Below are 57,671 nucleotides of genomic sequence, written 5' to 3' on the forward strand. Positions count from 1 at the left end.
CCTGACAAAAGTAAATAGGAAATATACTTTGATGGTTATTAATGTTTTTTCTAGAAAATCTCATAATAAAACCTTCATACGATCATAAAAAAGCCTCTATCTCTAGAGGCTTTTTTATTGCTGGGTCACTTAGCCTTGCAACACAAATTCCCAAATCACATAGCCCAGTCCAAAACCAAGTAGTGAATATAAGGTAATAATGAAAAATACAAAGCTGGCATTGTTTTTTCTTTTCCAAAAACTCATCGCGACACCCAAAGCTTGTTCGTAATACCCTATGTTAACGAGCTTTTAATAAAAAGTGAAATACATCTAAGCATTTTATTTATAATAATATTTTTACAAAAAACACATTCTTTACTTTCAAAAAATCAATATACAGATTCACACTGAATTTTTAGTACAGATGCTAAATCGCCATTTCGATTTAAAAAAATAGTAAATATATTCATATTCTTTTTTATCAATATCCATGCTAATACATAGAGTTGACTTTAATTACATAAGAATAGCCATGAAATACCTCAGCTCTTCTCTTGTCGGATCACTCCTTGCTTTAGGTTCATTGGCAGGTATTCCCCAACACACGCACAAACGCCTTCCACTTTAGAACAACAAAAACAGGTTCCCGGATATTATCAATACAGCTTTGGAGATTACCAGATTACTGCCCTGCTGGATGGCACCAATTATTTAGCCAAAGCCTTGTTTAAGGATATTCCTGAAGCAGAAGTGAATCAGATTTTAAAAAAATATTATGTTGACCAAAGCAAAGGCATCCAGACCTCCGTCAATGCTTTCCTGGTAAATACAGGCAAAGAACTGGTCTTGGTGGATAGCGGTGCTTCTAGCTGTAATGGGCCAAACTTTGGGTCTATTTATTCAAATTTACAGGCATCTGGACAAAAGCCTGAGCAAGTCAATACGATCTTATTAACGCATTTACATCCTGATCATGTTTGCGGCATCAGTAATAACGGCGTTGCCAATTTTGCCAATGCGAATATTTATGTATCGCGAGCCGAACTGGATTTCTGGATGAATCCTAAAAGTGTAGAAAAATTACCAAAAGCAAAACAGGCCGGTTTTTTGGGTACAGTCGATAAAATCAAGAAAGCCATCGCACCTTATCAGGCCAAAGGTCAGTTAAAGACCTTTAAGGCTAGCGATAAAATCCATGGTTTTGAGGTGATCAGTTCAGCTGGGCATACACTGGGACATTTTGGTTTTAGCTTAAAATCACAAGGTCAGGAAATGATATTTATTGGGGATATTGTACATTCCCATACCATTCAGTTTGATCGTCCACAGACTGCTATAGATTTTGATATCGATCCGAAAAAAGCGGTTGAAACCCGCTTAAAGTATTTTGCGGAATATGCAAAGAATGGCCAGACGGTGGCAGCACCACATTTACCATTTCCGGGAATTGGGCATGTCTATTCTAAAGATGTTAAAAGCTATCAATGGATTCCCGTACATTTTAAAGATTAATTTCAAATGATTAGCCGTCCCTTGGAAAGCTAGTAAGAATGATCACTTTCCAAGGATGAGGACTTCAACTGTTGAAACTATTTCATTCCGAAAATAAGTTTTAATCCGAGCACGGTCATCACCGCACCTGCTGCACGGTCAAACAATGCCTTAAACTTTAAATATACACGGCGTGGCTTTTCAGCAGAAAGTGCGACAGCCACCAGTGAGCACCAGCCAGCATCAATAAAAAAACATAAAATGGGCAAAGCAAAATAGAAATAGTTCGGAATTTCTTTTGGTAATAAGGCGGTAAAAATACTGGCCAGCACAATCGCAATTTTTGGATTCGACAACTGCGTGATTAAACCTGTGGTAAAAGCGCGACGTAAAGACATCTGTTTGGTAATGCTCGAATCTGCCTCAATCGGATCTTTGGCATGCTTAATAATTTTAAAAGCCAGCCAAAGTAAATATAGACCCCCACAAATTTTTAAGGCCAGATAAGCCGACGGCACAGCCAGCAAAAATGCCTGCAAACCCAGTACTGCCAGCAAACCGAAAATTGCTGCACCTAGACCAGTTCCCAGTGCAGTAAATAAACCATGTTTACGTGAAATCGCAATTGAATTTTTTGCCACATAAATAGAAGTCGGCCCGGGACTCATTGCACCTAACATCAGGGCAACAGCAATTGAGCCTAAAATCCAGAATGATTCCACGAGATAACCTGACTTAAAAATTGAAGGATTATTTTAAGCAAAAACCGGATGATTTGCTTTAAAAATTTCAGTATTGGTCAGGAATTTTAGTTACTGTAATGACTTACTGTTTTAACTGATCCTGAGCAATAAATTGCGTGTCTAACAGTTGGTAATCCTGATCATGTACCGGTACACCACCAATAATCATGGTACGGGTCTCTGTTTTAGGTTTATTCATCGCATCATCACAACCCGACAAACTGAGCATTACACCAACCAAAACAGCATAGGACAATATTTTCATTATTCTACCCTCCTCAAGGGTTTCCTATGCTTAGATTAGCATTCCTGCTTAAATAATCAGCAAAATATTTGTGACATTCTGCGTCAATTTTTTATCTCATGCCTGAAAATGACTTATTCTCAATCCCTGATCTTTACTGCTTTCGCTATAATGGCCGAATAACTGACTGTGTTAATTTTTATGTTTGCAGAGATTGCCCAAAATATTCCCGATCAACAGATTAATTTTCACGATATTATTTTAACAATACGTCGTCTGGATCTGGTACATCCGCAAATTTCAGGCAACAAGTTTTTTAAACTGAAATACAATTTTCTGGAAGCACAAAGACAGGGTTATCGGCAGATTCTCAGCTTTGGTGGTGCGTATTCCAATCATATTGCGGCCACTGCATTTGCCGCACAGCAGTTTGGTTTTCAAAGTGTGGGGATTATTCGGGGTGAGGAGCTGGCCCATCGGCCACTCAATCCGACTTTAGCCACCGCACGGCAGTTGGGGATGCAGCTACATTTTGTCAGTCGTGAACACTATCGTCGCAAGCAACAGCCTGAGTATCTGGCCGAAATCGCACAACAATTTCCTGAGCATTATCTCATTCCTGAAGGTGGAACCAACGCTTTGGCCATTCAGGGCTGTCGGGAAATTTTAAGCCCGCAAGATGCTCAATTTGATGTGGTTTGCTGCGCAGTAGGCACTGGTGGAACCATCACCGGTCTGATCGAAGCCAGTCAGGCGCATCAGCAGGTTTTAGGATTTTCAGCGCTGCAAGGCTCATTTTTAAAAGATGAAGTCGCGCAACTAACCAGCAAAACCAACTGGACTATTCTGGATGATTATTGCTGTGGCGGCTATGCCAAAACCAGCACAGCCCTCATGCAGTTTATTCGGGATTTTGAAACCGAATTTGCCATTCCACTAGAGCAGGTCTATACCGCTAAAATGTTGATGGGCATCTTTGATTTGATTGAAAAAGATTATTTCCCAGCAGGATCTAGACTGCTGGTGATTCATAGCGGTGGGTTGCAAGGCCGTAACATGGATACTACTTCTACAATTGCTTAAGCCTGAATCGGTTGATTATTATTCAGCGCAATCATCCCTTTGACCAAGCGGTAGATATGCCAGATAAAGACCAAAAATATGATTAGAAATCCGATCAAGATCATAGTTAATAAGCCACCAACAATATAACCCAGCAAACTGACCCAGAAGGTTTTAATTTGCCAGTCCACATGACTTTCCAGCCAGGTGCCGCGCATTTCATCACGTTTAATATAGTTCATGATAATGGCTATAAATGGGGTCACACCCAGAAAAAACCCCAGAATATAAAGAATATAACTGATCAGGTTGTATTGTTTTAGATCCTCTGACGTTGCCATAAGCCCTGCCTTATTATTGTGATTTTTGTAAAACTGTACAAAAACTATGCATGATTTTAAGCCGACTTACAAATATTTTATGTTTAAACTCTAATACGGATTGGCAATCAGCCTGTTGATTGTTCAGGAATAGAGAAAGCGGAAATAAAATTGTCTATAATGCTTTCCTTTTGTTCTCCCTCGAGTGTTTTATGTCTTCCAAGCAATACGATGTTCTCGTCATAGGTGCCGGTGCTTCAGGTTTAATGACGGCGTATATGGCTGCACAACGTGGACGTAAAGTCGTAGTGGTGGAAAAAGCCAATAAAGTTGGCAAAAAAATCCTGATGTCTGGCGGCGGTAAATGTAATTTTACCAATCTGGAGGTCGAACCAAGCCATTATATTTCGCATAATCCACATTTCGTCATTTCAGCATTAACGCGTTATAGCAATTGGGACTTTATTGGCCTGGTCTGTGAATATGGTATTGCTTATGAAGAGCGCAAACATGGACAACTGTTTACCCTCAATGGTGCAAAAGATATTCTGTCGATGCTGTTGGCAGAATGTGACAAGACCGGTCTGGTCGATCTTAAAACCAGCTGCGAAGTAAAGGCAGTCAATCCGGTCGATGATCAAGGATTTCAAGTCGCTACATCACTTGGATATTTTGAGGTTGAATCTGTAGTAGTGGCATCCGGCGGCTTGTCCATCCCGACGCTGGGCGGTTCGGGCATTGGCTATGATATCGCAAAACAGTTTGGACATCATGTTTATCCAACCCGTGCCGGTTTGGTGCCCTTCACTTTCTCTGATGGATTTAAGGAGGTGACGACTCGTTTGAGTGGTAATGCCGTAGAAGCGACACTCTCCAATGAGCTCAACAGTTTCACCGAAGCACTGCTGTTTACCCATCGTGGTTTAAGTGGCCCAAGCTCCCTGCAATTGTCCAATTACTGGAATGTCGGTCAAAGCTTTCAAGTCGATTTCTTACCAAGTGTAGATTTGCTGGATTTCTTTAAAACCAAAAAACAAAGCCAGCCCAAAGTGTTATTGCGCACTTTACTCAATGAATTTTTACCGAAAAGTGTCGTGGCTGAATTACAGGGTCTAATCTGGACTGACGTCGCAGAAAACCCAATTGGCAATATCAGTGATAATCAACTGGAGCAGATTGCGACACGGCTGCATGGTTTTGAAGTGAAACCATCCGGAACAGAAGGCTACCGTACTGCGGAAGTGACTTTGGGTGGTGTGGATACCAGCGAGGTTTCTTCAAAAACCATGGAAAGTCAAAAGCAGAAAGGCCTGTATTTTATTGGTGAGGTGCTGGATGTTACCGGGCATTTGGGCGGCTATAATTTCCAATGGGCATGGTCATCCGCGCATGCCGCATCGGAATATGTTTAATCAATAGATCATCAAGACTGATATTTAGTTCATTCCAGATAATCTGTCTTAAACAGCTTGAGATTGGCCGTATTTCCTAAACGGTCAATCGTCAGCTGCATTTTTCGAGTGGCTTCTCGCAAATATAGCGGTGCTTCATCTGCTGAAGTGTTCTTGAATGTATATGATAGTGTTTGCCACATGATGTTGATCTCCCTTTTTTATATTTTTAATGCAAGAAGAATACCAAAATCATTTTAGTATTCACCTGAATATTATATATTTCTTAAAGGCCAAATTCTATTGTTTGTTATTCAGCAGAATTCTTTCAGTTAAATTCGTCTGTATCAGGTATTTTCCTATCCAGCGCTCGCTCTGACTGCTCGTCCTGTTTGCTCTTCACAAAAATAAATCGATAGGCCGCGGTAAAAAAGCCAATGGTAATTCCCGCGATAACCAAAGGAGCCAGAACTTTGTTGGGTTTCTTGCTATTCATTTATTTTTCCTCGTGACTGAAAAAAATCGACCACATGAGCGTGGCCGATTTTGGTTAAAAATGACAGGTTATTTCAGGTCATCTTTTTTCTGAGTGGAATGATTAAGATCTACATCAGGCTCTTTTTCTCCGGTTGAACCAAATGGATTATTGACTGGCGGATGAGTCGGATCGACTTTTACTGAATCAGGTACGGCTTGATCCGCATCCGGATCAATACCCAATGATTCATCATCCTGCGGTGCAGTGGTGAGGATTGCCGGTGTGGTATGCGATAAGTCCGTACTCATTGGCGTAGTACCCTCTGCGTCTGAATCTTGATTTGGCACAATACCTGCTCCTGGCGTAGTGGTTGAAGAATCAGCAGTACCGGTCATGTTTTGTGAACGGTCGGAGTATTGTCCCATTGATGTATCTGTAGAACCCATCCCCATCGCTGCACCTGTCGTGCCTGCCATGTCCGTTGTACTTGAAGTACTCTGAGTACCTAATCCTGAAAATATGCTGTTTTCAGCTTGATCTTTGACTGGATTCGGTTCTTTGGCTTCGCGTTTTGCTTTATCAATCAGATCTGTTAAAACTCGCTCCGCAGGCTGACGACCACCCAGACCAAAAGCCAGAGCAAATGCTACTGCGACAGCACCCAGCGTTAAACCAAATGCCAGGTTCACAATCGAGTCGGCAATACCCATGGCACGTAGACCCATGGCAACGACCAAGCCCATAATCAGGACACGCACCAGATTCGCTAACCAGCGTGAGCTGTTATATTCACCGCGTTGTACGATGTTCGCGACAATATTTGCCAGCCAGAAACCGATCACCAGAATCACGGCACCGAGCAAGATGTTGGCGCCGAAGTAAATAAACATCGCAATCAGGCCGCTCACCTGTTCAAAGCCGAGACGGTCTGCTGCTTCGGACACTGCAAATAACATGGTGAACAATACGATCAGATAACCGACCACACTCGAAAGTTTAGTGGTGCCTAAAAAACGCTGTACATCCAGTTTGGCAGGAATTTCATCAACACCTGTACCCGATACCACTTCAACCACCAGACGTGCGACCAGTTTAGAGACCACATAAGCCAGAATCAGAATTAAGGCAGCAGCAATAATATTCGGAATGGCATTCATGATTTCATACAGCATCGCCGTGGCAGGCTGAGAAATCGCTTCGACACCCAATGCTTCAAAAGCAATAATCAATGCAGTAATGATCACGACAGCGAAGATGAATGAACCAATCACCTGTGCCACATTGGAATTTTTGAAAATACCTACTTTTTCAGCTTGTTGTTGTACATTCAGACTGTTTAATAGGCCTTCAACAATACCGCGAACAATTTTTGCCAGAATATAACCGACAAAAATGATCACTGCAGCAATAAAGATATTTGGTAAGTAGCTTACGACATCAGTCAGCATATTCTGAACTGGTAACAACAGACCGTTGAGTCCCAGAATAGACAGTACGATTGGCAAGAACAGTAATAAAATTAACCAGTAAGCAATTTCACTGATGTTCTGACTAATGGGACTGACACCCACTTCAGCACTGAGTTTTTCGTCTAGTTGGGTTCGGTCAAGTAGCTTTTGTAGCCCTATTTTCACCAGGTTGGCGACAATCCATCCTATGAATCCGACTGCAATTGCACCTAGTAACTGCGGGATAAATAACAGGAATTGCTGAATCATATTACTGAAAGGACCACTGATACTGGTCAGGTTGAGTACATTCAGTGAACCAATTACGGCAATAATCAGAATAATCCAGAACACCACCCGGGCAATAATACTTTCGATATTAGAGCGATGGCCTGTTGCCGTATTTAAGTGTGTATTGGTTCCAAGTTTTTGCAAGACTTTCTTGACTGCTGCCGAAACCAGTAATGCAATGATCCAACCAATGACTAATATGGCAATTGCACTCAGAATGGGATGAAACTGATCCCAATAATACATGGCGTCGAAGCCGCCACGCGGACTTCTCATATAATCATTCATGTTGTTTTACCCTCTTTGTTATTAAGCTATTTATCTGAAATCGGGAGCCTATCCTTGAAACATTCAGCCCCTTCTTCTTTCGGATTCACCTTCAGATTTGATGTTTTTAGATTTAAACCAGCTAACTATCATTAGCTTAAACATCACAATATATTGCAAAAAAGCCCCAGTGGTTTCACTAGAGCTTTTGATATATGTCTGAGTTATCGAGCCGCCTGTGCATCATCTGTCGCAGTTGCTGTTGCTTCTGTTCCATCACCTAGCGTTGCAGTAGCTTCTGTAGGTTCACCGACTGGAGTCGTATTGTTTGGTGTCGCAGGTTGTACATTAGGGTTTGGATGTCCAGCAGGTGCATCATTTGCGTCTGGATTCATGTCAGCAAACATATAGAACAGTAATGCCAGTAAAAAGATACCTACCAAAATCAAGATATAAACAGGAATACGCTTTTTTTGCGTCACTGCTGTCTGATGATCTAAAGGTGGTTTTTTATTGAAATCATCGACCATAACCATCCTCACTCTTTGTTATTCATAAGTAGATTTTTAGCATAACAAGCAGTTAAAACAGCTTCTGTGACAAAACATGGTGAGATGGTGACGGGATGTAAGTTATATGTATGAATAATATTTAGAATAATCTTTAAGCAATCGTGCTCATTTTTAATTCACTGATCGCTACTGGTTGATGGTGAATGGGTTTAACTCAGTATTATCCTGCTATTCATTTTCCCCTCATGTGAATGACATAGAAAATTACTGGCAGATCAACACATCTAATCGCTTGAATAATTGCAACACTATTCGCTTAAACCTTCTTATAGAGCTATATAAAGCGTATCAGAAAAGAAAAAGGCTCTATAATCAATCTGATAATGAGGTTTAGCTTCTCCATTCTTTTCCAATCCCAGTTTGCTTGAGTTGCCTGAGTGGTATGCAGTCCTTTGAAATTCAAGAGCTTCAGTACGCGACCTCAGGGCAGAACCAACACTAAAATTTGCGCTAAACAATAGCACTGCTCAGTTTCTATAAAATGGGCTATAATGTGTCCCTCATTTTTTTATTTCATCGAGCTCTATGGCGTATCGTCAACAAAGTGTATCGTTGGATCTTGACACTGATGTCACCCACCAATGCACTTTGCATCATACTCGCGATCAGCATCTGATCGGGATTATCGAATTCAGTAAACCGAGTTTTGCACTGCGCTGGCAAGACCTGGAGTATTTCCGTCGTCGTACTGAAGAGTTTTCCGTGATGCCTTTCCCGGACTGTGTCAACGCAATGATTATCGATATCCGAGATGTAACAGCATGGCTTGACAATGAAGTGCCAATTATTCCATGGCGTTTATTGGAAGAGGATTGTCCGGTACGCTTAGTCGTCCCTGCGGATCGTCTTGAGCATTACGCTGGATTCTTTGAACCGACCTGGCTCAGTTCCGATGTCGAAACGGCCATTCAAGAAATTCGTGAATCGATGGATATGTTTGTGCATTAAGCTTGAACCGATAAAAAAACCTCCAGTTTGGAGGTTTTTTTATGACTTTTTCTTTCTTATGCTTGTAGTTCAATCTCTTTATTTATTTGCATTCCTTTGAGCATCTCGCAGATTTCCTTTTCTGATTCAGTAACATTTCAGCAATAAATTCAGCTTGAGTCATGCTTGAATCATCAACTAAGATGAATATAAACGAATACTTAGACTTTATAGCAATAATCAGAATATTGTCTTAGCAGCGCCTGAAAACGGGCGTACTCATAATAATTGAAAATGAAAAATGGAGTTTCACGATGAAAGCAAAGACTCAATTCGCTACGCTGCTGTGTGCCAGTGCCCTGACCTTGGGACTGAGTGCCTGTAGTGATAATCAGGCACCAAGCAATCAGCAAGGCAGCCAGAATACTTCTGGCACGCTCAATAAGATCAAACAGTCCGGCACGATTGTATTAGGTTATCGTGACTCCTCGATTCCATTTTCTTATATCGCTGACAATCCGAATCAGCCGGTCGGCTATGCCCATGACCTGCAACTAAAAGTGGTCGAAGCCGTCAAACAAAAGCTGAATCTTCCTGATTTAAAAATCCGCTACAACCTGGTGACCAGCCAGAACCGGATTCCACTGGTCTCCAACGGTACGGTTGATCTGGAATGTGGCTCGACGACGAATAATAAGGAACGCCAGCAACAGGTCGATTTCTCTGTTGGCTTTTTTCAAGTAGGTTCCCGTCTATTAACCGCAACCAATTCTGGTATTCAAGATTTTAGCGATCTGAAAGGCAAAAAACTGGTGACCACTGCCGGCACCACATCGGAACGCTATATTCGTCAGCATGAAAAAGAATTGGGCCTTGGTGAAATTATTTCGACCAAAGACCATGCAGAATCCTTTTTAATGCTGCAAAGTGGCCGTGCTGCTGCATTTATGATGGATGACATTTTACTGGCGGGAGAAAAATCCAAGGCTAAAAATCCGCAACAATGGCACATTGTGGGTACAGCGCCCATCAATGAAATCTATGGCTGTATGTTACGTAAGGGAGACCCCGAATTTAAGCAGGTGGTAGATGACGCGATTAAAGCCACATATAGCTCCGGTGAAATCAATAGCATGTACCAGAAATGGTTCCAGTCGCCGATTCCACCGAAAAATATCAATCTGAACTTTGCCATGTCTGATGACTTGAAGGCCCTGATCAGCACCCCGCATGACCGCGATCAATAGATTCTGAATCTTATTCATCTGCTTAAGCATCATCTGTTTAAGCCCATTTTGGAGTGATCATGAATTACAGCTGGAATTGGGGTGTCTTATTACAACCGACCGGGATTGGTGATAGCACCTATCTCAACTGGATCATGACTGGCCTCGGCTGGTTAGCGGTCATTGCGATTGTAGCCTGGTCGATTGCCATGCTCTTGGGTAGCCTGCTGGGCATCATGCGCACCTTGTCCAGCCCAACGGCCCGGGCGATTGGTAGTGCTTATGTCACCATTTTTCGGAATGTGCCTTTACTGATCCAGTTATTTATCTGGTTCTATGTGGTTCCGAATTTTCTGCCGAACAGCATTCAAAGCTGGTGGATCAATGATCTGGGAGCCAATACCACGGCGCTGATTTCAGCCAGTATTGGTTTGGGACTGTTTACCGCAGCGCGGGTTTGTGAGCAGGTGCGTACCGGGATTGAAGCCATTCCACCCGGGCAGATCAATGCCGGCTATGCCGTGGGGTTTAGCACCACACAATTATATCGCTATGTGATTTTACCGCAGTCTTTTCGCATGATCTTACCCCCCTTAAGTTCTGAACTGACCAACTGTGTCAAGAACACCTCGGTGGCCTCACTGGTCGGGGTTGCGGAACTCATTTCCCAGATGAAAACCATCAGCGAATATACGCAAAATACCATTGAGATTTACACCTATGTCACCCTGATTTTTATCCTGATCAATGTCTGCCTGATTGGCTTGATGAACTTTCTGGAAAAGCGCCTTCAGGTGCCCGGTCTGATTGCGGGGACTAAATAATGGAATGGTTCACTGCATTTTTTCAGGATTTACAATTATCCGCACCTGCCCTATGGCATGGTCTGAGCATTACTTTAAAAGTCTTATTTTTTGCCACCATTGGCGGGGTCTTTATTGGCACCTTACTGGCATTGATGCGGCTGTCTTCAATCAAGGTGTTGAACTGGATTGCCAAGGGTTATGTCAACCTGTTCCGTTCAATTCCCCTGCTGTTGGTACTGATGTGGTTCTACTTCGCTGTGCCTTTTATCTATACTGGGGTGACTGGAAAATATCTGACCGTGGATACGGCACTGGTGTCCAGTATTGTGGCTTTTATGCTGTTTGAAGCCGCCTATTTTTCCGAAATTGTCCGTGCCGGAATCCAGTCTATTCCTAAGGGACAAACAGATGCGGCCTCTGCCCTCGGCATGAGCTATGGCCAGTCCATGCGCCTGATTGTACTGCCTCAGGCCTTTCGCAAAATGACACCGCTATTATTACAACAGACCATTATTTTGTTTCAGGATTCCACCATGGTGTATGCAATTGGCCTGTTGGACTTTTTTCGCACCAATTATGTGCGTGGTGACCTGATGGGCTTACTCACCCAATATATTATTTTTGCCGGTTTGGTCTATTTCACCATCAGTATGATCGCCACCTATATTGTTAAAAAATTACAGCAGAGGTTAACTGTATGAACGAAGCCAAAGTCATGATTGACCTCCAGCATGTCAGTAAATGGTATAAAGATTTTCAGGTACTGACCGACTGCACCACCCAGATTCGGCAAGGTGAAGTGGTGGTGGTTTGTGGTCCTTCTGGTTCAGGAAAATCCACCCTGATTAAAACTGTCAATGGTCTGGAACCTGTTCAGCAAGGCAGTATTCTGGTCGATGGAATTAAAATTAATGATCCGAAAACCAATTTAAATAAACTAAGAAGTCGCGTGGGCATGGTGTTTCAGCATTTTGAATTGTTCCCGCATCTCAGTATTACTGAAAATCTGAGCATTGCCCAGATCAAGGTATTGGGTCGTTCTGAAGCCGAAGCCAAACAGAAAGGGCTTGCCTATCTGGATCGGGTCGGCTTAAGTGCACAGGCCAATAAATTCCCGGCACAACTTTCTGGCGGACAACAGCAACGTGTCGCGATTGCTCGTGCGCTGAGCATGGATCCGATTGCCATGTTGTTTGATGAACCAACTTCTGCGCTTGACCCTGAAATGATTAATGAGGTTCTCGATGTCATGGTCGGTCTGGCCAAAGAAGGCATGACCATGATGTGTGTCACCCACGAAATGGGCTTTGCCCGACAGGTTGCCAACCGGGTCATCTTTATGGATCAGGGAAAAATTGTGGAAGATTGCAGTAAAGATGATTTCTTTAATACAGCGCGTGGTGAGCGTGCCCAGCAATTCCTGAACAAGATTCTGCACTAAGCTGTCATTATTCACCTTGCAGATAAAAAAGCTCATCCAAGGATGAGCTTTTGACAATCAGCAATTCAGACTTACCAATAATTCTCGACTGCAATATTGCCTTCACCACGCCGGTTCATGATCAGGCCACGGGCTTTTAAGGCTTCTTTGGTATCATCGACCATTTCCGGGTTACCGCAAAGCATGACATGGGTGGTTTGCGGATTGAGCTGCATACCTGCGGCTTTTTCCAGCTCGCCATTGGCAATCAGCACCGGTAAGCGGTCGTGCAAAGGTGCATCAGGCTCACGGGTAATAATCGGAATAAATTTAAATCCGCTATGTCCTTCGCCAAAGGTTTCGGCAATTTCCTGAATCCGTTCCACATAAGCGAGTTCAGCCCGGCTACGCACGCTATATACCAGATTGATTTTTTCGTATTTGCTCCAGGTTTCAAAGTCTTGCAACATACACAGAAACGGTGCCAGACCAGTTCCAGTGCCCAGTAACCACAAGTCTTTGGGCAAGGGCAACTGATAACGGGCCAGCGTCAGATAACCATACGGAATTTTTTCCAGAAACAGCTCATCCCCTACTTTAAGGTGCTGTAAATTGGAGGTAAATTTACCTTCTGGAACCACAATCGAAAAAAACTCCAGAGTTTCATCAAAAGGAGATGACACCACCGAATAGGCACGAACCACTAGTTCATCTCCCACTTGCAGGCCAATACGCGCAAATTGCCCCGCAGTGAATTTGAAGTGTGCCGGGCGTGTCATGGTGAAACTGAATAATGTATTGGTCCAGCGGTGTACAGATAAAACTTTTTCTTGGCTAAATTTTTCAATTGACATGATTTCAACGTGGCATGAAAGACTGTGCTCATGGTAGCATGGCAATATAATTTATTAATATTTTTTAAATGTTAAGGCTCTACTCATGCGCATGACTTTACGCCAATTGGCTGTTTTTGTAGCAGTGGCACAAGAGGGTACCGTAACGAAGGCTAGCGATGCCGTCAAACTTACTCAAAGTGCGGCTAGTATGGCTTTAGCAGATCTGGAAGATGGTCTGGGTGCTCCATTATTTGACCGTCTAGGCAAACGTTTACAGCTCAATGACCTAGGGCGCTTTCTTCTCCCTCAAGCGCTGGAAATTTTAGGTCGATGCGAATCTTTTGAACAGGTTGCGAAAGGTGAGCTTCAAAGTATCGATTTACGTTTAGGTGCAACCCTGACCATTTCAGATTACCTGATTCCTGACCTGATGGCCGATTTTCTAAAAATTCAGCCTCAAGCGCATTTACAGCTGCAAGTTGGTAATACCCGTCAAATGATTGAAGCGGTGAATCAGTTCCAGCTAGATCTGGCCTTGATCGAAGGCTCCTGTCATCTGCCACAACTGCAATGTATCCATTGGCGCGATGATGAGCTCGCGGTGTGCTGTGCACCGGATCATCCCCTAGCGCAATTGAACCGTGAGCTGACCGCGGAAGATTTCAAATCTGTAGAGTGGATTCTGCGCGAAGAAGGTTCAGGTACTCGCGAAGTATTCGACAATGCCATTTTGAAAGATGTGCCGGATGCCAATATCCGTCTGACACTTGGCCATAATGAAGCAATTTTGAAAATCGTAGCAGGCGGAATCGGCATGTCCTGTATTTCCAAACTTGCGATTGAGCCTTTACGCGAGAAAGGTCAACTGGTGATTCTCAATACTCCGTTCTGGTCTTTAACGCGTCCATTGTTTATGCTGGTACATCGCCAGAAATATCAGGGGCCAGGCCTGAGAGCCTTTATGAATTTCTGTGAAGCTTAAATTTTTTTTTCAATCAAAAAGCACCTTAAGGTGCTTTTTTATTACCATCGTGAATCATTTTCACAGGGTTCACCATCGCCATCACCATCCATTTTAGTATTGGGACAGTTATGAACGAAAAATAATGCCTCCTCATAAGAACCCATCTGGCTACAATGTTCTCTTCCATCACATTTAAATTGAGACACAGATGGCGAAGCCGTTTCTGGAGTTTTCAGATTAACCGGGTTACTTTGGCTTGGTACCTCAGTACCGCGATTTTCGAGGTTCTTTCTGCCCTGCTCAGATAATCCCTCCATAGCTAAATCACCTTGTGCCGCTCGCTGCTCAACTACGATTCGTTGCTGCTCTACCATCAGTTGTTCAAGCTTCTGCTGTTTTTGAACTTGGTAGCTTTGGTATTTGTTATAAACAAGCCCAACAAGAATCGCAATAATAATTAGTCCCGATATTGTGATTAGTTTGGATCGAGTTGATGATTTTGTCTTTTCATAACGTGGAGAAACATGTACTTCAGGATCTTCATATAAATCATTATTCTGCTTAATAACCAATTTTGATTTAATATCCAGCCGGACAATATGGTCTGCCTTAAACTTTCCATTATCTTCAACCATTAAAAACTTTAATTTTTCCCCAATTTTTAGTGGAATATTTTGATTGGGAAAGTCTTTAATGTGAAAAAATAAGTCTTTAGATTCCCCTTCGATTTGAATAAAACCAAAACCACGTGCTTCGTGATAGGTTTTGATTTTCCCCTCTTGAAACATAATTCACTCTTGTCTTTGATATTTTTAATAATTGTAATAAAAAATACATCAAAAAGCTTTTATGAAATTCTTTAATAGAAAAACCAAAAAAGCACTTATAGGCGCTTTTTTAAATTGAAGAATAGAGAAATACCGAGTTAAAAATAGAAAATTAAAAATTTCTGGTTTAAATTTATACTTCACCCAAAATTATAAAACCAACTGCGGATACCAGTGCCAACCATAGCGTTGGGCTAAAAAGAATTGAACGCTTTAACGGAACAGATATTGTGGGTGCCAAAGATGGTAATGCCACAACTTCCGCTACAAACTCGTCCTGTACTTTGACATCTAGGCGTACCATATTGTCCAATATTATGGTTTCCTGATGAGGAATCATTCTAAATTTAAGCAGTTCTCCAATTTGAGGATCAATTTCAGGTGAAGGTAAATCCTGTAGCCTAAAACTTAGTTCTTGAGCGTCATCTGCTAACTCAATGCTGCCTGTACCACGTTCGGAATCATAAGTTTTAATTTTTCCATTCCTAAACATGACATTTATCCCTATAAATCAACAGATAGTATTTTAAGTGAGAAGAAATAGAGATGATTGTAGCGCTTTGGTAGACGTTTTATTGTTTGCGTAACGAAGTATAAGCTTTAAGTTACAAAACCTGAGGTAAGACTATAGTTCATGAATTTTTAGATAAAAAAAGAGGCGAAAACGCCTCTTCATTTAGTCAAATTCACGGTTAATTAACGCTTGAGATTTGATAGTAATGCGGAAGTAATTGACTGGTTATGTGCAGCGACCTTAGATTTTTTAGCTTTCTTTGAAGTATCCTCAACACGTTCAATCTTAATGGCTTTATACTTATCGCCATTTTCTACCACATTAAATTTCACACGTTCATTGCGTTTTGGCTCGCCTTCTGCCGCAGGAAAGTCTGAAATATGGAAGAACACATCTCCCTCAGCTGAACCAATAAAACCAAAACCTTTTGCAGGGTCGTACTGTTTGATTTTGCCCTGATATAATTCATCTTTCATGCTGTTATCCTATGCTGAAAATGCCCGATCTACATTATATAAAAAAGAGGCTGTAGTAGCCTCTTTTTTCGTCCTGTTCAAAAATTAGTCTTTTTGAACTGAACCAAAGATTTTATCGCCAGCATCGCCAAGACCTGGAACGATGTAACCATTTTCATTTAAGCCATTATCGATAGAAGCAGTAAAAATCACGACATCCGGATGCGTAGCTTCTACACGCTTAATGCCTTCTGGGGCAGCAACCAAAACCATCACACGAATGTCTTTACAGCCGCTGGCTTTCAGTACATCAATTGCAGCCACTAAAGAAGAACCTGTTGCCAACATTGGATCAATGATCATCGCGATACGGTTTTGTACGTCTGGAACCAGTTTTTTATAATAGGTACGTGCTTCCAGAGTTTCTTCATCACGCTCTAAACCAAGTACCGATACTTTTGCACTTGGAATCAGGTTCAGGAAACCGTCGAGCATGCCAATACCGGCACGTAGAATTGGCACAACGGTGATTTTTTTACCCGCGATACGGTCAACTGTAACAGCGCCATTCCAACCATCAATGTCATGTTCAACCATTGGCAGGTCTTTAGTTGCTTCATAAGTCAGAAGCATGGTCACTTCTTGAGCTAACTCACGGAAATTCTTGGTACTGATATCTGCACGACGGAGTAAACCAAGCTTATGTCGAATGAGTGGATGACGGATTTCATGGATTGCCACGGGAGAACACCTAAAAGGTTAAAGATAAATTTCCGCTATTATAAAGGCTTTTATTGATTTGTATAAATAAAAAAGCCCCCAATCATGGAGGCTTTTTTGTAATAACTTCAATCTTTGCAGATATTAGTTAAAACCACTTTGAACCAAAGTGAAAATGAACTGTTGCAATTCAGGTGACATGGCAAAGAATGCATATTTAGATACTGCAATCACTGGATCTGGGTAGACACCGATCACAAGTACCGCAAGCGCAGCAAGAAGTACCATGATACCACCGACTTTTTGACCCCAATGATTCACCGCATCTAGACGTGGTGTTTCCGGTGGTGTCATGTAAAGCACAACCATCACACGTAGGTAGTAGTACAGACCGATACCAGAACCCAGGATGACCATCGCAGTCAGGAACCAGGCTTCGCCTGCAACCGCAGTTTTAATTACCAGGAACTTACCGATAAAGCCGGCAGTTAAAGGAATACCTGCAAGAGACAGCATCATCACTGTCAATACAGCAGTCAATACTGGACGGCGCCAGAACAGACCACGGTATTCAGCCAGACTACCCGCTTCATCCGTATTGTTATACGGACTAGACATCAGCGTAACGACACCGAACGCACCGATCGTTGTTAATACATAGGTAATCACGTAGACGTTTACACTTTCAAAAGTCGCAAAACCTTGAACCTGTAAGAAGTCGGTATTACGTGAACTTACGATGGCAACCAGCAAATAACCAAAGTGTGCAATTGAAGAGTATGCCAGAATACGTTTCAGGTTCACTTGGCGAACAGCCAGCAAGTTACCTGCAAGAATCGACAATACTGCAATAAGCGAAATGATCGTTACGAAGCTGTCTGCCAGGATTAAACCTGAAGACAAAACATAACGAACAAACAGACCAATCATCGCCACTTTTGCCACAGTCGCAAGGAAAGTCGCGATTGGTGCTGGTGCACCTGCGTAGACGTCTGGTGTCCATTTGTGGAATGGTGCCAACGATAATTTAAATGCCACAGCAAATACAATTAAGGCCAGACCAATTACCACAGCTGGCTGACTGAATACAGTAAACAGTTTGCCCGGTTCAGCAACGAAACTTAAAGTACCGGTATAGGCATAAATATATGCCATACCCATCAGCAGCATTGCAGACGCAGTTGCTGAAAGCACCAGATATTTCACACCTGCTTCAAGCGATTGAGAACGTTGATGTGTATATGCCAACAGGCCGTATACAGGAATCGACATCAACTCAAGGCTAATAAAGAATGATGCATAGTGCGAGCTTGCCACCATTAACATTGCACCCGCGACGGATATCAACATCAAGATATACAGCTCTTCACGGTTATCTTTATAAGTTTCGATATACGCGTGTGACAAGGTACTACAGGCAAGTGCAGCAATCAGAATCACAAACTGGTACAACATCGTAAATGGATCTACGATGAACAGATTCATCACATTGGCAGGTGCAAATGTGCCTGCCAACAGAACGAAAATGATATAGAACGCCGCTAAGTTCAGACCAACAACAGTCGTCGTCGCAACAAGATTATGGTTACGCTTGATTGCCGTCAGCAACATCACGACGATCGCAGTTAACGACACGATCATCACAGGTGCGAGCGGCATAAGCTCAGAAAAAGACATTGTGAAGTTCATGGCTTATTGGATCTCCACATTTTCAAGTTGAGTCGTTACCTGATCAGCAACTTCAACCACTTCTTGAACTGGAATGTAGCTATTCGCTAACCACGCCATGCTTGAGTTAGACACATCAAGGAAGCTTTGTGGGTATAGACCAAGCCAAAGTAGACCAAACGCACAGATCAACAATAACGCGATTTCACGTACATTCAGATCTTTTAACGGATGTGTATAGTGCTGTTTTTGCGCTTCGTTTGGCACACCAAACAGGGCTTTGTGAATCAGGATTAGACCGTACAGACCTGCAAAGACCAGACTGATTGCCGCAAGAATAGTGAACGCCGGGAATTGTGCATAAGCACCCATCAAGATCAGGAACTCACCAATGAAGTTACCCAGACCTGGAATACCGACAAGCGCCGCAACAAAGAACATCAGGAAGAATGCAAGATACGGGAACTGACCACGCATCCCCCCCATCAAACGCATGTCACGCGTATGCACACGCTCATATACCTGACCACACATAATGAACAGTGCAGCAGAGGAAATACCATGTGCCAACATCATGATCATCAGACCCTGGAAGGTCAGGATGTTACCTGCGTAAATCGCAAGTAAAACAAAGCCCATGTGGGAAATAGATGTATACGCCAGTAAGCGTTTCATGTCGGTTTGCTGGAAAGCACACCAAGCACCGTAGAAGATACCGATTAAACCCAGAATGATCGCGATATCTGCAAACTGAGCCGAAGCTGCCGGGAAGAACGGAATCACGAAACGCAATAAACCGTACGCCGCAGTTTTAATCAAGATACCTGCAAGGTCAACAGAACCCGCTGTTGGTGCTTGCGCATGCGCATCTGGTAACCAGCCGTGTAATGGGAAAACTGGAAGTTTTACCGCAAAACCGATGAATAAACAGATCATGAATGCATAAGCAAGCGCTGGAACCTGAGCGTCAAGCGTATTCGCCACACCTAATAAATAGTTGTAGTCGAAACGGATTTCGCCAGTCATGGTATAGCCTACAGTCACCAGACCCAGGATACCAATCAGCATCACCAAACCGGCAACCTGCGTGTAAATGAAGAACTTGTTTGCTGCATAAACACGTGACTTGCCTTCTGCCCCTTTATGACCCCAAAGGGCAATCAGGAAGTAGATCGGCACCAGCATCATCTCCCAGAAGAAGAAGAACAGGAACAGGTCAATCGCCAGGAATACACCGATCACACCACCCAAAGACCATAAAAGGTTCAAGTGGAAGAAACCAACGTTCTTTTGAATCTCCCCCCATGAACAGCCGACTGCCAGCACACCCAGGAGTGCAGTCAAACCAACCATAAGAAGTGATAAACCATCCACGGCTAAGTGAATGTTAATGCCAAGGCTCTGAATCCAAGGCAGTTTGAATTCGGCAGCCCACGAAGGTGTCGCAGCGCCTAATTCATAGTTATAGGTACCAGTCTGCCAAAGGACGATAGTCAAAACCAAAGTCACCAGCATACCGATTAGCGCGATATAACGCGGCAAGTGTTGGTCGAGTTTATCGACCAACCAGCATATGAAACCTGCAATGAACGGAATGAGGATCAGAGCCGGCAAAATAATATTGTTTGGAGCTTCCATTTTATTTCCCCACGACCTGAATCACGATCAAGATCATCAGTAGGACAACGACACCGAGCCCCATACTAGATGCATATTCACGCAGTGAACCGGTTTGACGTGAACTTGTAAAGCTGTGACCACTTTTGACCAGTGCAGGAAGTACCAGCCATAAGCCGTCAATTGGATCACGACCGAACAGTTTAGCGAACAGCAAATATGGCTTGACGAAAATCAGGTCATAAAGCTTGTCGAAACCTAATGCATTACGGCAGATATTAACCAGACCCGCACCTACAGAAGTGGCAGCAAAACGTTTGACTGCATTGTAAGCAAAAGCGAACAGCACCACACCGACCACAAGACCCGTCAATGCAACAGCAATGGCGATGTATTCAGCACCATGTGCACCTGCTTCAAGCGCTTCAGGAATAATGAAGGCTGGAATTTGGGCTGCATCTAGAATGCTCATCACGGGTGCTTTCAGTACGATTGCCAGACCTGTCGAAAGGACAGCAAGAATCGCCAGTGGCGCCCAGTAAGTTGCACCTTTGATTTCATGATAAGGCGTGTTTTCTTTGCCGAAGAATACCACCCAGATTAGACGGAATGTATAAATCGAGGTTAAGAAAGCACCTGCAACACCGACCCAGTACAGCGTGTTATACACTGGTAAACCAGCAATATGACTTTGCGTCCAGACTGCAGCAAGAATTGCGTCTTTTGAGAAGAAACCAATGGTCAGGAATGGAATCGCTGCCAAGGCACCGCCACCAATCGCGAAACATGCAAACAGGAATTTGTTCTTGTAGAACAAACCGCCCATCTTGAAGATGTTTTGTTCGTGATGGTAAGCCAAAATTACCGCACCAGACGACAAGAACAAGAGTGCCTTGAAGAATGCGTGAGTCAGCATGTGGAATAGACCCGCCTGGTATGCTTCAGCACCTACTGCCATAAACATATAACCGAGCTGACTCATGGTTGAGTAAGCCAGAATACGTTTGATGTCGGTCTGAACCAATGCAGCAAAACCAGCCACAAGCAAGGTCACCGCACCTGTGATCGAAATAAACACCATCACTTCTGGCGCAAGTTCAAAGACTGCAAACAGACGGCAGCACAGGTAAACACCCGCCGTTACCATGGTTGCAGCATGGATCAATGCAGAAACAGGTGTTGGACCTGCCATTGCATCGGCCAACCATGTTTGTAATGGGATCTGTGCAGATTTACCTGCCGCACCCAAGAACAATAACAATGCTGTCCAGATGGTCAGCGAAGAACTTTGCGTCATTACAGTCGCTGCATTTTCAACGATGTACTGAATGTTCAAAGTACCGAATTGCTGGAAGATCAGGAACATGGCAATCAGCAGGAATACGTCACCGATACGGGTAACAGTAAACGCCTTGATTGCCGCCAGACCATTTGCAGGGTTCTGGTAGTAATAACCAATCAGCAGGTATGAACACAGACCTACACCTTCCCAACCTAAGAACAATAACGCCAAGTTATCGCCAAGCACGAGAAGCAACATGCTTGCAACGAACAGGTTGAAGTAAGAGAAGAAACGTGCAAAGTCTTCTTCACCGCGCATGTACCATGAAGCAAAGATGTGAATTAAGAAACCCACACCTGTCACCATGCCCAGCATCAGTAAAGACAAACCGTCGAGCTGCAAGCTGATGCCCGGTGCAAAACCACCGACATTGAACCAGGTCCACAGGTGCTGAACATAGAGTTCTTTACCATTGTTAACAAAGTCCAGACCTGCAATCAGTGCAAACAGTGCCGATAAACCAACAGCACCAACACCAATTATCGCTGCAACATTTTCAGGAAGCTTGTTGCGCCCCGCCGCTAACAGGACAAAACCAATGAGCGGAAATAAAATTGTTAGATATAAATAACTCATCCGCGCATCTCACTAGCAGCATCCACATCCAGGTGATGGAAGCGATGATAGAACTGAAGGACGATCGCAAGACCAATACAAGCCTCTGCCGCAGCAAGCGTCAGGATCAGGATGAACATGATCTGACCATCTGGCTGTGCCCATGCACTGCCCGCCAGGACGAACGCCAAAGCAGCAGCGTTCATCATGATTTCAAGGCTCATTAAAATAAATAGTAGGTTGCGTCGCACCATTACACCGTAAAAACCCAGTGCAAAGAGAATAGATGCAACGATCAAACCATGCTCTAAAGGGATGTTGCCCATTATTCTTTTTCCTCTTCTGCATCTGGCTCACGTTTACCCAAATGGAATGCAGCTACTAATGCAGCAAGCAATAACATCGCGGCAACTTCAACCAACAACAAGTACTGCGTAAAGAGTGCTTGACCCACGGCTTTCGGGCCCACCATTTCCACACCCATTACCAGTGAAGGCTGTGCGTAATCAGAGTTTAATACCCATACCAGTACCAGACCGATCAGGAAGCTCATCAGCGCCGGATAAGCCCACGCCGATGAAGTTAACCATTTACGTTCTTGTTCAACGGTTTGTTCACCCAGATTCAGCATCATCACCACGAACACGAACAACACCATGATCGCGCCAGCATAGACAATAATTTCGAGGGCAGCCGCGAACGGCGCACCAACGATCATGAACATGCCTGCAACAGCAAGCAAGGATACAATCAGGCTTAATAAAGCATGTACCGGATTCGCGTTAGTCACCACGCGAACCGTAGAGACAATGGCCACAAGGGCCATTAAATAAAATGGCCACATCATGGTAATAGACTCCGTACATCAACAGGTGCACTTTCACGCTGTGCTTGACCTTTGTCCTTGCCTGCAACTGCCATACCGGTGACACGGTAGAAGTTATAGTCAGGATATTTACCAGGACCTGAAATCAGCAAGTGTTCTTTTTCATAGACCAGGTCTTGACGAACATATTCACCGAGTTCGAAATCCGGGGTCATTTGAATGGCTGTGGTTGGACAGGCTTCTTCACACATACCGCAGAAAATACAACGTGAGAAGTTGATACGGAAAAACTCCGGATACCAGCGACCATCTTCACGTTCTGCTTTTTGTAATGAGATACAGCCTACCGGACAGGCAACCGCACACAGGTTACATGCGACACAACGCTCTTCGCCATCAGGGTCACGCGTTAATACAATACGACCACGGAAACGTGGTGGCACGATTTCTTCGGCCGGCACTTCTGGATATAAAATCGTGTCACGTTTACGCGTTACATGGCTAAACACCATCCAAAGCGAACGAACAATCGATCCAAATCCAGCTAGAAATTTAAACATTTTGTTCTCCCTGCCCTTACCACAAGATCACGGCACCAGTCACCAACAGGTTGACTAGAGCTAATGGCAAGCAAATTTTCCAACCAAAGTTCATTACCTGATCATAACGTGGACGCATTAATGAACCACGTGCCAACACGAACATCATTACAAAGAATGCTGTTTTGATAATGAACCAGAATGCTGCTGGAAGGAACGGAATTTCAAGGTTGAATGGCGCGAGCCAGCCACCGAAGAATAACGTCACGATTAAAGCAGAGATCAGTACTACGTTGACGTATTCCGCAACGAAGAACATCCCCCACTTCATGCCGCCGTATTCGACATGGTAACCTTCAGCCAGTTCTTGTTCTGCTTCTGGTTGGTCAAATGGATGACGATGCGTCACCGCAACACCCGCAACCACGAAGATCAGGAAGCCAAGGAACTGAGGCACCACGAACCAGACATCACGTTGTGCTTCAACGATTTCACGCATGTTGAATGAGCCGGCAATTGCCACCACCCCCATCAGCGAGATCCCCAGGAACACTTCATAAGAAATGGTCTGAGCCGCAGAACGTAAACCACCGAGTAAGGCGTATTTGTTGTTGGATGACCAGCCACCGAACAGTACTGCATAGACTGCAATACCTGCCATTGCCATAAAGAACAACAGGCCGATGCTCATGTCTGCCACACCTAGATAAGGTGAAACAGGAATAACCATGAACGACAGCACCGCAGTTGCCATCGCAACTGCTGGCGCCATACGGAAAGTCAGTTTGTCAGCAAATTTTGGTGTCCAGTCTTCCTTGAACATGATTTTCAGCATGTCGGCAACAATCTGGAACATACCGCCCGGACCGACACGGTTCGGACCGTAACGGTCTTGCCACAAGCCGAGTAAACGGCGTTCAATAAAAGACATCAACGCAGCGATCAGTACTACAACCAGCAAGATCACGATCGCTTGAATGACTGAATAGGCAATTGGCCAGTTTTCAGCCCACAGCGGCGTTTGACGGATTAATTCTTGTTCCATGAATTACACTCCTACCGCGACTGAAACAGGCTCTGCCAGAGATACCGTCGGTGCAAGACCGATTGGGTAGCCAATATAACCTGTCGGTAAGTATTCAATGACTTGTACAGGCAGAACAATAGAGGTCTCGCCTGCTTTTACTGTCATTGTTTGACCATTTTGAACATTCAAGCGGGCTGCATCCTGTTCACCGACCGCAAATACCGCTTCAGGAATACGTGTTTCCATCGCCGGTGTTTTTACGGTGAATTCACCTGAACCAAAGATATGGTGCATTGGAACTAGGCGGAAGCTTTCAGCATTAACCAAAACAGGTGCCGGTGCAACAAAGGTACGTGCCGGAAGTTTTGCCAAACGGTCGAATAAACGAACGCCTGAATCACCACCTTTCAAATGACCGCCGACATTGTCCTGGAATTTGTTCCAGGCTTGCGGCGAGTTCCAGCCGGCAGACCATGCAAATGGTACCAGTGCTGAAGGTGTTTGAGTTCCGACATAACCTTCCATCGAGAAGGTTAATGCAGAGTCTTTGTCCACTGGCTGTTTTGGCTCATGGACAGACAATGGCGCGCGCATCGAAGTACGACCTGAGTAACGACGTGGTTCACGTGCCACTTTAAGACCATGGACACGGAAGCCCGCATCTGGTGCTACATCCAAAATACCGTCTAAAGCAGGTACGTTTTTCGCAACTGACTCGATCACATCATCCAGCAACGTCCAAGAAATCGCTTTGCCTTTCACGCCTGTTTCCAGAGCGTGTAACCAGCGCCAAGATTCTTTGATTGCCAATTCAGGATTGTAGTAGCTCGGGTCATACACTTGGTAGAAACGTTGTGCACGGCCTTCTTGCGATACCACCGTACCATCACCTTCAGCAAAGCTTGCAGCAGAAAGCACGATGTCGGCTTTTTTCACTGTTTCAGTTTCAGAGTGATCTAAAACAATCACGTCTTTGCCTGAAAGTGCAGCATCCACTTGTGCAGCAGGTAGACGACGATACAGATCGTTTTCAACCACGATCACTGCATCATAATCTTGTGCAAAGGCTTGCTCTAAGCTTTGACCACCGAAGATTGCCATACCCATCGAGTTCACTTCAGGAACTGTCAAGGTCAAGCCTGCATTACCCAGATTTTGTGCAACTTGTGCAGCAGCTTCCATGATTGATGCATCTTGTAAGCTGGTACCCGAGATGATCAATGGTTTTTTCGCAGCTTTTAAGGTGTCGGCAATCGTTTGTGCAAATGCTTTCGCATCGTCATCTAAACCGAGAATTGCTTCACCCTTCACGCCCGCAGCAACAGCAAAACCTAAACGCGCGATGTCGTTTGGAGAAGCAACCACTTCGCCTTCCGCTACGTCAGACAAACGGGTTTGTGTCGCAGCCAGGATGTAAATCGGAGATTTCGCATCTTGAGCAATACGTTGTACCGGCTCAGCCAGCCATTCCTGGGTACGACGTTCCGCTGCCATCTCTTTGCCTTTATTTTTCGCAGCTTGGCGAACAGATAAAGCCATACGAGGCGCAGTTTGGGTTAAGTCTTCACCTAAGATCAAAACTGCATCATAGCTTTCAATTTCACGCATATTCGGGTTGTAAACACCCTCGGTTTGCATGATTGAAGCTGCAAGTTCAACCAGATTTTGCTCTTTTTGAGATAAACCTGTTGAGAAGTTCTCTTGACCCACCAACTCACGCAGCGCGAAGTTTGATTCAAGTGATGCACGCGGTGAACCAATCCCCAGAACTTTTTTGTCCTGGATATTTGCAATGACCGTATCAAGTGCTGCATCTACTGAAACAGTTTCTACAGTCGCACCTTTACGGAATTGTGGTTGACGCGGACGGTCTTCGCGGTTCACATAACCTGTACCGAAACGGCCTTTATCGCATAGGAAGTATTGGTTAACTTCACCATTGAAACGGTTTTCGACACGGCGAAGTTCACCATAACGCTCACCCGGAGAGATGTTACAACCTGAAGAACAGCCTTGGCATACGCTTGGCGCATATTGCATGTCCCATTTACGGTTATAACGTGCCGAATGAGTTTTATCGGTAAATACACCTGTTGGACAAACTTCAGTCAGGTTACCCGAGAATTCAGATTCTAAAGTGCCTGATTCCGGACGACCGAAATACACACGTGATGCGTTGGCATACACGCCGAAGTCCGTACCACCTGCATAGTCTTTGTAATAACGCACACAACGGTAACAGGCGATACAACGGTTCATTTCGTGAGAAATGAATGAGCCAAGCTCTTGGTTGTAATGGGTACGTTTGGTGAAACGGTAGCGACGACGGTCATGCTGCGTCATTACGGTCATATCTTGTAAATGACAGTGACCACCCTCTTCACAAACCGGACAGTCGTGCGGGTGGTTGGTCATCAAGAATTCAACAATCGAAGCACGGAAATCTTTTGCTTCTTTGTCTTCAATCGAGATGTAGGTATTGTCAGATGCAGGCGTCATACATGACATGACCAAACGACCACGGGTATCTTCCGGATTCGCGTATTGAGTCACGGCACATTGACGGCAAGAACCGACAGAACCTAAGGACGGATGCCAACAAAAGTATGGGATATCAATGCCAAGACTCAAACATGCTTGTAGCAAGTTTTCCGAGCCGTTGACTTCATACGATTTGCCATCGACATGAATTGTAGCCATAGTCGAATTCCTTAAGCTTGTTCTACGGAGCTAACTTGAGCAGCGGCATTCACCACCTTCGCTTCAAATTCGCCACGGAAATGTTTGAGTGCGCCCATGAGCGGTTCCATTGCACCCGGTGCGTGGGCACAGAAAGTCTTACCGATCCAAAGCTTACGCGTTAACTCTTGTAAGTGATCGATATCTTCCTGTTTACCTGTGCCATTTTCCAGCGCTTTTAACGCTTTCACTGCCCAAGGCAAGCCATCACGGCAAGGGGTACAGAAACCACATGATTCGCGTGCAAAGAATTCTTCTAGGTTACGTGTTGCTGAAACCATACATTGGGTTTCATCAACCACCATGAGCAGACATGTTCCCAAACGAGAACCGGCTTTCATGATGCTTTCCGCATCCATCGGAAGATCGATATGCTCGGCCGCCAGGAAGTCCGTTGATGCACCACCCGGTAACCATGCTTTCAGCGTTAAGCCATCGCGCATACCACCCGCGTGATCTTCAATCACTTCACGCGCAGTCGTACCAAAAGGCAATTCCCATAGACCCGGGAATTTCACTTTACCTGATGCACCATAGATTTTGGTACCTGGATCTTTCGATTTGCCCGCAGACAAGCCGATATACCATTCAGGGCCACGCAGCATGATGGCGGGTAAGTTGTTGTAGGTCTCTACGTTGTTGACAATCGTAGGACGACCCCAAGCACCTGCAACTTGCGGGAATGGCGGTTTGGTACGCGGGTTGGCACGACGGCCTTCAAGCGAGTTAATCAATGCAGTTTCTTCACCACAGATATAACGACCTGCACCGGTATGCACGTGTAACTCGAAGTTCCAGCCGGTACCCAGGATGTTATCCCCTAAGTAACCTTTGGCACGAACTTGCTCAAGCGCTTCATTTAAGTACTGAGCCGCTTCGATGTACTCGCCACGGATAAAGATATAACCATGGGTTGCTTCAAGCGTATAACCCGCGATCAGCATCCCTTCGATCAGTTGATGTGGAAGATCTTCCATCAACAAACGGTCTTTGAAGGTACCTGGTTCCATCTCATCGGCATTACAAATCAGGTAACGTGGACCTGAATTGTCATTTGGCGCCATCAGTGACCATTTGATGCCTGCCGGGAAGCCTGCACCACCACGACCTTTAACAGTCGCCGCTTTCACCACGTCCAATACATCTTTAGGCGACATCGACAGGGCTTTTTTAAAGCCTGCATAACCTTCGAGCGCTTCGTAATCATCGGCATTACGTACGTTCGCTTGTTTGCTTAAACGCCATGTGAGTGGATGCGTTTCCGGGTTACCGTCGCCATAAATTGGTTTTGGTTCAGTATTCATACATACTTCTCCAACAGCTGTTTCACCGAAGTCACTTCAACCAGACCGTGCGTGTCTTCATCAATCATTAAGGTTGGGCCTTTGTCACAGTTGCCCAGGCAGCAAATTGGCAGCAAGGTAAAGCGACCATCTGCAGTCGTTTGACCAAACTGAATGCCTAATTCGCGCTGGAATGCTTCTGCCAAAGTTTCCGCACCCATCAAGAAGCACGCAATCGAATCACATAACAAAATTACGTGACGCCCAACTGGCTGACGGTAAATACGGTTATAGAAGGTTGCCACACCTTCCAGATCTGCAACGCTCATGTTCAGCATTTGCGCGATGGCATTCATTTGCGCATCATCTACCCAGCCATTACGGCGTTGTACACACTTTAGCGCGTCCAGACACGCCGCACGTGGGTATGGATAGTGCCCCATGTGATGTTCGATATCGTGAATTTCGTCCGCAGTCAAAATTCCTTCAACGTTCACACGTGGCTTTTTATCAGTCAAAATCATCATAATGCGTTTACCCCTTAGCGATCCACGTCAGCCATTACGACGTCAATGGTCGCTAAATAAATGATTAAGTCAGACATGAGGCTGCCGTTAATCACAGAAGGCATTTGCTGTAAATGCGTGAAGGTTGGTGTACGAATACGGGTACGGTAACTCATGGTTGACTTATCTGAAGTCAAGTAGTAGTTCGACGCACCTTTCACCACTTCCGCCATCACAGATGCTTCACCTGCCGGCATTACAGGACCCCAAGATACGCTTAAGAAGTGCGTAATCAAGGTTTCAATATCTTGTAATGTCTTGTCTTTTGGTGGTGGAACAGCCAGTGGATGGTCTGCTTTGTACGCACCAGACGGCATGTTGTCTAGACATTGCTTGACGATTTTCAGTGATTCTTCGATTTCACGGAAGTGAACCATGACACGTGCATAAGCATCGCCTTCGTACTCTAAAGGAACCTCGAAATCGTAATTTTCGTAGCCGCTATACGGACGATATTTACGAACGTCAAAGTCAATACCTGTTGCACGAAGACCAGTACCGGTTACACCCCAAGCCAATGCAGATTTAGCGTCATATTGCGCTACACCTTGGGTACGACCCATGAATACAGAGTTGCGTAATGCAGCTGTGTAGTATTCATTCATACGCTTCGGCATCCAGTCGAGGATTTCGCGAATGAGGTGCTGCCAGTTGTTTGGAAGGTCGTGCGCAGTACCGCCAATACGGAACCAAGCTGGGTGCATACGGTAACCCGTGATCGCTTCAATCGCGTCATAAATCTTTTGACGGTCAGCGAACATATAAAATACTGGGGTCATACCGCCGGCATCCTGAATTGCAGTACCAATAAACAACAAGTGGTTATTGATACGGAACAATTCCGACATCATCACACGGATACATTGCGCACGGTCCGGTACAGTAATGCCCGCCATTTGCTCCACGCCCATCACATAAGGCATGTTTTGTGCACAACCACCCAAGTAGTCGACACGGTCTGTATACGGAATGAATGAATGCCAGGTTTGACGTTCAGCCATCTTTTCCACACCACGGTGGTGATAACCGATATCAGGCACACAGTCTTTCACTTCTTCGCCGTCCAGCTGCAAAATCACACGGAATGCACCGTGCGCAGATGGATGGTTAGGCCCCAAGTTCAGGAACATGAAGTCTTCATCGGCATTACCGCGCTTCATACCCCAATCTTCAGGCACGAAACGCAGATGTTCCTGTTCGTAGTCCTGCTTGGCCTTGTCTTGCAAATACGGGGTATATTCAGTCGCACGTGCAGAATATTCTTTACGTAGCGGATGACCTTCCCAATAGGTTGGCAACAAGATACGACGGAGCATTGGATGCCCTTCGAAATTGATCCCAAACATATCGTAAGCTTCACGTTCGTACCAGTTGGCATTTGGCCAGATGTTGGTTGCCGTCGGAAGATTCAGATCACTTTCAGCTAAGGCAACCTTAATACGAATGTCAGTATTACGCTCGAGCGACAACAAGTGGTAGAACACTGTGAAGTCAGACGCAGGTAAACCGTCGCGGTGCGTACGCAGACGCTCATCTACCGCAGACAAGTCGAACAACATCACGTAAGGACGTGATACTGTACGCAAGAACATTAAAACTTCTTGTACACGTGCGCGCTCAACCCAGACTGTCGGGAAATCCTCGAAAGTCGTTTGCACATAGAAGTTCTCACCAAATTTGGTTTTGAGTTCTTCAATGATGGCAAATGCTGGGCGTGAATCAACTGGTGTTGATTCTGGCATAGCAATGTCAGTTTCAGCCATTGGCTTGGCTTCCTATTTAATACAAATTCAGTCAACCTAAACGACAATTACACCCATAGCGGGTGCAGCAAAAAAGACCAGTCGTTTAAATTATTTAATTTCATCCATAGAGCGCAAGTTCTTCACAGCAACACGCTGATCTTTCTTACGGTCACGTTCCGGCATCATCTTTGGCTTATACACTGGCTTAAGATCATCACCGATCACCGCAGAAAGCGGACGACGCTCGAGTTGAATCTGGTCTTGCAACAGCATTAATGCCTGAATCAAAGCTTCAGGACGTGGTGGGCAGCCGGGAACATAAACATCGACCGGGATGATTTTATCCACACCTTGTACCACTGAATAAATGTCGTACATCCCACCTGAGTTGGCACATGCCCCCATTGAAATGACCCATTTCGGTTCAAGCATCTGTTCATACAAACGTTGAATGACAGGCGCCATTTTCACAAAGCAGGTACCCGCCACAATCATTAAATCCGCCTGACGCGGTGAAGCACGAATCACCTCGGCACCAAAACGTGACAAGTCATGCACACCGGTTAAGGTCGTCGCATACTCTACATAGCAGCATGATGTACCAAAGTTAAACGGCCAAACTGAGTTTTTACGACCCCAGTTGACTGCTGTATGTACCACATCCTCTAAACGAGTCATGAATACATTCTTATTCACTTCTTCTTCAAGTAACGGATCTTCTACAAGGATACGCTCTTGAAGTGGATATTGATCAGCATCCGGATTCGCACGGGTTAATGTATATTTCATCCCGTCTTACTCCTTATCAGATGATTTAGCCGGTGAGCTTTTCACACGACCAGAGGATTGAGCTGGGATTTGACCTGTAGGGTCGATTACCAATTCTTCAATTGAGTTAAAGCGCGTAATTTCTGCTAGATCCATATTTGGCGAACCAATCTTAGCTTTAATTCCTGCGGCTTTACGTTTGTCTGAAGGTGCCCAGTTGAGTGCGCCTGTGGATAATTCGTAAACCAAACCAACAAGTAAAACTAAAATAAAGATAGCTGCAGTTGCAAAACCAATCCAACCTACTTCACGAACAGAAACCGCCCATGCATATAGATAAAGTGCTTCTAAATCAAACACCACGAAGAAAATTGCAACTAAATAGAACTTTGCAGACAAGCGGATACGAGCCCCACCTGCACCAACAACACCTGACTCAAACTGCTCCTGCTTGGCACGGCCCCATGATTTACCCCCGAGGAGTAATGGGACGGTCAGCATAAAGACGCATAAAAATGTAACGCCGATCACGAAGGCAATAATTGCCCATTCGTATGGAGTAATAGCACTCATGCGGGGATAACTCCTGGCAGGCCTATTTGTTAACAAAGAATGTATGTATTGGCCTTCAAATACACCAAACACAAAATTAATCCCGCCAATTGTACCTGATTTTGGATTTCACTTGCTAGTTTATAAGCCTTAGTCTTTGGGATGATTTTTTAGGCATTTCAGCATTTAATTTGCGTTTGATCTCTCAACATCCGATTTAATCGTTTTATTGGATTAAGTTTTAATTTTCTATTAATTTTTCTATAAACAGCATTCCTGAAAAATAAATCCATTTCAGATCATTCTTGCTTGGCCTCTGGCTTAGATATAGCCCCTTTCACGGCCAAAGCAAAGAAAAATCAGACAAAAACTTATTCTATCCATAACTTTCAGCGTATAAAGTTTTTGATTTAATTTGATATTTAACATGATTTTCACATTTTAACTTGGATTAAAGCACTTTAAGCCCAGCCTCACTCAAGGCAAGCAATTGTATCTTTTTGCAACACACCCAACAGACTGATTCAGAATATGTTATTTGTATTTCTAAGCCACATAATGACATTAATAAAGTAACAATAAGGAGTCCTTGCATGTCTCTACGCTTCTCGCATAAGCCGAATTATTTTTTATTTGCCCAGTTACTGGTGCGACATATCCAAGATTATGTTCAGAAACACCCCAATATGAGTCAGGTCGCTTTTGACTTGCGCGATATTCATGCACTGTTTCAAGAGGATCATGCCTCTTCCAGCATTAATCTGGATGGCATCATGAATATTGCCGATGAATACAAAGTCGAAACTTTATCTGGTGATCAGAGGCTGATCCAGCGCTATAGCATTGATGGAAAAAATACCAAGCTAATGATCGACTTCAATCCTGAAGCCCTGCATGGCCTAAAAGAAGGCAAACCATTGATTGAGCCGGATGCCACCATTCAGGAATAAAATTCTTCCCCAATAAAAAAAACGATGCTCAGGCATCGTTTTTTTATAACTCAAAAGCATTTATATAACATCAAGCTGAATGATCACTGATTTCCTCAGTCTTTTCTGCCAACTTGCGCTTGCTCTTCTTTACATAACGCTGTGCAGGCCAACTCATGATAAAGCGCGCACCACCCAAGCTCGGACTTTGATCCACATGAATCTTGCCACCAAACCAGTACGCAATCCGGCTAACAATGGATAAACCCAAACCATAACCACCCGAAGCACGGGTACGGCTGTCATCCAGCCGGGCAAAGGCTTCAAAGACCCGGGCACGATCCACTTCCGGAATGCCAGGACCATCATCTTCAACAGAGACATAGGCCTGACCATCCTGATCCAGACCACCACTGATCAGCACCTTATTGTCGCAATAACGCACCGCATTGCCGACCAGATTCTGAATTACGCGATGCAGATAACGGCGTTCTGCCTCAACCACCACATCAGGCATTGAATGTAGCTCAATGATTTTCTGGGTTTTTAATGCTTCAGTTTCCAGAGCTACCTGATTCAGCACTTCAAACAGATTGACCTTTTCAAACTCGATCGAAGGCATGCCCTGTTCTAGCTTGGCATAGGTCATGATCTCGTCAATCAGGGTATTCAGCGCTTCAATATCTTTATCAATCTGTTCGACCTGTTGCAGACGATAATCGTAATCATCTTCATCTGCCATCATTTCCACACCAAAACGAATCCGTGCTACTGGTGTACGAAGTTCATGTGAAACCGCACGCATCAATTCACGCTGGGCTTCAATCAGGCGCTGAATATGATCAGACATATTGTTAAAGCTAGAGGCCAGCGTTGCCATTTCGTCACTTCCTTCGACAGGAAGACGCAATGACATATTACCGGTTTTCATTTTGTTTAAGGCATAGCTGACTTCACGCAACTTGCGCTGCATCGGCACCAGCAAACCATACACCCCCAGACTCAGCACAAACAGGCTCAATAAAGTAATACCGGTGGCCAACTGGAATGGCATCCAGTTAAACAATGGCACCGGCCCCATCACCAAGACTTGTGAGGTCGAACCTGGAATTGGCGAAATAATTGAAATGGTGGTGCCACGGATTGAGGCACTATCCCGATACAAAATGATGCTGTGATCAAGACGCAAGCGCCCGATCTGCTCGGAATCTAAAGGTAAGCTCTGTACGTTTTCAATCGATACCGGATAAGAAAAATGATCCTGAATAGCGGACAGATATTCTTTTTCCTGACCCGGATAATAGACCAGATAATCCAGAATAAAGACCGGCAGCGCCTTCATCTGGCGCTCGGTAATACTGTCGGCCTTTATATACAGGTAATGATTCGGGTCATCGCGCAGCCCCACCACAATATAGGCAATGCCGGTTTTGGCATCCCAGCGCACCACGGCTTTACGATCTGCAATACGGCGACCTTCAGCACGGGTGATATCCACCTTACTGGCTTCTACATAGTGAATTGGCAATTCCAGCAAATCAGAAGCATCGGAAACCCAATCCATCTTTTGCTGAAGATTTGGCTGGCGCGCGACACCCTCACTGATGATATAGGCCATACCATCAGTCAGAGACTCACGATATTCTTGCGCACGCTGATAGTTGATAATCTGTACCAACAGATAGCCGAACACAGCCACCAACACGACAAGGATGACGAGTCCTGCGTATATACGCAAAAATATACTGTGTTTAAACACCTATAGTTTATCCTGCTCGTTCAAGCAACAACGTACATTTGCTTAAATACCATTAGTTTCTTTAACGAATAGATAACCTTTACTACGCACGGTTTTAATACGCTTCGGATTCTCTGGATCGTCACCAATTTTTGGACGGATACGCGAAATACGCACATCGATTGAACGATCCTGACCATCATATTCGATGCCACGTAAACGCTCGAAAATATCTTCGCGGGAAAGAATACGGCCAGCATTTGATGCAAGCAACCACAACAGGTCATATTCCGCACTGGTAAAATCAACCAGATCACCATTTAAAGTAACTGAACGACCACCATTGTCGATGACCAGATCATCAAATTCGATACGCTGTGCCACTTCATCTTCAGGCACCTTGTCCGTACGACGCAGTAATGCACGAATACGTGCCAGCAATACACGTGGTTGTACCGGTTTAGCGACATAGTCATCGGCACCCATTTCCAGACCCAAGACCTGATCCATGTCCTCAGTACGCGCAGTCAACATCAAGATCGGTTGATGATAATGCGGGCGCACTTCACGACAAATGGTCAAACCATCCGCTCCTGGTAACATCACATCCAGCACCACCATATCTGGCTGCTCAGCGATAATCCGGCGAATGGCACGGTTACCATCCGGCTCCACCCCAACCTCAAGTCCATTACGAATGAGGTATTCTTGCGTTAAACGAGCAAGACGCTCATCATCTTCAACAATTAAAATCTTGGGTAACTTTTCTTCTTGGCTCATGTATTGCCCCTTATTTGGTGGATCTACGCTATAGGCGTATCCTTTTGAAATCCAATAGATACGTTTTTAATATGCTTGCAATATACACACGTTTACATTGTAAACAAGATAGCGTTCACCAAACTGATACATCAAGATAGCATTTTGTAATATTTTATCGTGCATTTTTTGGGCAACTATGCTTGAAACAGTGATTTAGATCTGATTTGTGATTTACACAACTATTACATGAACAAAATATGACTGCTTGATTCAGCACTTTTTAGTTATCCACAATGTTATCTATAAGCACTTTCCCGGGACTTTGTTATGCTATGCCTTGCCTGATAAGGCTTATACAAAAATCAATAAAAATAGCGATATTTTTACAAGGATTAAAGCAAAACTTAAGAAAAATATTTAGCTAAATGTCAATATTGATCTACCCTAAATTTTCCCGTATCTTGTGTTCAATTAATTTTAAAACCACTAGGTCTTGTGTTTATTCCTCAAACACTGTGCATGAAACTTGCCCAGTTCAAACGGTCCATAAACATAAAAATAGATGACAATGGAGCTATGCTAACATGAGCGTAATCACTTCAACTCCTGGTCAACTTCAGGTGATTAAACGCACCGGTGATGTTGCCGCTTTTGATGCAGAAAAAATTTCTGTCGCAATTGGTAAAGCGTTTTTGGCGGTTGAAGGCCAGCAAAGCGCTGACTCGAGCCGAATCCATGATCGTATCGAGCAACTGACGGAAATGGTACTGAATACCTTTAAACGTCGTTTACCTTCTGGCGGAACGATTCATATCGAAGAAATTCAAGACCAAGTTGAACTTGCGCTAATGCGTACGGGCGAACAGAAAGTTGCACGCTCTTATGTCATTTACCGTGAACAACGTTCTGAAGCACGTAAACAGTTAGGTGCACACCATCATCCGACCCTGCAAATTACCGATGCTGAAGGCCAACTTAAGCCACTTGATTTAAGTGCTTTAACTGCGCATGTTACTAAAGCAGCAGAAGGCCTTGAAGGAATTGATGTACAAGCCATTGTCGATGAGACCGTGAAAAACCTGTACAACGGTGTAAAAGAGTCTGACATCTCCACCACTATGATGATGGCGACCCGTACCCGGATCGAGCAAGAGCCGAACTACACCTATGTGACCGCACGTTTGTTGCGTGATGATCTGGTGGCGACTGGTTTGAAATTCCTGGGTCTGCCTACGGATACGCATGAAGGTGAAGCACTTGAAACTTTCCTGAAAAAAGGGATTGAGCTTGAGCTTATTTCACCAGAACTGCTTAACTTTGATCTGGCGAAACTGGCAGCGGCGATTCAACCAGAACGCTCAAACCAGTTTACCTACCTAGGTCTACAGACTTTATTTGACCGCTACTTCATCCATTCCGATGGCGTACGTTTCGAATTGCCGCAATTGTTCTTTATGCGTGTTTCTATGGGCTTGTCGCTCAATGAAGAAAACCGTGAAGAACGTGCCATCGAGTTCTATAACTTGTTGTCTAGCTTCGACTATATGGCATCGACGCCTACCCTGTTTAACTCAGGTACGCTTCGTCCACAATTGTCGAGCTGCTACTTAACCACCATTGATGATGACCTGTATGATATTTATGGCGCAATGCGTGATAACGCCATGCTGTCTAAATGGGCAGGCGGTTTGGGTAACGACTGGACACCAGTGCGTGCTTTAAACTCTTACATCAAAGGCACCAATGGTAAGTCGCAAGGTGTAGTTCCATTCCTTAAAGTCGCGAACGATACGGCTGTTGCGGTCAACCAAGGTGGCAAGCGTAAAGGTGCAGTTTGTGCATATCTTGAAACCTGGCACCTGGACATTGAAGAATTCCTTGAACTGCGTAAGAACACTGGTGATGACCGTCGTCGTACCCATGACATGAACACTGCGAACTGGGTTCCTGACCTGTTCATGCAACGTGTATTCGAAGATGCTGAATGGACTTTGTTCACCCCTTCTGAAACGCCTGATCTGCATGATTTGACTGGTGCAGAATTCGCTGAGCGTTATGCACATTACGAAGCGATTGCCAAAGAAACAAACATGTTGCACAAGAAAATCCGTGCAAAAGATTTGTGGCGCAAAATGCTGTCTATGCTGTTTGAAACTGGTCACCCGTGGATCACATTCAAAGACGTATGTAACCTGCGTTCACCACAACAACACGTAGGTGTAGTTCACTCTTCTAACTTATGTACAGAAATTACGCTGAACACCAGCAAAGAAGAAATCGCGGTATGTAACCTGGGTTCAATCAACCTGGTACAACACGTTCAAGGTGGTGTTCTTGATCGCGAAAAACTGGCGCGTACAGTTAAAACAGCCGTTCGTATGCTCGACAACGTGATCGACATCAACTACTACGCTGTTCCGCAAGCGCGCAACTCGAACCTGAAACACCGTCCAGTCGGTATGGGTATCATGGGCTTCCAGGATGCGCTGTATGAGATGAACCTGGCTTATGGTTCTGATGCTGCGGTCGAGTTTGCTGATGAATCGATGGAAGTGATTTCGTACTACGCGATTTCAACATCTAGCGATTTGGCTGTTGAACGTGGTACATACGAAACATTCAAGGGTTCATTATGGGATCAAGGTATCCTGCCAATCGACTCGCTTGATCTGGTTGCAAAAACCCGTCCGGAACGCATGTTCGAAGTAGACCGCACTCAACGTCTGGACTGGGATACTTTACGTGCCAAAGTTCAAAAAGACGGTATGCGTAACTCGAACGTAATGGCGATTGCTCCGACTGCTACGATTTCAAACATTTGTGGCGTGTCTCAATCTATTGAGCCTACATTCCAGAACTTATATGTGAAATCTAACTTGTCTGGTGAATTCACTGTGATCAACCCGTACCTGGTACGTGCGTTGAAAGAACGTGGTCTTTGGGATGCGGTGATGGTCAACGACCTGAAACACTTCGAAGGTTCTGTTCAGAAGATTTCCCGTATTCCTGAAGAGCTTAAAGCCATTTTCGCGACTGCATTTGAAGTTGATACACGCTGGATCGTGGATGCTGCATCACGTCGTCAAAAATGGATCGATCAGGCTCAGTCTCTTAACCTTTACATCGCTGGTGCAAACGGTAAGAAACTGGACATCACTTACAAGATGGCTTGGTTACGTGGTCTTAAGACGACTTATTACCTTCGTGCATTGGGTGCGACTTCTGCTGAGAAATCAACCATTAACACTGGCGCATTGAACGCAGTTAAACCTGCAACTGTTGCGGCGCCTGTTGTAGCAGCAGCTCCGGTGGTTGAAGCGCAAAAACCTGAAGCTCCTGCAGAGGAAGAAGGTTTTGCGCAAGCAGCTCCAGTGCCAATGGCATGTTCAATTGACAATCCTGATTGTGAAGCTTGTCAGTAATCTGACAGGTTTTAAATCCTCCCCGCCCCCCCTTTAATAAAGGAGGGAGAAAGTCCCCCTTTTTTAAAGGGGGATTTAGGGGGATTACGAAATTTAGGCAATAAAAAAGCCCTCTAGCGTCCGTCAAAACTAACTAGAAGGCTTTCAATCTCGAAGTGATACCAAGATGGTCACGACGAGGCTGGCATATGTGAATGCGATAGTGATTCTATCATCGAATTAACTATCGAGCCAGTACAAGTCATCTTGATTTGTATGGAGCAAACGACATGTTAACTCGAAATAAGAGTGTACATGTGCGTTCATACGTTCGACGTCGATTTAATCGATTTGAAACTGTATGTACACACTATCGTAGTCATCCCAAGTGATTGAGATGATTTGAGAGGCTGAAATGTCTCTCAATTTAAATAAAAGGAAACCTCAATGCCTCATATGACTCATAACTACATGTTAGGACTTGCGGCATTGCTGATTTCCTTTGGTATTACCTTTTATTTACCGATTGCTTATTTCTGGTTCAAAGTTCGCCAGCAGCGTAAGCAAAATAAGTAGTGGGGATCATTGCTCCTGTATAAAACTAGAGCATTCATCGACAAAACTTAATTTTGCTTACACAAATTAAGCGTATAGTAAGACATCTCAGCCAAGCTGAATGTCTCATAAAAGATATAAAGCAACGTAGAGAGAATTGATATGTCTATCCTAAGTTGGGACGATTTCGAAGATGATTCGCAAAAACCGGCTGCACCTGAACAGCAGCCTGCGCCCGTCGAGCCGCAAAAAGCGACTAATTCACAGATGGTATCTGATGCAGGCAACGCATCGCCGGATGTGGCAGCTGCACAACCCCTTAGAGCCACTCAAAACCGAGGATCAAATCCAACCGATTCGCTGGCAAGAGCATCTGCTTCCCTAGAGCAGCTTGATGTTGCTCCAGGCCTTGAAGAGCTTGAAATGGGTGCACAGCGTGTACAGGTTGATGACAAGGCGATGATCAACTGTCGTGCAGACTTGAACCAGCTTGTTCCATTCAAATACGAATGGGCTTGGCAGAAGTATCTGGACGGATGTGCAAACCACTGGATGCCACAAGAAGTGAACATGAACCACGACATTGCGTTGTGGAAGTCTGAAAATGGCTTGACTGAAGATGAACGTACCATTGTGATGCGTTCACTTGGTTTCTTCTCGACTGCCGATTCACTGGTTGCAAACAATCTGGTACTGGCGATTTACCGTCATATTACCAACCCTGAATGCCGTCAGTACATCTTGCGTCAAGCGTTTGAAGAAGCGATTCACACACACGCTTACCAGTACTGTATCGAGTCGCTAGGTATGGATGAAGGCGAAGTCTTCAACATGTACCGTGAAGTACCGTCAGTTGCACGTAAAGCTGCGTGGGGCCTGAAATATACTCAGTCTTTAAGTGATCCTACTTTCAAAACTGGTACCCCTGAAAACGACCAGATCCTGCTTCGCAACCTGATCGCGTTCTATTGTGTACTTGAAGGGATTTTCTTCTACTGTGGTTTCAGCCAGATCCTGTCTATGGGTCGTCGTAATAAGATGAATGGTGTTGCCGAGCAATTCCAGTACATTTTGCGTGATGAGTCAATGCACCTGAACTTCGGTATCGATATGATCAACCAGATCAAGATCGAAAACCCGGGTCTATGGACCACTGAATTCCAGGAAGAAATCATCCAGATGATTCTTGAAGGCACTATGCTGGAAATCGAATATGCACGTGACACGATGCCACGCGGTGTACTCGGTATGAATGCTGGCATGATGGAAGAATACCTGAAGTTCATTGCTAACCGTCGTCTGGCGCAATTAGGCTTGCCTGAACAGTTTGCTGGTGTGAATAACCCGTTCCAGTGGATGTCAGAAATGATGGACTTGCGTAAAGAGAAGAATTTCTTCGAGACGCGCGTAACAGATTACCAAACTGGCGGTGCGTTAAGCTGGTAAGGTTTTTTACCGTCACGCGACACATAAGTTGTCATTTATGACTTATAGTTTGTCATAAAAAAACCGCCAATACTGGCGGTTTTTTTACATCACATAACAATTAAAACTCTTTTGTTACACTCAGACCAGCGCTCCAGTTCCGCCCTTCTGCCGGCTCAAAGAAACGGCTATTGCTTTCATTGACAATCACCGAACCAGAATAATCTTTATCAAACAGGTTATCGACACGCGCAAAAGTATTCACTGCCCAATCCTGCATTTTCCAGTGATAACCTACATTGGCACCAGCGACTGTATAACTTGGTGCAGCATCAGAATTCAAGTCATTCACATAAATCTTGTCCGAGTAACGCACATCCAGACCTGCATGTAGGCCTTTTTCAGGCTTCCAGCCCAGACTGAAAAAGGCCTGATTTTTGGCAATCCCCGGAATATAGTTACCCGATGCTATTCTAGATACTACAACCTCTCCTTCATCATTCCGAAGTTCAGGAATATCAGCATCAAAAGTAGCATCAATATAGCTATAACTTGCTTGTGCTTTTAAATCACGCCATATATTTTTATTCCAGGAGAGTTCAATACCTTCTCTTAAAGTTTTATCCGCATTACGGAAGGTCGATCGCCCATTATCATTTTCTGCAGAGACAATATCATTCTCAGTTTGGGTTTGGAAAATAGCAACAGTGAAATCACCTAAAATATTGGCAGATTTCAATCCCATCTCATAGGTTTCACTTTCTGCTGCTTTTAAATTAAATGTGCGGCTACTACCATCCGCTGGATAAGCCATTTCTGTAAAAGTTGGTGTTTCAAAGCCTTGTGCATAACTGGCATAAGTCATCAGCTCAGGTAAAATTTTCCAGCTTAAACTTAGCGATGGCAGTAACTTGTCAAAAGTAGTTTTACCAGAATTATCACCATTCACATCAGTAATATAATGATCTTCTGATTTAAAATGCACGTTGCTATAACGTAGTCCAGCATCTAGAGTCCAATCGGGAGCAAAGTGATAAGAAGCTTGCAAATACGGATCTAAATTCCACAGGGTATTATCTTCATCTCGACGTAGTTCACCTTTAACCCCCAAGCGATCACCTAAAAAGTTTTGATAGCCTTTACGATCTTCGGTCATGGCATCTACGGCGACACCTGCAATCAGTTTAGTATTTGGTAGAATATCTTTACCCGTCCAGCGTAAATCTGTCCCATAAAAATTACGGTCAAAATCAATGACACCACCAGGATGATTTCGGGCTAGTTGAACTGTATTAGGTTTACAAATATCAGTATTTTCTTCATATGCACACTTTGGAATCGACTGATATTGCGTGACTGCGCGCTGTCCCCAGTAGGCCATGCCATACAGTTCATGCTGGTCATTGATCGGTTTATTCCAGGTTAGACCCGTTTGAACCTGTTCAATTTCTTTGCGCGCATTGAAATCTAATACATTTTTTACTACCTGTTTAGGATTGGCCTTCCACTGCTCTCGGGTTAAACCGCCCGGATCATCCGCTGCAATTTTGACATAGTTATTCATCCAGTTGATTTTAGAGCCATCTTCCAGATCCCAGGTCAGCTTGGCATTATTCAGAACTTTATGTGCACTGCTGTGGTCACGGTAACCATTGGTATCAAAATAAGAGGAGCTAATGATATAAGCTGGTTCATCGACATTTTCTGAACCGCCTTGCAAAACCAGCTTGGTCTGCCCTTTGTTCTGGCTCCCTGCAGAATGCCCCAGTTCAATCAAGTCAGCACCTTGCCCCTCTCGCGTGGTGGTTAAAATCGTCCCCCCGGAAGAGTTACCATACAGTGATGAAAACGCACCACCTAAAACTTCAATATGATCCAGACTGTTCAAATCAATATTCGAGGTTTGTCCCTGCCCATCCGGCATTGTTGCAGGGATTCCATCTACATATAAACGCACACCACGCACACCAAAACTGGAACGTGCCCCAAAGCCTCGCATCGAAATTTGCAGGTCTTGGGCATAGTTTTCACGGTTATTTAACTGTAATCCCGGAACGCCTTTTAATGTTTCCGAAAGGTTCACATTCAGGCTGTTATCTTGTTCTTGATTCAGATAATACACTGACGCTGGTGTGGTCAATCGCTCCCGATCGGTACGGGTTGCTTGAATGACAATCGTGTCTAACCTTTGAACTTCTTGTGTGTCATTTTCTGCATAAATGTTCTGACCTACGCAAGCAATCAGGCAGGATAAGGTCGATCTCACAAATGGAAATTTCGGGCTTTGATACATAAATGACAGGCCTTATTTGAAAGTGGTTTAATGCGGCAAATACCTTATCGAGATGGCGTACATCTCATGATTCAATTCATTTTGTTTTAAGCATCGATATCCAATAAATGCGCTGATTCGATGACATATAGTTCGCTCAATGGATAGAAAAACTTTGAGCTTAAAATTCTGTGTTCGATAAATTCAGACTTGATTAATCCTTTATCTGAATTGCGCTTAAAATCAGCCATATACAAAGCATATTATTTTAATGCGATCTGAATGAAATTGAGCTTTCAGCAACAAATCAACATCATTTCTCTGTGTCCTTAAAACTCGATGTAGGCATTCAACAATACATAATAAAAAAAGCCTGACGGATCAGGCTTCTTCATACTGATTTAAAAGTTTAACTATTTATTGTCTGGCAAGGCATAAGCCACCAGAGAGTCACCCATTTTAGTCCCAAAGGAACCATGACCACCGGCCATAATGACCACATACTGCTTGCCATTCGCTTCATAAGTCATTGGCGTAGCCTGACCACCTGCAGGTAGACGGCCTTTCCATAACTCATCACCGTTGTTCACATTAATGGCACGGATATAGTTATCTTGAGTTCCACCCACAAACATTACATTACCCGCAGTAGAAATAGGCCCACCCAGCATCGGCACACCCATTTTGAATGGTGGCAATGGAATGCCCGGCATACTGTCACGAATGGTACCGATACGGCGTTTCCAGGCCACTTCATGAGTATTTAAGTCCACACCTGCAACAAAGCCCCATGATGGCTGTTTACACGGCAGCCCAAACGGAGAAAGGAAGGCACTGATTTCAACGCCATAAGGCACGCCATACATCGGTTGAACGCCGGCTTCTGTGCCTGCACCTTTAGCCGTCTTAGGACGGTTCGGATCTTGAGGAATCAGTTTTGATACAAATGGCAGGCCAATCGGGTTGGTCAGTGCAATTTGACGGTCCGGATTCACCGACATACCACCCCATTCAAACACCCCCAGGTTACCCGGGAAGACCAGCGTCCCATTTTCAGAAGGTGGGGTATAAATGCCATCGTAATTCAGTTTATGGAATGCAACACGGCAGACCAACTGGTCAAACATGGTCGCACCCCACATCTGTTTATCGGTCAATTTCTCTTGTGGCGCCAGATTAAAGTCAGAGAATGGCTGAGTTTTAGAATAGAACTCGCCTTTGGTTTGAGGACCGCGTTTCACAGATTGTGGTACGGGTTTCTCGGTAATCGGTACAATGGCTTTACCATTACGGCGGTCTAGCACAAAAGCATTCCCGGTTTTGGTCAAGACATAAATAGCCGGAACCATATTGCCGTTTTTGTCTTTAATCTCAGTCAATGTCGGCTGTGAAGGTACGTCCATATCCCACAAATCATGATGGGTAGTCTGGAAGTTCCATACCAGCTTACCGGTCGTCGCATTCAAGGCCAGCATCGAGTTGGCATAACGCTCGTCCAGCTCAGTCCGGTGACCACCGTAAATATCCGGGGTACCGACACCCGTTGGCACGTAGACGATATCCAGCTCTGCATCATAGGCCAAAGGTGCCCAAGCATTTGGAGAGTTATGTACAAATTTTTGACCCGGTGCAGGAATCAAATTCGGATCTTCAGCGCCTGTGTCAAATACCCAAAGCAGTTCACCGGTATTGACATCATAACCACGGATCACACCCGATGGTTCTTCAGTTGAATAGTTATCTGTGGTTGAACCCGCAATAATGATCGTGGTGCCGGTGACTACAGGCGGTGAGGTTGGAATATAACCGCCCGGATATGGGAATGGCATATCTTTTTGCAGATCAACTTCGCCATTTTTACCAAAGTCAGAACAGACTTTACCGGTGGTTGCATTTACCGCAACCAGACGCCCATCATTGACCGGTAAAATGACTTTTTGTGGACATTCAGTCGAGGTGGTTTTCTTCGCAGCAAGACTGCTTTCAAAACCAGCCGTATTGTTGACATCATAATAAGACACACCACGGCAGGTTAAATGCTGATAGGTATGATCAGCTTTTAATTTCGGATCATAGGTCCATTTCGCCTTACCGGTTGCCGGATCAAGCGCTGTCAATTTCTGGTGAGTGGTACAGATGTACATGTTATCACCCACCTTGATTGGGGTAACCTGATTGGTAGTTTCACCCGAGTCATTTTCAGTCTTGAATTCGCCCGTGTGATATTCCCAAGCCACCTGCAAATCTTTAACATTTTCAGTATTAATCTGCTTTAAGGGTGAATAACGCAAACCGGACTGGGTACGGCCATAGGCTGGCCAGTCTTCTTCTGCCACACCGGGGATTGGCTGGTGGGCTGCAGGCTGCTGGGATTTTAATTCACCGCGAATTTCTTGCGGGTCATTAAATACAGCATAAATCATGACAGCGATGGTAATGGCCAATGAAGCACCCAAGGCAATTTTCGCACCTTTGCTTTGATCAAAACCGCGTGTTACCGCCGGAATCAGCAGAGCTAAACCGAACAGACCTAAAATATCTAAACGCGGCGCAAGTGCAAAGAAATCTGAACCGACTTCCCACAGCCCCCACACCACTGTCGCCAAAACGAATACAGCATAAACCAGAAGTGCAGCGCTTTTTCGTTGATATAAGAGAACTGCGGTCGCAATAAAGAGAATACCTGCAATGATGTAGTACCAAGACCCACCCAGCACTGCAAGATAAATCCCTCCAATCAGCAGTCCTATACCGAAAACAGCGGCAATGACCGCTAAAATCGTTTTCAGTACTGAACCTGATGATGAAGTATTCATATTGAACACCTATAAAAGTTTTTTTTGAAAGTCCATGCACATGACAGGCATGAGCACCCTTATTGTTAAATTCTGAGTTATAAATACATCAATGTCTTAAGCAGGCATTGCCCATTACTGCAACAAAGCACCTAGAGATTCAATAGTGTATTTGCAACTAAAAACTATGTTTTAAAATGACGTATTAAACTTAATTCCGCCCACCCAGACATTTTCACCGTTTTTGTCCGCACCGACGTGACGCACATATTGCACATTCGGGCGAATGGTGAGCCAGGGGGTGGCATGTAAACCATAATAAATTTCTGCATCGATTTCTTGATGACGATCAGTACTGACATCGTTATTCATGTTGATGCGTGCAATACCGAACGCAATTTCATCTTGAGGACGTGAATCCATCGCGCCTTTGTAAACCAGCCCGATATTTTGCATATCACTGACGTTATTGGTTTTGGAGTCATGCACTGTCGCATTCACAAAGCCGGTCAGACCACGCGAAGCATCACCGTGATGTGCAGTCAATTGTTGCTTGGCAACGATCCAACCCCCATGGTGATGGTCGGTTTGATCTGGATTGGAAATGACTTCAGCCTCAACTGTACTGTAGTAATAACCGGCGCGATATTCACCCGGTAGTTTTTGTTCACCCAGTTTAGGCGTCCAAACCACTTCTGCAGGAAGCATTACCCCTTTGGAGCCGTCCGTACTCAGATTAAACCCTTTACCACGTTCCAGATTCTCAGGGTTGTATTCATAAACACCGACCTGGGCATAAAATTCAGGGTTAATGTTGTATTTGACCCGTGCAGCCCATTGGCTTACCGGCCAGTTGTACCACTGATCGCCAACCCAGTTCCCGACTTGTGAACCGCATAGGGCCAGATTCTGGAAATCACAGTCAAAACTATTGAAGTCTTCACCCTCACCAAAGCGTCCGACTTTCACATCCAGTTTTTGTTCCAGGAATTTTTTCTTGATCCATAAATCAGTCAGGCGCCAGGTTTGACCACGGCCCCAGACTTCTTGCACTGAACTCAGATGGCCATTTAAAGCAGCAGCGCTTTGAGACAGTGACTGACCGTTACGCTGGGTCACTGTTATTTGTGCTTCGGTGTCTTGCCAGCCTGCAATTTTTGCCAGATCCAGATGTGCCCCAAAAACAAACTGGTCCGCATATTCAGTTTTATGGTTTGAAGATCTTTGCGCATCGATCAAAGTTGCCATTTCACCGGTATAACCAAAACTGAAATCATAGCCCTGGTTTTGGAGTGCTGTACGTTGTCCGTTCCAGTCACCGAGCATCCACGGGCTTTCTGAACTGAAAGCAGCTTCAGCATGCACAGTGGTCGTAGTTAAGATAAAAGAGGCACAGCAAAGGTAAACGGCCTTCGATAATGGGGAGAGATACATTGAATGTGATACCTTCATCACAATATGAAGCTTTTTATTATACGCCTGTTGATTTTAAAACATCGTTACTAATAGATAAAAAGTATGAATAAAATGTTATATTTATTAGTATTATTATATGCTTTTTGTAAATTTAAAATTTATAAGTATCTGTTTATCATCATACTAAATTTAACAACATCAAACCATAGCTCCAGAGAAAAATTTGATATTCATCAAATAGATTTAGCTTTAATTTCTTATAACAGATTCAGAGATAAATCAGCTCCATTACTATTTAATTTTCTTCATTTCAAATCATGCAACGCCACTTTTTTGTTGATTGAATACTGCACCACTATTGCGATAAGGCTTTTAAAAACATGAGAAAATTTCCGCCATTCCACTATGAATTTTTAAAAATTAGATTATGCTAAAGTTATTCTGATAAGAAATTGCGTCGCTTTAAAACAATAATCTAGCTTAATAGACGAGAACAAGCATGAAAGGTTCAATCCTTGATTTTTCTATTCAACACAATACCGGTTTTATCTCGGGGGATAATAATCAGCGCTATAGCTTTAATGGCGCAGACTGGCGTAGTGAGCGTCCACCTTCACGCGGTGATCGGGTCGATTTTATCGTCAATACCGCGGGTGAAGCCTCTGAAGTTTATCTGGCCTTAGGTAGTTCTATTTATCTGGGAGAAAAAATCTCCACTCAGCTCGGCAAATATTCAAACCTGGATCAAGCCGAGGAAAACTACAGCAGCATTGACTGGTTTGTAAAATGTCTAACCAACTATGCAAATTTTTCTGGCCGCGCACGCCGTAAAGAATTTTGGTTTTTTATGCTGTTTTGTGTAATTTTAGGCATTATTGCTGAGGTGATTGATACAGTTTTAGGCACTAAACCCATAGTAAATAGCCTGCTTAATCTGGCACTTCTAGTCCCAAGTCTGGCCGTGGGCGCGCGTCGCTTGCATGATGTAGGACGCTCTGGTTGGTGGCAATTACTGACGCTTACCGTGATTGGTATACTGGTACTGATCTGGTGGTGGGCAACTGAAACCAAGCAACAAAACAATGAATATGGTGCTCCTGCCAAATAACCGAACCTTACAAATCCCGTCTTGATGCGGGATTTGTTTATCGATTATTTAATGATTAAATATCAGCAAAATCAGACTTTCTCCATGCTGCAAGATCAATTAGTGAAATTTCCAGATGCTGTATGGGTGCAAATCTATAAAGATAAAATGCAGCTGATGAATATAGATGGCACGATTACGCATACCCTACTACCTGATGTGCCTTATGCCCATCCGCGGAGTATTATTGCCGACTTTGATGCAGCCGCGGTGACGCTGAAACAACTGTTACCCTCGTCAGTGATGAAGAAACTATTTAGCTCTATAGCGCTGCTGCAAATTATGGATCTGCCTGAAGACGGTTTAACCGAAGTTGAAAAGCGCGCGTTACTCGAACTCGGTTATGAAAGTAGCGTGCAAAATGTCATCCTGTTTGACCATGCAGGAAATGCACTGACCAAAGCCAAAGTTCCACCCCAACATCGAATGACGATCATCAACATTTTACTGGTGATCATCATTATGGTGGTGTTGGCATCGACCTGGTTTTTGACGCTTTAAATGTTCGTCCAAGAGCAAAAATTCCGCACGCTGTGGGATTTTTATTGAGATAACCATCTAATAAGAGAATTGATCTCTATAGATGAACCAGCTTATAGACATCGCCTCTCTAAAAATCAGCTCAAATAAAATAAGCAAAAATTAGGGTTTATTTAAAATAATCTAGCAACTGATTAAAGCGGTCTATTTGATATTTTGGCTGTGCCAGTGCTAATTCTTCCTGACTGCCATAACCATAACTTACCGCTATAGTCTCAATACCATTGTGACGGGCGCCAAAAATGTCATGCTCACGGTCACCGACCATCATGCATTGATCGGCCTGTAACTGTTGCTGCGCTAAAATATACTGAATCAGCTCGGCTTTATTGGTGCGGTCACCATTCAGCTCACTGCCATGAATGTCAGAAAAATACTGAGCCAGATCAAAATGCTCCAGAATCTGTTTGGCATACACTGTCGGTTTTGCTGTAGCGACAAACAAGCGATAACCACGGCGTTTCAGTTCTGCCAGCGTTTCTGCCACACCCTCGAAAACGTGATTTTCATATAGGCCTTTCACTGCAAAACGTTCGCGATAAGCCATCAACGCCTGCTCAGCCAGAATATGATCGGTCTCGATATTTAAAAGTTTGGCCAGCGAGGCTTTTAAGGGAGGACCGATAATCCAGTCGATATTGATCTCATCGCTAATCGGATGACCCACCTTTTCCAGACCGTAACGCGCAGACGTGGTGATCCCCACTTTAGGATCAGTTAATGTCCCATCCAGATCAATTAAAATATTCTTAATCACAGCCCATCCCCTCTCATTAGCACCGATATAAATTAATATCGAGAGTTCATTCAAATTTGCCTATACTAATGTAATTTTAGTGAATGAAGGACATCATTTTGCGCCCTACCGTACTTTGCTTTTCCGGTTTAGACCCTTCAGGTGGAGCCGGTCTTCAGGCAGATATTGAAGCCATTGGTCAAAGTGGTGCACATGCAGCAATTGCCTGCACAGCCCTCACCATTCAAAATTCACAGCAGGTTTTTGGTTTTGAAGCGACATCTAAAGAGCTGCTGCTGGCTCAGGCCAATGCCGTGGTGAATGACCTGCCAATTCGCTGTATTAAATCTGGCATGTTAGGCACCACAGAGAATATCGCAGCACTGGCGGAGTTTTTGACTGCACATTCGGACTATCTGTATGTACTCGATCCGGTTCTGGTGGCAAATAGTGGCGGTTCATTGGGCAATCAGGCGACACTGGTCAAAGCATTTACCCAACTAATTCCATTGGCTACCCTTCTAACTCCGAATACGGTTGAACTGCGTGCTTTAACAGGTGAAGAAGACCTACAGCTGGCCACTCAAAAACTATTTGATATGGGTGCACAAGCAGTTCTGGTTAAAGGCGGTCATGAAGATACGCCGGATTATATTCAGAACAGTCTGTATATCGCGGGCAAGTTGATTAATGAGACCCGCTGTCCACGTCTGGAGGGTGAATATCATGGTTCGGGTTGTTCACTGGCCAGCTTTATCGCCGGGCGTCTGGCCATGGGTGATCAACTCAAAACGGCGGTACAGCATGCAGAAACCTGGTTGTTTGGGGTATTAAAAATTGCCGACATCCCTGTTCCGAATGGTCAGAGAATTCCAAAGCGCTTCTAAGATAATATTTTTTTTAAATTCAAAAGCCTGAATGATTCAGGCTTTTTTTATCACTTCTATTTTTCGAGGGTATTTCTATTTACCCTGAATGACTGTGCTTACATAGGTCGGCAAATCCCAGGCACCGCCAGCAAAGCCCTTGCATTGTACGGTCAGGCTACTGAAACTTTTGACAAATGTTTTACCATCCCATGCCCATTCGTCCTGACTCAGACAATCACCCAAACCACGTACTTTATGCCCGGAAAATATCTGGCCTTGGCTAAAGGTTTCTCCGGAGGTGGTCACCAGTTGTCTCGGTTGCTTGTTTTGATCTATCAGCCAAAAACCACTGCCCATATTATAGGCTCCACGCCAGCAAGGGATCTGAATCAGCTGATTTTGAGCATTGATGGGATAAATCATCATGACATCATCCGGCATAAAATGTTGGCTAAACAGCAAATCGCATTGATCTTCGTTAGTGCTCGCTTGCAGTTTCCGAATCATCTGCTGACTCGCCGCCGTATTCAGTTTCACTTGAGTGATCTTGCCTGACTGATATTTGGGTATCACAATTTGCGGGATCGCTGCAGCTTTAAGCACCGCTTGACTGGATTTTTTTCCAGGCTTGATCAAGGCTGAGGGCGTAGAGAGGCGGCGCTGAAATTCATCCATCTTGAGCAAAACGGCACTGGCTCCGGCTGTTGACAAAGTCCAGCGTGATTGTGCATTCTTAAATATCACTGGATCCGTGCCTTGAACTGCTTTTAATAAGGCTTGTGTTTGTGTACGACTCAGTTGACCTATCCCTTGCTGATCTAAACGAATGACACCATAGGGCTTGCCCGCGATTTGTAACTGAAGCTGAGCTGTCGATGCTGCAGCTTGCAGAGGTAAAATTTGGACTTTTGCTTGTACCGCACTGGTCGTTCCTGCTGCGCGTGTTAATAAAGCCGAAACTGGTCGATCAATCTCCTGATCCGACTGATAACCTGAAGCGCGGCAGGTGCCGGTATTGTCGCAGGCCATTTCCCAATCTTTATGTGAAAAATGCAGCCCCTGAATGGCAGCAAGACTTAATGAGCTGATACTGGCCAGACCAAATGCGACACTCATGGTTTTGATGCTGTATTTCCATTGTTGTTTCATCATTTAGTCCTTATTTAAAATGCTTGCCGAGGTGGCTGACTGCATCTCTTTACCATTCAGCAAAATCAGCACCATGAACAAAAACACAATCCCGATCATGGCCAGTGGATTCAGAATTGTATTTAGCCAGTCCAGTGCGGCTTCTTCACTCGAAGGTTTCAGGTCGACCACTTTGACATTCTGCACATTTGGATTCCTCGCTTCCTGCTTCGGGGTATCGATCGAATTTTCTAGCCTGTCAAAGGTCTGAATTGCACCGTCCCACATCCCGGCTCCCTGACAATAGGCTTTGAGTATATTCAGTTTTTGCTGAATGGTGTCCTGATAAAGCATGCCTGTAATCATTTGCAAAGATATTGCACTTAATTTTTTAAGCTTATGACTTAACTGACGCTTTTGATCCTGCGCATCTTACGGGCTTCTAGCTGTACCGGTACTGAGGTATGTTGATGCAACAATTGCCATCGTCCCTGCTGCTTGCTGAGACACATACTGACCCGGCACCAGCCCAACTGGAAAATCGGCTCAATTACCGCATAATTCACCCGAACATAGCCATCGGCCAAGGCTAAATCAGTGCTCACATGAATATTGACCTCTTGACGCTCTATCCGGATTCCTTCAGGTATAAAAGGCCGATATTGCAGCCAGAGCGCCTGATAGGCATTTATGCCTTTTATTTCAGTACTGACATCGACCAGACGGATATCTGGCCGGCATAATTGAATAATATCCTGGATCTCCAGACTGCATATGGCATGGTCCCATTGCTGAAGAAATGCCATGACTTCCTGACTCAGTTGTTCATCCCCAAAAACCTGCATAAAGTCCCCCTCAATCAGGTATTCAGACCTGAAATCGGAATTAAAATTGTCCCCAATTTCTGGTCTTTTGCTTTTCTTATTTTGATTATGCTCAAGCACTATAATTGCTTGGCTATCCCCTTTGTGTTATTCACTGCAATTCATCTGAATATTATTTAAAACATTATTTTGATTTCAATCTTTAAGTTAAGTCCAAAACTTCATGCAATCTGCATAGACATACCACATTACAGCCCTATCAATCTTTATTTTTATTTAAATCAGGAATAGAGAGTTATCTGAACCCACTTTAAGACTTCTGCGGTATTATTGTAAATGATCAAAAATGTCATTTATAAAAAAAATATGTTTATATTTTAATAAGATGAAATGAATTTAGGAATAGTATTCATGTTCGGTCGTCTGATTTATTTTAGACTGAGCAATTGTAAAGAGTTTAAATACAACTCTTAAGCTGTCGCGATGCCACACAGCTAAAAGCCAGAATTTAAATCGTGACTTTGCTATAGGTCTGCTTTGGCATTTCAATAATTTCGACACAGAGCTGAATTTTTAATTCGGGCTGTGGAGCAATAGATTGCTGCATCACCTCAAGCACCAATGCAGAAATCGCCTGACGCACTTCGACACTACGTCCACTCAATAGTGAGACTTTGGCATGTGCATAGGCCTGATCTGTCTGTGGACTCAGTCCAATCACATAATCCTGCTGCATAATTGCACGACTTTTTAAATCATCGGGATCGGTGACATAGCCTGCATTGAACAATGCCTGATGCATGGCTAGCAAGAGCGGCTGAGTCTGGAGCAGATGTTGAAGATTGTCAGAATATTCCAGATGCAGATGTGGCATACGAGTGATCTCGAATCAAAAACGTGAGGATTGGGACTATATAAAAAATAAACGCTGAATTTTAGCAATGAGACGATTTATCCACCGTCTCATGTCCAGTTAAAATTCTAGTCTGATGCCAGATTTAAGCTTTCTTTACATATTCAGATTTTAGCTTCATCGGGCCCATTCCCTCGATTTTACAATCGATATCATGACCATCAGCAGCATCGGGCAATAGGCGGATACTTTTGACTTTAGTACCCACTTTCACCACTGAAGATGAACCTTTGATTTTCAGGTCTTTAATCACCGTCACGCTATCGCCGTCCGCCAGCACATTGCCATGAGCATCCTTAATGATCACTTGTTCTTCAGTAATTTCGCCTTCTTTCCACTCATGTGCACATTCAGGGCAGATCAGTAGATCGCCATCTGCATAGGTATATTCAGATTGGCATTTTGGACAGTTTGGCAGACCCATAAGAACCTCGAAAAAGAGAAAAATTAAATAAATGAAACAAATAAGATCACAGTATAGCATCTTTGCAGAGATGCGCTTTTGAACAGGAGTTTCGTTGAAGGTCAGCTCATAATCATCAAGCATTAATTATCCGGGATATGCGGATTCACCAGCAAGGAAAGTAGCTGGAATGATTCCTGCCAACTTAAGTGACATACCGCAGGCGGCACTAAATCCGGATAGCCAACCTGAATAATATGCAGGCCTGTACCGACTGAAACCTTTTCAAAGATCACAGTGACTTCTATTTCACCTTGCAGATCTGGCGTCGAAAACTGATCGGTATAACGCAGTAACTGATTGGGAATCACCTCATGATAAATCCCATGAAAATGGTGCTGGGTACCGGTGGAAAAATTGGTAAAGGTAGTTTTATAGCTGCCGCCGGGTTTGACTTCCGCATGTTCTACCTTGGCAATAAAACCATGTGGTGCCAACCATTTTGCCAGTGCATCCGGATGAACAAAAGCACGATACACCCGCTCCGGAGGTGCACTCAACACTCGATGCATTTTTAGGGTGTAACTCATTTTGCCTTGTCCCTTATTGTTATTATGTATTTTTATTGAGGGATATTGCCCTTCTCTTGTATAGACTGACCAGACCAAGCTGAGCATCCATAGAACTGATTTTACGCAATCCTCAATCTGGTATATATAATGACTATGTATCTGTATTAAAGTCCTGACATTCCGATATAACTAAATATAAAGGATAAAAAAACCCGGCAGCACCGGGGTTTTTTTATTTAAATACAGGCACAATCAGCTATTACGTAGACTGCTTTCTTCTTCATCCAGCTCATCATCATAGACATAGGCCATGCAGCCCCAACCATCATATTCACCCTGAAATTCTGCAGCGATTTTGCTGAACCACTGTTCCAGATCCACAATATCCTCGTAGGTTGGTTCCATATAGACATAAATCGTGATAATCCATTCCAGGGTCGCGCTTTCTTCATCCTGAAACAGGCTGATTTTTTGTTCTTCCTTTAAGAGATACAAGGCACAACGATCTGCCTGCTCTTCATCACTAAACACCAGCGAAAATTCGATTTCATGTGCTTCTTGCAGGTCGTCGCCATCCTGATGCATTTGCCACAGTACATTGCCATTTTCATCGTCAGGGAATTGATTGTAATCACGTGACATAGAAGTATCCTTATTATGATGCTGTTTTATTCTGCATCTAAGATTAGCTGATTTTTAGACAATTATCGAGATCCGGACAAAAAATATTATCTTTTAACCATAAATAAACATATGATTTTTATAAATATAAAAATTATCTGTCAAATGGGTATTTCTTAAATATTTACAGCCTATCACGTCCGGGAATATCGATCTTTCGCTAAAACCCTATTCGTTATCAGCTACCATCAAGACTTAGTGCGCTTGATGCCTATCAAAACTATACGGTCTCTGGATGCCGGCCTTCTTGCTTCATGTGCACAACCAGCGCAGCAAACTTTAATTCCTCTAAACGTAAATCCAGATAGGATGACTGAATCGTGGCCTGACTCAGTTGCTGTCCGGTATAATTCAGCAGGACATAATCATCCCTTAAGGCTTGCAACATCTGTCCCAAATTTTCTCTGTTTAATTGAGCAAGATATAAATCTGCCTTGCTATTAAAGGCCAAACTAAAGATTTCAATGATACTTCTACGGCGGCTGTCATCGATATAATTACAACTGGCGATCTGCTGTGTTGCTATGGCCTGCTGAATTTTTTCACGTACATCGAGCAGATGCCGAGCCGCATCCGTTTCACTATATCCTGCGATCAGCTGTTGTAAAATTGCGGTACTGGCAGACATAAACCGTAATGCTTGGCCTGGATTTTATGTTCCAGGGCATTCACTACGTCCTCTAAGTGCTGCTGTTGCTTGGCCTGTTGATAATAACCCGCTAAACTTTTTCTGGCCTGCTGTTTAACTTCGACTAAGGCTTTCGCTTGAAACTGGGCGAGATAGTCTTTCACGCTTTCAATATAAGCCTTGAGATCATCAATCATGATCGAAGCATCCAGTTTGGTCACTTCAACAAAATTTTCGGCCTGCAAAGTCCGGTTGATAATATATTGTTCGATATCACAGATATCCTGATATTTTTTATATTTATTCAGCTCAGTCGTTAAACTGCCATGCTGTACCCGCAGTTGGGTCACGTCATAATTCAGTTCATCGACTTGAGCGTCATAATCTGCCAGTCTGCTGCGTGAATGATCCAGATTTTCCTGTAAAAACTGGATATTGCTGCGTAATGAAGTCTGGATCTTCAAGCTCCAGAGCAAGGCACATAATAAAATACTCGCGAGAACGAAAAAAGCCATACTGAGCATTGTTCTGTCCTTTAACCCCGGGCATTGCCCTAAAACATCAAATTAAAAATTTATTATAAAGTACTGGTTAATTTTGCATCACTTTGACTAGATAATCAAAGCCATTAATCGCCACTAAGTCGTTCATTCATTTTATTTTTCTATAATTTTTTATGTGCAAGTCATACATCATGAATTGATTTGCAGCTTAAATCAAAACGATCCTGAAACAGCTAACGGTATTTTTTATATCAAAGGATATAATTTAAAAGTTTAAAATTAATGACAGTAAAATTAAAAAAACCAATAGAAATAAAGATATCAAACTTATAAAAGCAGATAAAGACAATAAAAATTCCTAAACTCATCATCAAGATATGCAGCCAGCATTCACCGGTATGTTCTACATCGACAGAAGATTGGGCAATGCATAAGTATTAGATTTCAAATAAAAAACATGAAAAACTGTTAATTTTCAGAGCATTGACTGAAATAAATTCTCACACTTTTTAATTCAGGCAGCCCATTTTAAATGGCAAATACCATTTTGAATGACTGTAAAAATAGAACTAATTTGACCGGATACCATCGTTTTTATAATCCACATCAAAACGGAACTACGACTTCAATCTCAACCGGAACACCACTCAGCGGCTGGCTAAAAGCCAGATAATTGGCATGCAAAGCCATACGATTTAAAGGACTGCGCTGTGGTTCTGGATGATAGATTTTATCGCCAGTAATGGGATGACCCAGATACAGCATATGTACTCGCAACTGATGAGAACGGCCTGTGATGGGCGTGAGTAAAACCCGACTAATGTCTTGCTGGGGCAAATATTCTATTGCCTGATATAAGGTTTTGGCAGTTTTGCCCAGTTCATAATGCACCATCTGACGCGGACGGTTTTCCCAGTCGGTCATCAAAGGCACTTCGACGCTGCCCTGACCTTCAAGTTTGCCTTGTACCAGTGCGACATAATTTTTATGCACGGTACGTGCCTGAAACATTTTACTCACCGCCACTTCTGCATCACGGTGTTTGGCAAACATCAAAATACCTGAAGTGGCCATATCCAGACGATGGGTGATTTTAGCCTGCGGATACTGGTCCAGAACCCGCAAATAAGCACTGTCATGATGTTCAGCTAAACGCCCGGGAACCGACAATAATCCGGCCGGCTTTTCAATCACCACCAGATCATCATCTTCATAAACAATAT

The 57,671-nt window shown here is 44.0% G+C and carries 54 protein-coding genes and 2 pseudogenes (1 of these 56 running past the window's edge); 16 read left to right on the forward strand and 40 right to left on the reverse strand.

The window, feature by feature from the left end; genetic code table 11:
- Positions 1 to 514 precede the first annotated feature (514 nt).
- Positions 515 to 1,494: pseudogene (locus LOZ91_RS12710) on the forward strand (MBL fold metallo-hydrolase).
- A gap of 77 nt (positions 1,495 to 1,571) precedes the next feature.
- On the opposite strand, the gene LOZ91_RS12715 reads toward LOZ91_RS12710, so the two are convergent.
- On the reverse strand, positions 1,572 to 2,195 hold the full coding sequence (locus LOZ91_RS12715) for a LysE family translocator (protein ID WP_005097872.1): 624 nt from the start codon (positions 2,193 to 2,195) through the stop codon (positions 1,572 to 1,574).
- Between the two features lie 103 nt (positions 2,196 to 2,298).
- Entirely contained in the window at positions 2,299 to 2,481 is a 183-nt protein-coding gene (locus LOZ91_RS12720; protein WP_005169654.1) for an NF038215 family lipoprotein, read from the reverse strand.
- Between the two features lie 180 nt (positions 2,482 to 2,661).
- Here LOZ91_RS12720 and LOZ91_RS12725 point away from each other — a divergent pair, with 180 nt between their 5' ends.
- The gene (locus tag LOZ91_RS12725; protein WP_100534917.1) at positions 2,662 to 3,543 is read left to right on the forward strand and encodes a pyridoxal-phosphate dependent enzyme; all 882 of its coding nucleotides are present in this window, start codon (positions 2,662 to 2,664) and stop codon (positions 3,541 to 3,543) included.
- Here LOZ91_RS12725 and LOZ91_RS12730 read toward each other — a convergent pair.
- Positions 3,540 to 3,863: a hypothetical protein gene (locus LOZ91_RS12730; RefSeq protein ID WP_005169649.1), complete on the reverse strand. Its 324-nt coding sequence runs from the start codon at positions 3,861 to 3,863 to the stop codon at positions 3,540 to 3,542. The two genes, LOZ91_RS12725 and LOZ91_RS12730, sit on opposite strands and share 4 nt — an antisense overlap.
- A 191-nt stretch (positions 3,864 to 4,054) precedes the next feature.
- Here LOZ91_RS12730 and LOZ91_RS12735 point away from each other — a divergent pair, with 191 nt between their 5' ends.
- Positions 4,055 to 5,254, forward strand: a complete 1,200-nt coding sequence (locus LOZ91_RS12735) for an NAD(P)/FAD-dependent oxidoreductase (RefSeq protein ID WP_100358011.1) — start codon at positions 4,055 to 4,057, stop codon at positions 5,252 to 5,254.
- Between the two features lie 29 nt (positions 5,255 to 5,283).
- Here LOZ91_RS12735 and LOZ91_RS12740 read toward each other — a convergent pair whose 3' ends face one another.
- The 4 genes from LOZ91_RS12740 to LOZ91_RS12755 all read right to left on the reverse strand — a co-directional run bounded on the left by LOZ91_RS12740 (position 5,284) and on the right by LOZ91_RS12755 (position 8,247).
- A complete protein-coding gene (locus tag LOZ91_RS12740; RefSeq protein WP_167381268.1) occupies positions 5,284 to 5,436 on the reverse strand; it encodes a hypothetical protein in 153 nt (50 codons plus the stop codon).
- Positions 5,437 to 5,561: 125 nt separating this feature from the next.
- The gene (locus tag LOZ91_RS12745; protein WP_005097883.1) at positions 5,562 to 5,729 is read right to left on the reverse strand and encodes a hypothetical protein; all 168 of its coding nucleotides are present in this window, start codon (positions 5,727 to 5,729) and stop codon (positions 5,562 to 5,564) included.
- A gap of 68 nt (positions 5,730 to 5,797) precedes the next feature.
- Positions 5,798 to 7,738 carry a mechanosensitive ion channel gene (locus tag LOZ91_RS12750; protein WP_244783331.1) on the reverse strand — a complete coding sequence of 647 codons (1,941 nt, stop codon included), beginning with the start codon at positions 7,736 to 7,738 and terminating at the stop codon, positions 5,798 to 5,800.
- Positions 7,739 to 7,941: 203 nt separating this feature from the next.
- Positions 7,942 to 8,247: a hypothetical protein gene (locus tag LOZ91_RS12755; protein ID WP_005097890.1), complete on the reverse strand. Its 306-nt coding sequence runs from the start codon at positions 8,245 to 8,247 to the stop codon at positions 7,942 to 7,944.
- A 567-nt stretch (positions 8,248 to 8,814) separates the two neighbouring features.
- Here LOZ91_RS12755 and LOZ91_RS12760 point away from each other — a divergent pair.
- From LOZ91_RS12760 to LOZ91_RS12780, 5 genes are all read left to right on the forward strand, one after another.
- A complete protein-coding gene (locus LOZ91_RS12760) occupies positions 8,815 to 9,237 on the forward strand; it encodes a hypothetical protein (RefSeq protein ID WP_005097893.1) in 423 nt (140 codons plus the stop codon).
- A 293-nt stretch (positions 9,238 to 9,530) separates the two neighbouring features.
- Entirely contained in the window at positions 9,531 to 10,463 is a 933-nt protein-coding gene (locus LOZ91_RS12765; protein WP_005097894.1) for a transporter substrate-binding domain-containing protein, read from the forward strand.
- A gap of 59 nt (positions 10,464 to 10,522) precedes the next feature.
- Complete coding sequence (locus tag LOZ91_RS12770) at positions 10,523 to 11,266, forward strand: amino acid ABC transporter permease (RefSeq protein WP_244783332.1); 744 nt, start codon at positions 10,523 to 10,525, stop codon at positions 11,264 to 11,266.
- Positions 11,266 to 11,949 carry an ABC transporter permease subunit gene (locus tag LOZ91_RS12775; RefSeq protein ID WP_005169642.1) on the forward strand — a complete coding sequence of 228 codons (684 nt, stop codon included), beginning with the start codon at positions 11,266 to 11,268 and terminating at the stop codon, positions 11,947 to 11,949. Before LOZ91_RS12770 ends, LOZ91_RS12775 begins: the two co-directional genes overlap by 1 nt.
- A gap of 14 nt (positions 11,950 to 11,963) precedes the next feature.
- Positions 11,964 to 12,689 (forward strand): amino acid ABC transporter ATP-binding protein, encoded by a 726-nt coding sequence (locus LOZ91_RS12780; RefSeq protein WP_171063342.1) that lies wholly within the window; start codon positions 11,964 to 11,966, stop codon positions 12,687 to 12,689.
- Positions 12,690 to 12,760: 71 nt separating this feature from the next.
- Here LOZ91_RS12780 and LOZ91_RS12785 read toward each other — a convergent pair whose 3' ends face one another.
- Positions 12,761 to 13,522, reverse strand: coding sequence for a ferredoxin--NADP reductase (locus tag LOZ91_RS12785; protein WP_100329147.1), 762 nt, complete (start codon positions 13,520 to 13,522; stop codon positions 12,761 to 12,763).
- Between the two features lie 85 nt (positions 13,523 to 13,607).
- Between LOZ91_RS12785 and gigC the strand changes: the two genes are divergently transcribed.
- Positions 13,608 to 14,486 carry a LysR family transcriptional regulator GigC gene (gigC, locus tag LOZ91_RS12790; protein ID WP_005169640.1) on the forward strand — a complete coding sequence of 293 codons (879 nt, stop codon included), beginning with the start codon at positions 13,608 to 13,610 and terminating at the stop codon, positions 14,484 to 14,486.
- Positions 14,487 to 14,527: 41 nt separating this feature from the next.
- On the opposite strand, the gene LOZ91_RS12795 is transcribed toward gigC, so the two are convergent.
- The 17 genes from LOZ91_RS12795 to ndhC form a co-directional block, all read right to left on the reverse strand.
- On the reverse strand, positions 14,528 to 15,256 hold the full coding sequence (locus tag LOZ91_RS12795) for a cold shock domain-containing protein (protein ID WP_244783333.1): 729 nt from the start codon (positions 15,254 to 15,256) through the stop codon (positions 14,528 to 14,530).
- 172 nt (positions 15,257 to 15,428) lie between these two features.
- A complete protein-coding gene (locus LOZ91_RS12800) occupies positions 15,429 to 15,788 on the reverse strand; it encodes a hypothetical protein (protein ID WP_005097909.1) in 360 nt (119 codons plus the stop codon).
- Between the two features lie 203 nt (positions 15,789 to 15,991).
- Positions 15,992 to 16,285 carry a cold shock domain-containing protein gene (locus tag LOZ91_RS12805; protein ID WP_005097911.1) on the reverse strand — a complete coding sequence of 98 codons (294 nt, stop codon included), beginning with the start codon at positions 16,283 to 16,285 and terminating at the stop codon, positions 15,992 to 15,994.
- Between the two features lie 84 nt (positions 16,286 to 16,369).
- Positions 16,370 to 17,005, reverse strand: coding sequence for a uracil phosphoribosyltransferase (upp, locus tag LOZ91_RS12810; protein ID WP_004280765.1), 636 nt, complete (start codon positions 17,003 to 17,005; stop codon positions 16,370 to 16,372).
- 123 nt (positions 17,006 to 17,128) lie between these two features.
- Positions 17,129 to 18,673: an NADH-quinone oxidoreductase subunit NuoN gene (gene nuoN, locus LOZ91_RS12815; protein ID WP_244783334.1), complete on the reverse strand. Its 1,545-nt coding sequence runs from the start codon at positions 18,671 to 18,673 to the stop codon at positions 17,129 to 17,131.
- A 3-nt stretch (positions 18,674 to 18,676) separates the two neighbouring features.
- The gene (nuoM, locus tag LOZ91_RS12820; protein ID WP_244783335.1) at positions 18,677 to 20,290 is read right to left on the reverse strand and encodes an NADH-quinone oxidoreductase subunit M; all 1,614 of its coding nucleotides are present in this window, start codon (positions 20,288 to 20,290) and stop codon (positions 18,677 to 18,679) included.
- 1 nt (position 20,291) lies between these two features.
- Positions 20,292 to 22,187 carry an NADH-quinone oxidoreductase subunit L gene (nuoL, locus tag LOZ91_RS12825; RefSeq protein WP_005097915.1) on the reverse strand — a complete coding sequence of 632 codons (1,896 nt, stop codon included), beginning with the start codon at positions 22,185 to 22,187 and terminating at the stop codon, positions 20,292 to 20,294.
- The gene (gene nuoK / locus LOZ91_RS12830; RefSeq protein WP_004280769.1) at positions 22,184 to 22,492 is read right to left on the reverse strand and encodes an NADH-quinone oxidoreductase subunit NuoK; all 309 of its coding nucleotides are present in this window, start codon (positions 22,490 to 22,492) and stop codon (positions 22,184 to 22,186) included. Before nuoK ends, nuoL begins: the two co-directional genes overlap by 4 nt.
- Positions 22,492 to 23,010, reverse strand: coding sequence for an NADH-quinone oxidoreductase subunit J (gene nuoJ, locus LOZ91_RS12835; RefSeq protein ID WP_171063341.1), 519 nt, complete (start codon positions 23,008 to 23,010; stop codon positions 22,492 to 22,494). The genes nuoK and nuoJ overlap by 1 nt, the downstream gene beginning before the upstream one ends.
- Complete coding sequence (gene nuoI / locus LOZ91_RS12840) at positions 23,010 to 23,552, reverse strand: NADH-quinone oxidoreductase subunit NuoI (protein ID WP_005097919.1); 543 nt, start codon at positions 23,550 to 23,552, stop codon at positions 23,010 to 23,012. Before nuoI ends, nuoJ begins: the two co-directional genes overlap by 1 nt.
- A 16-nt stretch (positions 23,553 to 23,568) precedes the next feature.
- On the reverse strand, positions 23,569 to 24,576 hold the full coding sequence (gene nuoH, locus LOZ91_RS12845) for an NADH-quinone oxidoreductase subunit NuoH (protein ID WP_005097920.1): 1,008 nt from the start codon (positions 24,574 to 24,576) through the stop codon (positions 23,569 to 23,571).
- A gap of 3 nt (positions 24,577 to 24,579) precedes the next feature.
- Positions 24,580 to 27,258, reverse strand: a complete 2,679-nt coding sequence (gene nuoG / locus LOZ91_RS12850; RefSeq protein ID WP_074383463.1) for an NADH-quinone oxidoreductase subunit NuoG — start codon at positions 27,256 to 27,258, stop codon at positions 24,580 to 24,582.
- Between the two features lie 11 nt (positions 27,259 to 27,269).
- Positions 27,270 to 28,601 carry an NADH-quinone oxidoreductase subunit NuoF gene (gene nuoF / locus LOZ91_RS12855; RefSeq protein WP_005097923.1) on the reverse strand — a complete coding sequence of 444 codons (1,332 nt, stop codon included), beginning with the start codon at positions 28,599 to 28,601 and terminating at the stop codon, positions 27,270 to 27,272.
- Complete coding sequence (gene nuoE, locus LOZ91_RS12860; RefSeq protein WP_100358017.1) at positions 28,598 to 29,107, reverse strand: NADH-quinone oxidoreductase subunit NuoE; 510 nt, start codon at positions 29,105 to 29,107, stop codon at positions 28,598 to 28,600. Before nuoE ends, nuoF begins: the two co-directional genes overlap by 4 nt.
- Positions 29,108 to 29,121: 14 nt before the next feature.
- Positions 29,122 to 30,909, reverse strand: a complete 1,788-nt coding sequence (gene nuoC / locus LOZ91_RS12865; RefSeq protein ID WP_005097924.1) for an NADH-quinone oxidoreductase subunit C/D — start codon at positions 30,907 to 30,909, stop codon at positions 29,122 to 29,124.
- Positions 30,910 to 30,999: 90 nt separating this feature from the next.
- A complete protein-coding gene (locus tag LOZ91_RS12870) occupies positions 31,000 to 31,680 on the reverse strand; it encodes an NADH-quinone oxidoreductase subunit B (RefSeq protein WP_005097925.1) in 681 nt (226 codons plus the stop codon).
- Positions 31,681 to 31,686: 6 nt separating this feature from the next.
- Complete coding sequence (gene ndhC, locus LOZ91_RS12875) at positions 31,687 to 32,232, reverse strand: NADH-quinone oxidoreductase subunit A (RefSeq protein ID WP_005097926.1); 546 nt, start codon at positions 32,230 to 32,232, stop codon at positions 31,687 to 31,689.
- A 572-nt stretch (positions 32,233 to 32,804) separates the two neighbouring features.
- On the opposite strand from ndhC, the gene LOZ91_RS12880 reads away from it, so the two are divergent.
- Positions 32,805 to 33,161, forward strand: coding sequence for a hypothetical protein (locus LOZ91_RS12880; protein ID WP_005097927.1), 357 nt, complete (start codon positions 32,805 to 32,807; stop codon positions 33,159 to 33,161).
- A 70-nt stretch (positions 33,162 to 33,231) separates the two neighbouring features.
- Here LOZ91_RS12880 and bfmS read toward each other — a convergent pair whose 3' ends face one another.
- Together bfmS and bfmR are read right to left on the reverse strand one after the other, a co-directional pair.
- A complete protein-coding gene (gene bfmS / locus LOZ91_RS12885) occupies positions 33,232 to 34,899 on the reverse strand; it encodes a sensor histidine kinase BfmS (RefSeq protein WP_005097929.1) in 1,668 nt (555 codons plus the stop codon).
- A 42-nt stretch (positions 34,900 to 34,941) separates the two neighbouring features.
- Positions 34,942 to 35,658 (reverse strand): response regulator transcription factor BfmR, encoded by a 717-nt coding sequence (bfmR, locus tag LOZ91_RS12890; RefSeq protein ID WP_005097931.1) that lies wholly within the window; start codon positions 35,656 to 35,658, stop codon positions 34,942 to 34,944.
- A 566-nt stretch (positions 35,659 to 36,224) separates the two neighbouring features.
- Between bfmR and LOZ91_RS12895 the strand changes: the two genes are divergently transcribed.
- The 3 genes from LOZ91_RS12895 (at position 36,225) to LOZ91_RS12900 (ending at position 41,042) form a co-directional block, all read left to right on the forward strand.
- On the forward strand, positions 36,225 to 39,062 hold the full coding sequence (locus tag LOZ91_RS12895) for a ribonucleoside-diphosphate reductase subunit alpha (protein ID WP_244783336.1): 2,838 nt from the start codon (positions 36,225 to 36,227) through the stop codon (positions 39,060 to 39,062).
- Positions 39,063 to 39,488: 426 nt separating this feature from the next.
- Positions 39,489 to 39,617 carry a hypothetical protein gene (locus LOZ91_RS14610; RefSeq protein ID WP_004645881.1) on the forward strand — a complete coding sequence of 43 codons (129 nt, stop codon included), beginning with the start codon at positions 39,489 to 39,491 and terminating at the stop codon, positions 39,615 to 39,617.
- Positions 39,618 to 39,758: 141 nt separating this feature from the next.
- Positions 39,759 to 41,042 (forward strand): ribonucleotide-diphosphate reductase subunit beta, encoded by a 1,284-nt coding sequence (locus LOZ91_RS12900; protein ID WP_004645882.1) that lies wholly within the window; start codon positions 39,759 to 39,761, stop codon positions 41,040 to 41,042.
- Between the two features lie 100 nt (positions 41,043 to 41,142).
- On the opposite strand, the gene LOZ91_RS12905 is transcribed toward LOZ91_RS12900, so the two are convergent.
- From LOZ91_RS12905 to LOZ91_RS12915, 3 genes are all read right to left on the reverse strand, one after another.
- The gene (locus LOZ91_RS12905) at positions 41,143 to 43,314 is read right to left on the reverse strand and encodes a TonB-dependent receptor (RefSeq protein WP_244783337.1); all 2,172 of its coding nucleotides are present in this window, start codon (positions 43,312 to 43,314) and stop codon (positions 41,143 to 41,145) included.
- A 392-nt stretch (positions 43,315 to 43,706) separates the two neighbouring features.
- Positions 43,707 to 46,109, reverse strand: a complete 2,403-nt coding sequence (locus LOZ91_RS12910) for a glucose/quinate/shikimate family membrane-bound PQQ-dependent dehydrogenase (RefSeq protein WP_244783338.1) — start codon at positions 46,107 to 46,109, stop codon at positions 43,707 to 43,709.
- Between the two features lie 171 nt (positions 46,110 to 46,280).
- Positions 46,281 to 47,522 (reverse strand): carbohydrate porin, encoded by a 1,242-nt coding sequence (locus tag LOZ91_RS12915; RefSeq protein WP_244783348.1) that lies wholly within the window; start codon positions 47,520 to 47,522, stop codon positions 46,281 to 46,283.
- 481 nt (positions 47,523 to 48,003) lie between these two features.
- Here LOZ91_RS12915 and LOZ91_RS12920 point away from each other — a divergent pair, with 481 nt between their 5' ends.
- Both LOZ91_RS12920 and LOZ91_RS12925 read left to right on the forward strand, forming a co-directional pair.
- Positions 48,004 to 48,612 (forward strand): DUF805 domain-containing protein, encoded by a 609-nt coding sequence (locus LOZ91_RS12920; protein WP_244783339.1) that lies wholly within the window; start codon positions 48,004 to 48,006, stop codon positions 48,610 to 48,612.
- A gap of 24 nt (positions 48,613 to 48,636) precedes the next feature.
- Positions 48,637 to 49,152 (forward strand): hypothetical protein, encoded by a 516-nt coding sequence (locus LOZ91_RS12925; protein WP_348519897.1) that lies wholly within the window; start codon positions 48,637 to 48,639, stop codon positions 49,150 to 49,152.
- A 148-nt stretch (positions 49,153 to 49,300) separates the two neighbouring features.
- Here LOZ91_RS12925 and LOZ91_RS12930 read toward each other — a convergent pair whose 3' ends face one another.
- On the reverse strand, positions 49,301 to 49,948 hold the full coding sequence (locus LOZ91_RS12930) for an HAD-IA family hydrolase (RefSeq protein WP_244783341.1): 648 nt from the start codon (positions 49,946 to 49,948) through the stop codon (positions 49,301 to 49,303).
- 98 nt (positions 49,949 to 50,046) lie between these two features.
- Here LOZ91_RS12930 and LOZ91_RS12935 point away from each other — a divergent pair, with 98 nt between their 5' ends.
- Positions 50,047 to 50,814, forward strand: coding sequence for a hydroxymethylpyrimidine/phosphomethylpyrimidine kinase (locus LOZ91_RS12935; RefSeq protein ID WP_100357951.1), 768 nt, complete (start codon positions 50,047 to 50,049; stop codon positions 50,812 to 50,814).
- Between the two features lie 75 nt (positions 50,815 to 50,889).
- Here the strand turns inward: LOZ91_RS12935 and LOZ91_RS12940 are convergent, their stop codons facing one another.
- From LOZ91_RS12940 to LOZ91_RS12980, 9 genes and pseudogenes are all read right to left on the reverse strand, one after another.
- Positions 50,890 to 51,945 carry a DUF1176 domain-containing protein gene (locus LOZ91_RS12940; protein ID WP_244783342.1) on the reverse strand — a complete coding sequence of 352 codons (1,056 nt, stop codon included), beginning with the start codon at positions 51,943 to 51,945 and terminating at the stop codon, positions 50,890 to 50,892.
- 3 nt (positions 51,946 to 51,948) lie between these two features.
- The gene (locus LOZ91_RS12945; RefSeq protein ID WP_244783343.1) at positions 51,949 to 52,296 is read right to left on the reverse strand and encodes a hypothetical protein; all 348 of its coding nucleotides are present in this window, start codon (positions 52,294 to 52,296) and stop codon (positions 51,949 to 51,951) included.
- Positions 52,297 to 52,328: 32 nt separating this feature from the next.
- Positions 52,329 to 52,769, reverse strand: coding sequence for a nuclear transport factor 2 family protein (locus tag LOZ91_RS12950; protein WP_244783344.1), 441 nt, complete (start codon positions 52,767 to 52,769; stop codon positions 52,329 to 52,331).
- Positions 52,770 to 53,256: 487 nt separating this feature from the next.
- Entirely contained in the window at positions 53,257 to 53,622 is a 366-nt protein-coding gene (locus LOZ91_RS12955) for a 5-carboxymethyl-2-hydroxymuconate Delta-isomerase (RefSeq protein WP_005097963.1), read from the reverse strand.
- Positions 53,623 to 53,746: 124 nt separating this feature from the next.
- Entirely contained in the window at positions 53,747 to 54,085 is a 339-nt protein-coding gene (locus LOZ91_RS12960) for a zinc ribbon domain-containing protein YjdM (protein WP_005097964.1), read from the reverse strand.
- Between the two features lie 122 nt (positions 54,086 to 54,207).
- Positions 54,208 to 54,654 carry an SRPBCC domain-containing protein gene (locus LOZ91_RS12965; protein ID WP_005097966.1) on the reverse strand — a complete coding sequence of 149 codons (447 nt, stop codon included), beginning with the start codon at positions 54,652 to 54,654 and terminating at the stop codon, positions 54,208 to 54,210.
- Between the two features lie 234 nt (positions 54,655 to 54,888).
- Positions 54,889 to 55,278, reverse strand: coding sequence for a ribonuclease E inhibitor RraB (locus LOZ91_RS12970; protein WP_005097967.1), 390 nt, complete (start codon positions 55,276 to 55,278; stop codon positions 54,889 to 54,891).
- Between the two features lie 259 nt (positions 55,279 to 55,537).
- A pseudogene (locus LOZ91_RS12975) lies at positions 55,538 to 56,469 on the reverse strand (hypothetical protein).
- Positions 56,470 to 57,054: 585 nt separating this feature from the next.
- Positions 57,055 to 57,671, reverse strand: partial view of a pseudouridine synthase gene (locus tag LOZ91_RS12980; RefSeq protein WP_005169561.1) — the 3' portion only. It continues 49 nt past the right edge of the window; 617 of the gene's 666 nt are visible here — the last part of the coding sequence; its start codon lies off the right edge, out of view — the gene reads right to left on this strand; the stop codon is at positions 57,055 to 57,057.

This window comes from Acinetobacter sp. F-1 (assembly GCF_022869025.1).
Classification (GTDB): domain Bacteria; phylum Pseudomonadota; class Gammaproteobacteria; order Pseudomonadales; family Moraxellaceae; genus Acinetobacter; species Acinetobacter pseudolwoffii.

Excerpts from the sequence above, each read along its gene's own strand:
- LOZ91_RS12720 (WP_005169654.1), bottom strand. The coding sequence starts at position 2,481 with ATGAAAATATTGTCCTATGCTGTTTTGGTTGGTGTAATGCTCAGTTTG.
- LOZ91_RS12725 (WP_100534917.1), top strand. The coding sequence starts at position 2,662 with ATGTTTGCAGAGATTGCCCAAAATATTCCCGATCAACAGATTAATTTT.
- LOZ91_RS12730 (WP_005169649.1), bottom strand. The coding sequence starts at position 3,863 with ATGGCAACGTCAGAGGATCTAAAACAATACAACCTGATCAGTTATATT.
- LOZ91_RS12735 (WP_100358011.1), top strand. The coding sequence starts at position 4,055 with ATGTCTTCCAAGCAATACGATGTTCTCGTCATAGGTGCCGGTGCTTCA.
- LOZ91_RS12740 (WP_167381268.1), bottom strand. The coding sequence starts at position 5,436 with ATGTGGCAAACACTATCATATACATTCAAGAACACTTCAGCAGATGAA.
- LOZ91_RS12745 (WP_005097883.1), bottom strand. The coding sequence starts at position 5,729 with ATGAATAGCAAGAAACCCAACAAAGTTCTGGCTCCTTTGGTTATCGCG.
- LOZ91_RS12750 (WP_244783331.1), bottom strand. The coding sequence starts at position 7,738 with ATGAATGATTATATGAGAAGTCCGCGTGGCGGCTTCGACGCCATGTAT.
- LOZ91_RS12755 (WP_005097890.1), bottom strand. The coding sequence starts at position 8,247 with ATGGTCGATGATTTCAATAAAAAACCACCTTTAGATCATCAGACAGCA.
- LOZ91_RS12760 (WP_005097893.1), top strand. The coding sequence starts at position 8,815 with ATGGCGTATCGTCAACAAAGTGTATCGTTGGATCTTGACACTGATGTC.
- LOZ91_RS12765 (WP_005097894.1), top strand. The coding sequence starts at position 9,531 with ATGAAAGCAAAGACTCAATTCGCTACGCTGCTGTGTGCCAGTGCCCTG.
- LOZ91_RS12770 (WP_244783332.1), top strand. The coding sequence starts at position 10,523 with ATGAATTACAGCTGGAATTGGGGTGTCTTATTACAACCGACCGGGATT.
- LOZ91_RS12775 (WP_005169642.1), top strand. The coding sequence starts at position 11,266 with ATGGAATGGTTCACTGCATTTTTTCAGGATTTACAATTATCCGCACCT.
- LOZ91_RS12780 (WP_171063342.1), top strand. The coding sequence starts at position 11,964 with ATGATTGACCTCCAGCATGTCAGTAAATGGTATAAAGATTTTCAGGTA.
- LOZ91_RS12785 (WP_100329147.1), bottom strand. The coding sequence starts at position 13,522 with ATGTCAATTGAAAAATTTAGCCAAGAAAAAGTTTTATCTGTACACCGC.
- gigC (WP_005169640.1), top strand. The coding sequence starts at position 13,608 with ATGCGCATGACTTTACGCCAATTGGCTGTTTTTGTAGCAGTGGCACAA.
- LOZ91_RS12795 (WP_244783333.1), bottom strand. The coding sequence starts at position 15,256 with ATGTTTCAAGAGGGGAAAATCAAAACCTATCACGAAGCACGTGGTTTT.
- LOZ91_RS12800 (WP_005097909.1), bottom strand. The coding sequence starts at position 15,788 with ATGTTTAGGAATGGAAAAATTAAAACTTATGATTCCGAACGTGGTACA.
- LOZ91_RS12805 (WP_005097911.1), bottom strand. The coding sequence starts at position 16,285 with ATGAAAGATGAATTATATCAGGGCAAAATCAAACAGTACGACCCTGCA.
- nuoN (WP_244783334.1), bottom strand. The coding sequence starts at position 18,673 with ATGAACTTCACAATGTCTTTTTCTGAGCTTATGCCGCTCGCACCTGTG.
- nuoM (WP_244783335.1), bottom strand. The coding sequence starts at position 20,290 with ATGGAAGCTCCAAACAATATTATTTTGCCGGCTCTGATCCTCATTCCG.
- nuoL (WP_005097915.1), bottom strand. The coding sequence starts at position 22,187 with ATGAGTTATTTATATCTAACAATTTTATTTCCGCTCATTGGTTTTGTC.
- nuoK (WP_004280769.1), bottom strand. The coding sequence starts at position 22,492 with ATGGGCAACATCCCTTTAGAGCATGGTTTGATCGTTGCATCTATTCTC.
- nuoJ (WP_171063341.1), bottom strand. The coding sequence starts at position 23,010 with ATGTGGCCATTTTATTTAATGGCCCTTGTGGCCATTGTCTCTACGGTT.
- nuoI (WP_005097919.1), bottom strand. The coding sequence starts at position 23,552 with ATGTTTAAATTTCTAGCTGGATTTGGATCGATTGTTCGTTCGCTTTGG.
- nuoH (WP_005097920.1), bottom strand. The coding sequence starts at position 24,576 with ATGGAACAAGAATTAATCCGTCAAACGCCGCTGTGGGCTGAAAACTGG.
- nuoG (WP_074383463.1), bottom strand. The coding sequence starts at position 27,258 with ATGGCTACAATTCATGTCGATGGCAAATCGTATGAAGTCAACGGCTCG.
- nuoF (WP_005097923.1), bottom strand. The coding sequence starts at position 28,601 with ATGAATACTGAACCAAAACCAATTTATGGCGACGGTAACCCGGAAACG.
- nuoE (WP_100358017.1), bottom strand. The coding sequence starts at position 29,107 with ATGATGATTTTGACTGATAAAAAGCCACGTGTGAACGTTGAAGGAATT.
- nuoC (WP_005097924.1), bottom strand. The coding sequence starts at position 30,909 with ATGGCTGAAACTGACATTGCTATGCCAGAATCAACACCAGTTGATTCA.
- LOZ91_RS12870 (WP_005097925.1), bottom strand. The coding sequence starts at position 31,680 with ATGAAATATACATTAACCCGTGCGAATCCGGATGCTGATCAATATCCA.
- ndhC (WP_005097926.1), bottom strand. The coding sequence starts at position 32,232 with ATGAGTGCTATTACTCCATACGAATGGGCAATTATTGCCTTCGTGATC.
- LOZ91_RS12880 (WP_005097927.1), top strand. The coding sequence starts at position 32,805 with ATGTCTCTACGCTTCTCGCATAAGCCGAATTATTTTTTATTTGCCCAG.
- bfmR (WP_005097931.1), bottom strand. The coding sequence starts at position 35,658 with ATGAGCCAAGAAGAAAAGTTACCCAAGATTTTAATTGTTGAAGATGAT.
- LOZ91_RS12895 (WP_244783336.1), top strand. The coding sequence starts at position 36,225 with ATGAGCGTAATCACTTCAACTCCTGGTCAACTTCAGGTGATTAAACGC.
- LOZ91_RS14610 (WP_004645881.1), top strand. The coding sequence starts at position 39,489 with ATGCCTCATATGACTCATAACTACATGTTAGGACTTGCGGCATTGCTG.
- LOZ91_RS12900 (WP_004645882.1), top strand. The coding sequence starts at position 39,759 with ATGTCTATCCTAAGTTGGGACGATTTCGAAGATGATTCGCAAAAACCG.
- LOZ91_RS12905 (WP_244783337.1), bottom strand. The coding sequence starts at position 43,314 with ATGTATCAAAGCCCGAAATTTCCATTTGTGAGATCGACCTTATCCTGC.
- LOZ91_RS12910 (WP_244783338.1), bottom strand. The coding sequence starts at position 46,109 with ATGAATACTTCATCATCAGGTTCAGTACTGAAAACGATTTTAGCGGTC.
- LOZ91_RS12915 (WP_244783348.1), bottom strand. The coding sequence starts at position 47,522 with ATGTATCTCTCCCCATTATCGAAGGCCGTTTACCTTTGCTGTGCCTCT.
- LOZ91_RS12920 (WP_244783339.1), top strand. The coding sequence starts at position 48,004 with ATGAAAGGTTCAATCCTTGATTTTTCTATTCAACACAATACCGGTTTT.
- LOZ91_RS12925 (WP_348519897.1), top strand. The coding sequence starts at position 48,637 with ATGCGGGATTTGTTTATCGATTATTTAATGATTAAATATCAGCAAAAT.
- LOZ91_RS12940 (WP_244783342.1), bottom strand. The coding sequence starts at position 51,945 with ATGAAACAACAATGGAAATACAGCATCAAAACCATGAGTGTCGCATTT.
- LOZ91_RS12950 (WP_244783344.1), bottom strand. The coding sequence starts at position 52,769 with ATGCAGGTTTTTGGGGATGAACAACTGAGTCAGGAAGTCATGGCATTT.
- LOZ91_RS12955 (WP_005097963.1), bottom strand. The coding sequence starts at position 53,622 with ATGCCACATCTGCATCTGGAATATTCTGACAATCTTCAACATCTGCTC.
- LOZ91_RS12960 (WP_005097964.1), bottom strand. The coding sequence starts at position 54,085 with ATGGGTCTGCCAAACTGTCCAAAATGCCAATCTGAATATACCTATGCA.
- LOZ91_RS12965 (WP_005097966.1), bottom strand. The coding sequence starts at position 54,654 with ATGAGTTACACCCTAAAAATGCATCGAGTGTTGAGTGCACCTCCGGAG.
- LOZ91_RS12970 (WP_005097967.1), bottom strand. The coding sequence starts at position 55,278 with ATGTCACGTGATTACAATCAATTCCCTGACGATGAAAATGGCAATGTA.